This window comes from Streptomyces sp. CC228A (genome assembly GCF_021390935.1).
Classification (GTDB): Bacteria; Actinomycetota; Actinomycetes; order Streptomycetales; family Streptomycetaceae; genus Streptomyces.
In genome coordinates this window covers 168,488-225,968 of record NZ_JAJPUI010000005.1, presented here as the reverse complement: position 1 = coordinate 225,968, position 57,481 = coordinate 168,488, and the positions used below count along the sequence as shown (strand labels likewise).

Sequence of the window (57,481 nt, the reverse complement as noted above, 5' to 3'; positions counted from 1 at the left end):
CTACCAGACCGCGTCCGCCACGCCGATGAAGGCGATGCGCGAGCAGGGACGCCGACTCCCCGCCCCTGTACGCGACCGCTACGCCCACACCATGGAAGCCGCACTGCCCGGACATGCCGACCACGTCCTGCGCGAGCCCGGCTGGGACGCGCTCGCTGCCACCCTCGACCAAGCCGAACGAGCGGGACACAACCCCGACGCACTGCTCCAGCAGGCGATCGAATGGCGCGAGTTGGAGACCGCCGACAACGTCACCGACGTACTCGTCTGGCGCCTGCGCCGCATGGGGAACCTGCCCGCCACCGCCGACGTGCCCCGTACCCGAGCGCCCCGACGGACGCCCCCGCCGCAGCCCCGCGCACCGAAGCCGCAGGCAGCCGAGACGGCCGCTCGGCACGACACGAACAGCCCCCGCAGGCCGGGCCCACGGCGCTGACCAGCACTTCAAACGGCTGGACACCCGCAGCCCCCGCTGTTAGGGCTGGTAAAGACCAGGACGAGGAGACGATGCAGATGCTCAGCGAAGACCTCCGGACCCATAGAGCCGTGCTGCCGGAGACGGCAGCCGACGACCCCTTGCTGAGGCTCCAGAAGGAAACGCGGCTCGGCGACGGCACCATCCGTCTCCGCGCCACCACCCACCCCGAGGAAATCCGCATCGGCGGCATCCTGGTGATGTGCCCGGCGTGCGGAGCTCGGCGCGACTGGATGGTGATCTGTGACCGCAGCGAGATCAGCATCCGCTGCCGGTGCGCGCACCAGTGGGTCGAGCCCGAGCTGACGCGCGCGGACTACGAGGCGATGATCGACGTCGGCGGGCAGGAATACCCGAGCTTGGAGGCCGCCGCCGAGGCCGTGGGGTACGACGGCACGCTCGCCGGCACCTATCTGTCGGAGCCGAGGCCCGAGTAGCGCCGGAACCGGGGCCCATTCAGATCTGTCCGATTCCGCCCGTCGAGCATCCAGGCCATGACATCCATCCCCTCACCCGTCAACCACCGTTACCGGTGGTTGATTCGCGGCTCACCCTCAGACGTCTTGGGGACCGGCGAGGCAGGCGGCGGTGTGGGCACGCTCGGCGACGGCACAGCACCGTGCGGGCCGGGGTGGAGATCCACCCCGGCCCGCACGGTCTGGCGCCAGAGGCGGTCGCGAGACCGCCGGACCTTGGACATGTCCTTGTCGATCCGGTTGATGAACGACCGCCACGCCACGCGGCCCGCCATGTGCAGGACGCAGAGGCCGCCGGCGGCCACTGACGTCCAGAACGCCACCTCCACGGCGGTGTTCTCGGGCTTCACCTCGTGCGCCACGACGGCGAAGACCAGGCCGACGAGGGCGCCCGCGTACCACTTGAGGGCCAGGGTGGAGGTCGGCGGCGGCCCGCTCGGCGGGAGGGACAGCACCGTGTTCTGTTCGATCATGGTTCCTTCTTGAAGATTGAATTTTGTCTGGTGCCGCAGTTCGCCCAGGGCAGGGGGTCTCCGCGATCAAGGCCAGTTCTACGCCACGAATCGAGGGCGGGGCGGCGGATTTTCCGGCGATGAGAGATAGAACACGTTCCGAACACGAGATCTAGCGCCCGCCAGATCGATCTGGTAGGCGCTGATGATCTTGAGTTGTGGTCGGAGTCGAGACGATCCGTTGCCCTGGGCGATCGACTGCCGAACCTGTGACAGACAAAATCCATCTTCAACCGCTCGGCAAAGTGGCATGCCAAGTGGCGTTGATGAGGAGAGTAGAGCAGTTCACTGCAAGCCTGCAACCATCTTGCCTGCAATCAGCCTGCGCATTTGCCCTGACCTGCAGTGATGTCGCGTGGAGGCATCGCGAGGCGCCATGATTTAGGCAGTTGGGGCGCTGGGCGCAAGTGCCCTGAAGATGAGCACTTGAAATGGCGCTTCTCCAGCATGCTGCTGGCGCTCTGACCTGCGGATACTGTGGTGATGCGCGCCTAGGAGCGAGGTTCGCACTGGCGATTGGGCAGAGGTAGCTGCTGCGATCGTCTCCTGGAGCTTCCTGCTTCGATCGCTGATCGTCTGTCGTGCCAGAGCGTCTTCGCTCCGCGCTCGACTGCGTACCGCCGGCCGAGTACGAACGCGTCTACTGGCGGATCCAGGAGCGAGAAGCGAACCCGCAGTTCGCCTGAACCAATCAAGATCGGGCTCTACGAAACTCGGGCAGCTCGTAGCAGCAATGGCAATCAGAGCTGGGACTGGCCACTGATCGAACCTGCCACGTGACGGCGCCGCCACAGGCCGCTCCGTGCTGGTGGGCCGCTGCCCAGCAACAGCTCACCCGATCGTGTGTTCGCGGAAATGGCAAAACTTCTGAGCACACGCCCCGAGGGGCTGCTCCTGTTGGAGCAGCCCCTCGGCATTCGAGATGCGTTGTGGAGTCAGGCGTATACAAGGTGGTTGGCGAGATGCAGGGCGTCGATGGCGACGGACAGCGCGCTGTGAAGGCCGATGGTCTCCAGCAGTGTGGGGTGGACGACTGAGGACCAGTCCCCGTGAAGGTTCGGCCATGTGGCCAGGATGACCTCCGCCGAGGCCAGGCCAAGGCGGGCGGTGACGTCCATCCGGTCGGGAGGGGCGGGTTCCCAGTACAGCAGAACCGAGCCAGGACGAAGGGGCGCGTGGTGTTCCACGGACACCCAGGTCGTGGGGATTGGCTCGGTGACGCACCGGGGTACGGAGCGGATGAGAGCACCACGTACGCCTGAAGGCATGGGACGTTGGGCCAGATCACCGAGGAGCAAGGGCGGGCGAGGAGAGACTCTCATGCCTGCCGCGAGCTGCGGGCGCGACCGGCGGTTCACACGGCGGCCCAGTCGAGCCGAGCGCGAACCTCAGTTGGCAGGACGCCTTCTTGGCCGTTCTCGGCGAGGTAGGCGGCGCCGTTCCGGCCGCTGATCTCAACGATGCGACCGATGCGGTGGGCCTGCGGCCAGTCCGGGTTGATGGCGAAGTACGCGGGGAGATCCGGGTCGACTGCCTGGAGCTGGTGGATCAACTGACGAACGGTGATCTCGTGAGACAAGAGAGACTCCTGAGTTGGTGAGGCCGAGGGGCCGGCTTATGTCAGACGCAGGCGCAGTGGCGGCTGGGGAAGGCGATGAGCGCAGCGAGGAATCCGGCCACGGCCTGGGCCGGAACGTTCGACCCAAAGGTCTGGGTCCACGCCACCTCGCCGTCGGTGTCCTTGACCTGGATGTGCCACAGCTCGCCGTGCGACGCGGCCTCCTTGGTCTCGGGGAGGAAGCCGACGTACACGCGCTGATCGGGGCTGGTGCAGTGGACGTTGGCGTAGGGGTCGGAGATGACCTCCCAGCCCCGCGCTTTGAGGAGCTCGACGACCGGCCCTGCGCAGTGGCAGTCGAGCAGCCACTCGCGGTCGCCGGGCGCGGCGTGAGGAAGGGCCGCGGGGATATGGAACGGGGTGGTCGCGGTGAGCGTCACGAACAACAAACCCTTCGTTGACCTGTGGTTTTTCGAAGCGGTCGTACGTTGACATGGTCGAAGCACAGGTCTCCACTCCTTCGCCCGGATGGGGCGTCTGCCGTGGGCGAACTGGTAGTTGGGGCGCCCGCTGCTGTCTACGTGGGGGAATGAACCGGTCCGCCCCGGGAGCTGTCCCCGGGGCGACCGATGACAGGAGGAGAGTGGTGTGCTGAACGGGGAACTGCGTACCTACGGCGAGACCGTCGACGACGTCGTGGCGGCGTCACTCGGGCGATCTCGCATGGCGGATGGTAGACGCGTCGAGCTGAGCGTCGAGGAGCTTGCGCAGGCGGTGCGCGCCGCCGGTAACGACTTCCTGCGGGAGCGCCGTGGCGCTGGCCCGAGCTAACAGCGGTTCGCGCGATCGGCCGCGTTCGTGCGGCCGGGGGTCACTGCTCGGCCGGCGTCTTGGGTGCGGCATTTGGTCTTGCCTGGCCATCGGTGTCCGCGGTGGTTGAGGGTTCACCGTTCATCAGCGTGCTGCCGCGACCCGCCGATGATGGGTGGCGCGGGCTGGCAGGACGGCACTGGGGCGTCCCGTGAGTGCGGACGCCGCCGACACGCCGCCCACGAGGCGACCTCCGTGAGTGCGAGCGCGAGCGGCGGCGGCACGCCGGACGTCCAGTGGCGTCGGGACCGGAAGTGGCACCGGACGTATTCGGGCGGCGCCGCGGTTTCGCTTTGGGACCTCGGTCTCGTAGCGGAGCACGGCGGCGGGGTCGGCCAGACGGGCGGTGGTCGCCGCGACCAGATCGACGGGGACGCCGGACGTGAACGTGGCGTACCAGCGCGAGCTGAAGCCGTCCTGGCCGCCCCAGAGTAGCCAGCGGTCCTGGTCGCCGCGGAGTTCGGCGTGTCGATCCAGGACCCCGCCCCTGTAGGTGAGGCCGGCGAGTTCGTCGGGCGCGGTGAACAGGGTGGTGAGCTGCCAGCTCCCTCGCTTCCATCCGGCTTCTTCCAGGGGTCGGAAGCCTTCCTCGACCGGTCGACGGGGACCGGTCAAGGCGGCGTCCGGATCCTTGGCGTAGCTGGCGGCGAGGGCGGAGGTGAAGGCGGTCACCAACTCCGTCGGCGTGTTGGAGTCGAAGGTGGTCAGCCAGTCGGGCGGCCCGAACGGGTCGCTGTGGGCGGCGACCTTCCACAAGGTGTTGTCCGTGCCCTCTGGCAGGAATCCGAGCCGGACGTGCTGGTCGGGGGAGGAGACGTAGACGTTCGCCAGCTCGTCGCTGTGCGCCATGAAACCGTGGTCGAGGAGTGGTTGCATCGCCGGGTCGCCGATGGTGGTGGAGCCGGCGAGGTACAGCGGGGTCACGTAGACGTCGCCGTCGAGCGTGTGTGAGGGCATGCGGGATCTCCGGGTGTGAGCGGCGGGCCGTCAGCGCTGACGGCGTGAACGACCGTGCGCGGCAGGTGATGCGGGTGAGGTTGCGGCCTCGGCCCCGGGCGCGGCTGCGTGGACGGCCGACGGGCCAGGGCCGCCTGGGCCCGGGGAACGGCGGCCATCGGCTCGGCGAGGCGCACGTTCACCAGGTCGTGGTGGCGTTCGGGGATGTCGCCGGCGAAGCGCGGAACAGCGTCCGCGCTGGTGAGAGCGGTGGCGGCAGCGGTGCGCAGGTGCTGTGGGGTACTACTGCTGAAGAAGGCCCTCCAGGTCGGCACGTGGACGGGATCGACGCCGCCGGACAGTCGCCACATGGACTTCTCCGGAGTCAGCAGCTCGGTGTACTCGTCGAGCCACCCGCTGCGCGTGCGCAGGGCCGCGCGGCTGTCGGGCGAGACGATCCAGTACGGCCGACTTCCATGAACCGACTCCCAGTTGCTCTGGCGCAGTACGTCCTCCTGGCCGAGGCCGGTGTGGTGCTTGCCGCCGCTGAAGTAGTCGCGGAAGTGGTTGGGCAGGCTCTCAACGAGCGTCTCTGTGAAGGCGACGATGATCTCGCAGGGCGTGTTGCGGTCGAAGGTGGCCATCCAATCCGGAACGCCGAGCGGGTCCTCGGCGTAGGTGAACGTCCAGCCGCCGTAGGCGCTCTCCACGGGGTTGGCGATACGGACTCGCTGACACGGGCTGGTGTAGTACGTGTCCGTCTCGAAGGCGACGGTCTTCGTCCAGCCGGCGGCGTTGTCGAGGACGCTGAAGACTGCCTCCCTCGTCCCGGGACCCGCGAGGTGGACCGGTGCGACGAGGACCTTGGTATCCGGGGCGAGACCGCCGAGGTCGAGAGGCGACATGGGGAGGTACCTCCGGTCGGTGGCGGATGAGGGGCTGGGCGTCATGACCGGCGGCGAGCTCGCGGCTGAGCCGTGGAAGCGGCGGGGGCCGGCGAACCGGCGTGTGCCGGACCTGCGCTCCCGTGCGGGGATCGGGACCGTGCCGCTTGGGCGCGGCGGCCATGGAGTGGCGCGGTCCCGGCGGATGCCTCACGTTCGCGGTCCAGGCGGCGAGCCGCGGTGCGGTAGGCGGCCTGGTCCTGGCGCTCGCCGACCGCGAGGAGGTAGATCTCCCGGCGGTGCTGCGAGGTCGCCGGGGCGTCTCGGTACTGGACGACCATGCGCCAGCGGGTCTCCGGATCGACGTAGATCTTGTGGCAGCCCGCGAGCTCGCGGGTCAGCGCCGCTCCGCGTTCGTTGCCGTGGACCAGGTGCTGCAGCTCCAGCAGGGCCAGGTCGCGGATGCTCTCAGGAACGGAGCGCAGATCGGCCAGGGCTTCGGGGTGCGCCGCGAAGGCGTACCGCGCCCGGCTCACCGCGAACCCCGGTGAGAGCGCGGTACGGAAGGAGACGCGGGGCGAGAAGTCGCGACGGGCGCTGGGGGGACCGCGAGGCCAGCGGTTCCGGCGCGCGATGAGCGGGTGCGGGCAGCCTGGGCCCTGTGGCCGACGGTGCTCTTCGGGGCCGTGGCCAGAGGGAGAGGAGTGCTGCGGTCCATGGCCCAGTCGTCCGCCGCCTCGGCGTTGGCGAAGGCTTCTTCGCGCACCGTGTAGGAGCGGCAGTCCTTGGCTGTCTCTTCGAGGAAGAGCCGGTAAGGGGCGTGCGCCGAGTCCGGGTGGCTGTCGTGGACGAGGGTGCGCACCTCGGCGCCGAAGTCGAACGAGCCCGGGGTCTCGGTGTGGTGGTCGATGACCTCGTACCGGCCATCGGGATTGGTCCGGAGCAGGTCCTCCAGCCGCGAGGTGAGCGCATCGGCGGGGCGCGGCCCGTGGTTGCGGGTCGGAGCGGTGGCCTCCGGCGGGCAGCCCCGGCGGATGAGCCAGTTCTGGGCGAGCGGGACGGTGGGGGCCCGCTCGTACTCGAAGTCGAAGGTGCGCTGCTCCACGTCTCGGGTGAGGTGCAACGCGACGTACTCCGCTGTGCCGGGTACGTCCCAGATGGCCGCCCGGTCGTGGAACACCAGGTAGGTGTCGCGTCCGTCGTCGCTGTGGTGCTCGGCGAGGGGTACGAACATGTCGTCCGAGAGCGTGACCGAGAAGAAGTCCTCCTCGATCCGCTCGGTGGCTGCTACGAATCCGCCGATCCGGTAGTCCGGAGCCTGGGGCTCGTATGTGGCGGTCATGTCAGGCTCCCGCGGGCTCGGGCGAAGCCAGGAGCCGGTGGTTGGGGCGGGTAGGACTGGTGGTGCACGCCCCGAATGGACCGTCGGGAACGCGGAGTTGGAGAAGAGTGGGGTCGAGGTGGTCGCGGTGCCATGTCGAGGGGCCGGTGAGGCCGGCCTCGGTGTCGGTGAGCTGTTGCCAGGCCAGCCACAGGGCATGGAGGCGGGCCACGGCCTCGGGGTGCTCCTGCCACTGCCGGCACCACGGCCGGCCGGTGGTGATCTCCCGCCCGTAGACCGGCAGCAGCAGGTCGTGCACCCAGCTCGTCAGCGCCGCGAGTTCCTCGACGTATGCCTTGCCGTCGAGGGCCAGGATGAAGATGGACGCCGGGCGTTCCTGCGAGTCGCCCGGCTCGGCCGCCGACGTCGCGGCGACCGAGCCCTCGCCATCACCGAGCTCGGCTCCGTCGCCCTCGTCGTTCGAGGGCGGGGCGTCGTCGGTGAGCCGGGCGAGTGTTTCGCCCTGCTGGCGGCTCTCCGTGACCAGCCTCGCGACCGTGGCGACCAGGTCGTCCAGATCGTGGTCCGCCACGCGAATCGGCTCGCTCTCCTGAGCGGGTTCGGCCATCGCTACCCCTCCGCAAGATCGGTGGTTGGGGTGGCGAGGATCCGAAGAAAACCGGGTTTGGTCAGGCCGGGAATCCGGTGTAGAGAGCGCCGTTCACCGCGAGCCGTGATGGCCGCAGACCGCGACGGGAGGCGCGAGGATCTCCAGCGCGCGAGCGGCCTGCTGCGGCACGACTCCGTTGCCCAGAGCGGATAGTTGGGCTGGGCGTCCCAGTCCCGGAGTGGCCGTCACCCAGCCGGGTTCAAGCCCTTGCATCCACTCGACGAACAGCGGGCTGAGGCGCCCCGCCTCATCCGTGGGTCGGGGTGCCGGGCGCGTTGCCCTCTCCCATCGGGCGATGGCGGCGGCGTACGGTCCCCACGCCCTTCGTCCGTCGGCGTCTGAGCCGTGAACATGGGGAGCACTACCGCTGAGAGCGGGGGCCGGAAGCCCGCGCCCGGTCGACGTCCCGGAGTGCCGGTGTCGCTTGCCCGTGGGGTCGGCAGCAGTCGGGCAGCCGCCGAGGACAGTGTCAGGTCCCCGTTCCCGTGACGCTGGTTGGGCGATCCCTTGGCTCCGTCCGACGCCTTCGGCGTCGGCAGCAGCCACTCGACCTCGTCCGCCAGATTCGGACCGTGCCCGCCCTGCTTCCTCTTCGCCGGGTGCTGACTCCCTCCGTTCGTCGCCAGGTTGCTCGTCGGCGTCTTCAGCAACGGCGGCCCGCCAGGAGGGCCAGGCGGCGAGGAAGATGCGCTCACGGCGGTGCGGGGCTCCGACTTCAGAGGCGCGAAGCACGCACCAGCGCGCATCGAACCCGAGGTCGGCCAGGGAGCCGAGTACGGCACCGAGTGCGCGCACAGCAGGCTGGCCTGTGGTGTCTCCCAGACACCACAGGCAGGGTTCCACGTCGCCAGGGGAACCGGCGGGGGAGGTGAGGAGTCCTCGGACATTCTCGATGACCACCAGGCACGGGTTGAGGGCTTCGATGGCACGGACGATGTGCAACCACAGACCGGACCGGGTGCCATCAGCCAGTCCGGCGCGACGGCCGGCGACCGAGACGTCTTTGACAGGGGAACCCGGCCGTCAGGACGCACACCTCCGGGACATCGGCCCAGTTCACGGCCGTGAGGTCGCCGAGATTGGGCACGGCCGGCCAGTGTCGGGACAGGATCCGGGCGGGACCTGGATCGACCTCGGCATGCCAGGCGATCGTTCCGCCGAGGACGGCCTGGACGCCGAGATCCAGACCGCCGTACCCGGAGCACAGGCTCCCGATCGACGGCGGGTGCGCCGCTGCCTGGAGATCAGCGCGCATGGCGGGACACCGGCATGTAGGCGAGACGGGTCGGCTCGGCCGCGGGCCGCGTGGCCGGGACGCGATAGATCGAGTTCGCAGGACGGGCCGAGCGGCTGAGCGCGGCGAGGACACGAGGCGGGGTGCCGTCGATCCGGTCGGCCGCGTGCCGCAGGGCGACGACCGTTTCTTGCAGGGAGTCCACGGTGAGGTCCAGCCGGTCCTGCGCGACACCGAACGCGGCCTGGCGGGCATCGCGAAGGTCCGCTGATGGTGGGGCTTCCGCGTACCTGCGCAGGAATCCGAGCTGCTCGAAGGCTTCGGTGTAGTTGTTCACTGCGCGTCCCGCCGGGGTGGATGCGCTGGTGTACGCGGCGATGACCGGGCCGAAGTCGAGCCCCGGGTCGTTGTCGGTGGCGCGGAAGAGGACCTCGTCCGACAGGTCCTTGACCAGTCCCGTCAGCGCGGTGAGGTGGTGGGACGCGGTGACGAGGTCGGGCAGGGAGTTCGTTGTGTACGACCCGACAATCTCGTGGCGGGCCGGCTCGAACTCCCGGGCCACTGCGTATAGTTCGTCCTTCTCCAGGCCGGCGCGGCCGGTGTGGTCGGTCATGACGGACTCCGAAGGTTGTGGCGGGAGGGAAGCGCGGCGCAGGAGGCCGCGACCGGCGCCGCGGGGGCCGCCGCATCCGCGAGGCGGCTGCGAGCACGGGCGGCGTCGATACGGGCGGCAGGAGGCGGCGCACCGGGACGGCTTGCCGCCGCCGCTGCTCGGGTTCGGCTTCGCGCGCGAGGCGCAGTCGGCGGCGCACGTCGTCCAGCGGGCCGAGCGCGTGCAGGGCGTAGCCGATGAGCTGCCCGGGCGCGAGCGCGTCGCGGTCGGCCAGGGCGCCGACCTGCCGGGCCGCGAGGGCGGCCGTGCGGACGAGGGAGGCGTGGACGACCTGCTCGCCGAAGTGCTCGGCGGCCCCGCCCACGAGTGGATCGCAGATCCGCATCACACGCTCGGTGTGGAGCGTCCCGTCTGCGAGGGTGCCGCGACGCTGGGTCTCCCACAGCACGGTCAGCTGGTCGATGGGTTCGCCGCGATGATGCAGGGCCCCCAGCGCGTGGTAGATCTGCTGATGGCCCGGGTCGGCGAAGTCGCCGGGGCGGAGCCACCGCACCAGGCCGAGCAGCTGCTCGGGGCGGGCGGCGAGGCAGCCGAGGAGGAACTCCTCGTCGGCGAGGACCCGCTCGCCCACCGGCTGCGGGCGCTCGGCCTGGGGTGCGTACGGGGTGGGCGGCTGCACGGGACGTGCCTCGGTGCCCCAGCCGCGCGCCAGGTCGGCGAGTACGTCGGTCAGGACCTGGGCGTGGTGCAGCGTCTCCTCCACCGTGCCGGCCCGGCCATCGGCGAGCGCGGCCTGATGGAGGTGTGCGGCGTGCTGGGCCACGCTGCGGTGGATGGCCCCCTCCAGGACCATCCGCCCGTACACCGGGGCGTGGTCGGGGCGCGGGCACGCCGACGCGAGGGAGTGCAGATACGAGGTGGTGAGCCCGCGGGTCCGTGTGCTCGCCTCCCGCAGCGTGTCTGTCACCCAGGCCAGCGGGACGGGGAAGCCGGCCGTCGTGGCTGCTGCCGGGTGCCCGTCGGCCTTGAGCTGGAGCATCGCGGCGTAGATCGCCGTGTGCGCGGGGCGGGAGAAGTGCTCCGGGCGCAGCCAGGGCGAGAGCCTGTCGAGGTGGCCGGGCTCCAGGAAGATCGCGCCCAGCACGGCCTGCTCGGCGTGGACGAGCGGGGTCACGGCCGTGCCTTGCGCGGGGGCTTGCCCTGGGCTCGGATCTCGGCGACTGCACGGTCGGCCGCGGCTAGGTCGGCGGCGAAGCGGTCCAGTTCACCGGTGAACGCGGGGTCCGAGGCGAGCAGGGAGCCGGACGGGGACACGAGCCACCAGTCGGCGCCGCGCCGTACGACGGGTGTGCCGGCGAGGCGCTCGGACCGGCGGATCGAAGCCCAGGACGGGGCGGGGTGGGACATGGGAGTACCTCAAGGAGATGGGGGCGAAGGCCCAGGGACGCGACGGTTGGGGGCGTGCACCGTTTGCGTCTCGCCAGCCGGGCACCTGGCAGCACCGGGGTCACGCGGCCGGACCGAAGTCGTCTCGGCGCAGGTTCTTGGCCAGCGCGCGCTCGGTGATCGCCGCGGTCGCCGAGGCGGACGCGGCGCCGAGCCGGTCGGCGTCCGGCTCCCGGTACCAGGGCTTGAGGTCGAGGAGCGCGGGGCGGATGCCCGTGGCCAGCAGCAGCGCGGAACCCTTGCGCAGGGCGCGGATCGCGTCCGCCGGGAGCACGCGCTCCTGGCGCATGGAGACCGATGTGGACTTGCCCGACTCGCTGGTGGACACCGAGACCGTACGGACGTCGTGGTCGCCCACCAGGCGGCTGAGTTTGTCCGCGAAGTCGGCGTCGTCGATGCCCGAGCCGACGAGCTTGATCGTTGCGGCGGACCACAGGGCGTCCATCCCTGCCTCGCCCCAGACCCGGACGCCCTGGCGGTAGGACTGCAGGATCGTGATCGGGATGACGCCGCGTGAGCCGAGGTGCGAGTACAGGTCCGGCAGGTCGGCGATCTTGCACACGTTGGCGGCCTCGTCGAGGATCGCGAGCAGCGGGGCGTCGAGCCGCCCGCCGTCGCGCTCGGCCTGGATGACGGCCGCGCGCATCACCGCGTCGGCAGAGGCGGCGATGATCGCCGAGGCGGAGCCGCCGCCGTCCTTGGACAGCAGGAACAGGGTGTCCTTGCTGGTGGCGAACTCCTCCGGCTTGAACTCGCGGATCTTGCCGAGGCCGCTGGGCGGCGTGACCCAGGCAGCGATGGCGGGGTCGAGCAGGCAGCTCGCGTACTGCCGCGCCGTTTCGAAGATGCCGTCGCGGGTCTCGACGGCGCCGGCCACGGTGCCCTGGAGCTGGGCGGCGACCGCGTCGAGTCCGGCGTCTTGGAGAAGGTCGATGGGGGAGCGGTCGGCCGGCGAGGCGAGCCAGGCCAGGACGTCGGTGATCGGCCGCCGGTCGCGGGCGGCGGCGAGGAACAGCGCGGTGAGCGTGTTCGCGGCGGCGGTGGACCAGAAGTCGCCCGCGTTCGACTCGTCCACGGAGGCGGTCACGAAGTGCCCGGCCAGACGGCGGGCTCCGGCGAGATCTCGGGCGTCGGCGAGGATGTCCCACCACATCGTCTGGGGCGCGTGGGCGATCTGCTGCGGATCGAGCGTCCACACCGTGCCGGCTTCGGCGCGGGCCGCGAGCGTGGCGGTGTAGGCGTCGCGGGCCGCCTTGTTGGAGGTCAGCAGCACCGGTCCGGGCGCGCGCAGGATCGCCGGGATCGCCAGGCCGGAGGTCTTTCCGGACCGGGGTGCCATGATCGCCAGGATCACGTCTTCCCACGAGGAGCGGACCTCGCGCGCGCCGGGCGTGAGCGTGCCGAGCAGGACGCCGCGGTCGTCGGGGACGACGTCCTTGGGCTTGGTGCCCTTGAGGCTTGGACGGAGGTCGATCGCCTTGGCCGCGATCTTCTTGGGCATCAGGTCGGCCAGGTCACGCTGGTCGGCCAGCCCCTTGGGGTTGCCGCGCAGCCGCAGCCACACCTTCGCGCCGAGCAGCGCGGCGGCCAGGAGTACGAGTGCGGGCAGGACGTAGCAGGCGCCGACGAGGACCGGCTGTGGAAGGTGCGGCCAGACCTCTTGGGGGTGGAGCAACGCGTCGGTCGGCTCGTACGGAGCCCAGGGGCCGGAGCTGGTGAGGGTGTTGGCGCTGTTGCCGAACAACCAGGCCAGCGTCCCGGCCCCCATGCCGAGGCCGGCGACGGACAGCATCAGGTACAGCAGGAAGTCGGTGCCGGTGGTGGTCGAGGGTGTGCTGGTGCGTGCAGGAGACAAAACGCGGTCCCGTTACGTGGTGCGAGAGGGGCGATGGGCTGGGGCCGGCGGGTTCTTCTGGTGATCACGGGGGCTCCTAGCGGCTGCGGTGGGTGGAGATGGAGGAAGCCGCGGGCGCGGCCGAGGCCGTGGCGTCCGGGCGCGCCGGTGGCGCGCCCGGGCCGACGGTCGGAGAGGCCGACGTGGCCGCCCCACTGATCCGCTGCCGCCGGACCTCGTCCCGTACGGCGGTGACGGCTTCCACGGAGACCAGGTCCTCCGCGACGTTCGCGTCGAAGCCCCGGGCACGCAGGAGGCACGCGGCACGCGTGGCCCGCTGCGCTTGTTCTTCCTCGGACAGCCCGTCGGGTAGCTGGTGCCAGACGTAGTGCGGCGGGACGGTCTTCTTCACGAAGCCGCACGCGACCAGCACCTCGTGGGCGCGCGGGTCGCTGCAGTCGGCGATCACCTCGTTGCTGAACGGCTTGCGGTAAATCTCGACGTCGGTTCCGTACTCTTCGTGCAGGAAGGACACGCAACGGCCTTTCTGATGAGGCGGATTGGTCAGCGCGTTCGGTTCGGCCTGGACGCGGGCGGTGGAGTGGCCGCAGGTGCCTCGGGCGTGATGGCGGACGTTCCCGCGCGCTGGGTGGCCGGGGCGGTCGCGTAGTAGTTGGCGACTCGCGCCTGCCAGTTCGGCTTCGCCGGCCGATTGAGTGCCCGCAGTTGGTCGGCGGCGTCGTGCAGGTCTTCGCCGAGGTCGGTGAGCGTCGCTGCGGCTTCAGCGAAGTCGTAGGACAGATCCCAACCGGCCTCGGTTTCGGATGCCTTGGCCTGTTCGGCGGCGGCTTCGAAGAACTCGCTGAGGCGGACGAGCACACCATCGTGGGGGTCCAGGACGTGCTCGGTGAGGCCGGCTGCAGTCTCGTACGTCTCGGCGCCGTTGAGTTCGTCGGTCAGCCGCAGGACCTGGTGGCCGTGGACGTGTTTGCCCTGGGGGTCGGAGGGCGTGGTGAGGGGGCCCACGTGCAGATCGGGGCCGAGGTCGACGCGGTAGCCGACGGCGGTGAGCATGCGGGCCGCGTGGCTGGCCATCTGGTTCTCGCGGGCTTCGCCCATGTCCCAGGGCAGGCGGTACCAGAAGGACCGGGGTTGTCGTCTCGATGACGAAGCCCGCGCGCTTGAGGAGTGTGGTGGCGAGTTCGTCTCCGCCTTCGGCGGTGACATTGCCGGTCGGATGGCGTGTGATGACGACGTCGGGCGGGGTGGGCATCGTGGGGGTGGTCCGTTCAGAAGTGGGGGTTCTCGGTCAGCCGGTCGTTCGTGGAGGCGGCTTCCAGCAGCTCGGGCAAGTCCGCGGGGTCGGCATCGCGCTGGTCGAGCCACCAGCCGGCGCGGGTCAGCAGCCGTACGGCGTCCTCGATGGCCTCCCACTCCGCCTCGCTCGTGGTTCCTTCGACGACGAGCGCGGTGTACGCGGAGGAGACCAGCTGGTGGCGACAGCGGGTCGCCCAGGCGACCGCGCGGTCGGTGCCGTCCAGCGGGGGCATGCGGTACTGCTCGGACCACGCCTCGGCCTCGGCCTGCTCGATCACCCGCTGCTTCGCGAGCCACTCAGCCGTGGCCTCGGGGTCCTCCGCGCGAGAGGCCCGCCAGCAGTCGGCGCAGGCCCGGCCGGCGAGCCAGCGGGCGTATCCGGCACGCCGGTCGGCCGGACGGTCGGACAGATCGGCCTCGGCGGTGTGACCGCAGGCGTGGTCGATGGTCCAGAACTTCTTCACGGCCATGAGCCGTACTCCTTGAACGTCGAGAAAGGGAGGATCAGCGCGTACGACTCGAGGCGGTCGGCGTGGCCTGGAGGCGCGGCACCGGCTCGTCCTGCGGCTTCGGTGCGTTGGCCAGGCGGTTGGGGGACGACGCCATGGCGGCGCGCGCTCGCGCGGTGTGCGTGAGCCGGAGCCACTCCTGCCGCTCGGGCAGCGGCACCTCGGCCAGGGGCGGGGCGTTCTCGGGGGTCACGTCGGGCATGACGGCCAGTTCGAGCTGGGCGCCGACGAGCTGGTCGCCGAGGAAGGCGACGTGATGGGCGATGTTGCGCAGATGAAGGCCCAGCTCGTGACCATTCGGAGTGTCGAGCCGCTCACACCAGGCGGCGGCCGTGTCGATGAACTCCTCCAGGTCGAGCACGACGCCGTGGTGTTCGTCGAGGATCTCGCCCAGGACCTCGGAGACGTCCGCCGCGCGACGCAGCTCGTGCAGTTCGCCGGTCAGCGCGGTCAGGGACTGGCCGGGCCGTGTCGCCCGTGCCGGGACACCGTCCGGAGTCGGGACCGGCGGCGGGATCATGATCCTGGGATCGGCTGCGACGGACAGACCGACGTCCTGGAATTCGCGGGTCGCCCTGGCCACGGTCCGTACCGCCGTGTTGTGGGGAGTGTTGTCCGCCAGCAGGTAGACGTCGAGGTACTCGCTGTAGCGGAAGTGGTGCTTGCGCAGGACCTCGTCGAGGAACGGTCGGGCGTCCGCGACGGCGGCGGCCACCCCGTAGTCGGGGTGCATTCCGAACGCGACGTCCGGTTCGAGTTGCAGAGTCATCGCGCGGGCTCCTTTGGTGGGTGCGGTCTAGCGGGTGCGGACCGGCTGCGGGGTGGAGGCGGCAGGGCGGTACTCGACGGCGACGCCGGATTGCCGCGCCGGCATCGCGGTCGCGCGGGCCGGAGAGATGGCGGTGGCGGCCTCGGACCTGCGCCGCTGGGCCGAGGGCGTCACCGTTGAGGCGGAAGGTTTCTCCAGCCGCTCCAGGAGGCCCTGGCCCGTGCCGAGCCGGGTATAGGGCTGGAGGTCGTATGCGACATCGGCGTTGACCCTGTACCGCGCGGCCCGCAGGGACTGGACCGCCTGTGCCCCGCGCCGTACTGGGTCACGCTGCGGATCGGTCAGCCCGTACAGAGTGCTGCCGGGCAGCCGCTCGAAACCGACGAGCCGCAGGATGTGCTCGGCGACGTGGTTGTCGTGCGACGTCGCCGCTACGACGCCGTACTGGTCGTGATGGCCGACAGTGATGTGCGGACGTGTTTCCGCCACGAAGATGCACCTCGCAGAGGTCGGGGCCGTGCGGAGGACGAGAATGCGGCCGGAAGGCGGATTTGGTGTGGCCGTGGATTCGCGCTAGTCAGCGGGAGCGCGGCGGCCTGCTGGAGTTGAAGAAGCGGATGGCCGGCGGACCGGCGTTCTTCTCGATCGCCGCGGTGATCTGGCGAGCGGCGTGTGGTGACCAGGAAAGGGCAGCCTCGGCGCGTCTCGACCGGACCTGCTGCGCACGGAGCGGTCGGGTCGGTGGAGTGGGCGGTGCCTTGTCGGCGCGCGCGATGTCGACGAGGACGCCGGCGTTGTCCATCCAGGTCAGGGAGTAGTGCCAGCCCTCGGCGTTGCGCATGGCCACGGCGTCCGCGAACACTGCCTTCGAGCGAGGATGGTCGGGCAGGAGCGCCTCGGCGACCACTTGGAACTCGGCCTGCACTCGGGCGCCGCCGGCCAGTGCCTCGCGCAAGGCGTGGAGCCGGTACGCCCAGCGCCCGGCCGCACGCTCCGCGGGATCAAGGAGAGGAAGTTTTTCCTCGGCGTGCGCGACCAGGGTGGGACCGTGCTCGAGGAAGGGAGCGAACTGCGCCCACATTTCCGCGTCCCGTACCTGTTGGCGCAGGCCGTACCGCTCGTCGAGCGGCCAGTGATCGGCATCGCACAGGCTGTCCGAGACCGCGTCCCATTCGGCCAGAACGCGCTGGCCGGCAGCCACCGACTTGGCGACTTGGCTGAGCCGGGTCTCGCGGACGGCCTCCTGGTACCGGGGCAGCAGGCGGGTTGTCACTCGGGAGGCCGCTCGTACCGGGTCGGTGTTCACGACGATGCCGTTGGGTGTCCTGGTGGTCGTGTCGAACCCGCTGCCTCGTGGTTCGAACGCGGCGACCAGGAACTCGTGTTTGCGCAGGGGGCGGTCGGTGACTAGGAGCTCGATGCCAGAGTCACTGGTGAGTACGGGGCTTCGATGTGGGGTGAATTCGGAAAGGGCCCAGCTCACGTGGCCGTAATCCCATACCCGTTCGCTGAGCGGGAGCTGGCCTTCCTCTGCCGCGTGTTCGTGGACGGCGGCAGTCCAGGAGCCGGGGAGTCGGCCCGACAGTTCCTCGGCGAACTCCGCGAGATCGGCCCGTGAGTCTGGTCGGCGCGGTGACGGGGTCGGAGGGTGCGCGGGCTCTGAACTACGGGGCAGCGCCGGGCTGGTGGGCATGCGGCCGTCGAGCGAGGCGTCGTCGATGGCGACGTAGTGGCTGGCCACAGCGCTGTAGAGCTGCTGAAGCGTCGCCTGGACCTCGTCCGGACGGCTGTCGCCGAGGACATAGGCGAAGTCGGGATGCCCGGTGGAGAATCCGGCATCGAGCAGCATCCGGTTGGCGGAGCCGAAGTCGTCGCGGATGGTGGCGGCGGTGAGGCCGAGCTGCGGGTGCTTGCCCAGCGTGATCCATGCCAGCTCAGCCATGACGGGTCTCGCCCTCGTCGTGCGCGTCAGGGCGCCGGTCGGTCCCTTGCCGCGTCGCGTCCACGGGATCGCACGGGCTGGGGATTACGGAGGCATGGCCGTGTGCGGTGTGGGCGCGGGCGGCGTCGGCGTAGAGCCGGACGAGGCGGCGCAGGCCGCGACGGATCGTGCGCTTCAGGTGCATGGCGGGGCGACTTCCTGTGTGGGGGGCGTGATGTGACGACGGGCGTGGGGGAGCCGGGGCGGCGCGGGCCGGCTCCCCCGGGGCGTGGACGGGAGCGGACGGCTCAGGTATGCATCCGGGCGTCCGTGTCGAACAGCTCGCGCTCGTGCGGGTGGAGCAGATGCTGAGTAATGAACGACCGGCCCGCGACCTTCCACAGGCCGCGCCCCTTGGTGAGGGCGGAGACGGCCTGGGTCTCGACGCCGGTGAGGCCCAGCAGGGCGGCGGCGGAGCCGAGTTGGTCGGCTTCCTGGCGGTAGATGATGCGGGTGGAGCAGTCGGTGAGCAGGCCCTCGGCGAGCGCGCGGCCCCGGGAGCCGGCGTCGCCCGCGGTGAGCAGGTCGCTGAGGCGGTGGATGACCATCATGTTGGCGATGCCGAGACCCCGGCTGAGCTTCCACTGGCTCTGCATGCGCTCCAGCAAGGCGACGTGCCGCATCACGCGCCATGCCTCGTCGTAGATCACCCAGCGCCGTCCACCGGTGGGGTCGGCCAGCGCGGACTCCATCCACGCGGAGGCACAGGTCATCGCGAGGACGAGTGCGGTGTCGTCGCCGGTGCCTCCGAGGCGGGACAGGTCGATCGACAGCATCGGCGCGGCCGGGTCGAAGGCCACGGTGCTCGGCGCGTCGAACATGCCGGCCAGGTCGCCATGCACCAGGCGCCGCAGTGCGTGGGCCAGGTCCTCGGCCGCCCGTCCCAGGCGTCCGGACAGGTCACCGAGCGCGGCGTCGAGCCGCTCGGGTGCGCCAAGCACGTACGCGACATCGCCGAGCAGCGGGGTGGTGCCGACGGCCCCGGCGTGCGCGACTGCCTGGTCGAGTGCCACGTCCAGGGCGGTGTGCTCCATCGGGTGCAGGTCGCGCCGCAGGACCGTCTTCGCGAGCGAGCCGAGGAGAAGCAGGCGCCGCTTGCGGACCTCGCCCGCCCAGTCGTCCTCGCTGACGCCGTACGGCCTGGCAGGGGCGTCCAGCGGATTCAGCCGGCCGGGAAGGCCGGGACCCAGGGCGATGGTCTGCCCGCCCAGCGCCTGGGCGACAACGGTCCACTCGCCCTTGGGGTCGCAGGGCACGTAGATGCGGTAGCCGAAGGCCACGGCGCGTACGGCGAGGGATTTGGCCAGGGCGGACTTGCCCATGCCGATGATCCCGGCGAGCAGGATGTTCGGGTTCGTGAAGCCGTCGAGCCGCCCGTACAGCGCGAACGGGTCGTAGGTGAAGGCGGCCTCCGCGTGCACGTCGCGGCCCACGTAGATGCCCTGGGCGCCCAGGCCGCCCTCGGCGAGGAAGGGGTAGGCGCCGGACGCGGTTGCGGTGGTCATCCGGTGGGCGGGGAGCTTGAGACGGCCGCCGCGGGCGGAGGCGGGACCGGGGCGGCCGACGACCGGGTAGGTGGCGCGCAGCTCGGGATCGATGCCGGTCGTGGTGCGGCGGGTCTCGGGCCGGGCGGCGTGGCGGGCCTTGTCGCGGGCAGCGGCGAACTGGTCGCGGGCGGCGCGGGCCGTGCGGCGGTCGGTCTTGCGGGGGACGAACAGCGGACTGGCGCTGGCGCGGGTGGTTCGGGTGGGCATGGCGGTGGTGCTCCGGTGGTCAGTGGCGGATCAGGCCGGTGAAGGGGTCGCGCAGGTCGGCCGGGGTGTGGTCGCGGCGGACGCGGGCGGCGGTGGCCAGGTGGCGCTGGCACACAGTGAGGTCGGGTGCGCCCTCGGGAAGGCGGGCCCGGCACGCCTCCCGCGTGGGGAGGCGGCCGGTGACTCGCTGCGGGGCCGCGTGATAGGCGGCGTGGAGGTGCTCGGCTGCCTGCCACAGCCGGACACGGCAGGCCCTCAGGTGATCGCCCTCGACGCCGGCCACCGGGGCGGTCCGCGCGGTGTGCGCATCCAGCAGCCCGTACAGGGCGACCAGGTGGGCGTGCAGGGAGTCCAGTTCGGTGCGGCTGGCGGCGACCGGGGCGACGGGCATGTTGATGGCCCGGTGGAAGTCGAGCGCGGCGGTGGCGAACGGGACGAAGTCCGAAGCCAGTTCGGGCAGGGGCTCGGTCGGCATGGGGTGCCCTTCGGTAGAGCGCGGTCGGTGGTGCTGGGCCGCGCTACGGGCGAGCGAGCGGCAGAGCGGCGTTGGTGAAGGCTTCGGCCTGCTGCCAGGTCAGCAGGCGCAGGTCGATGAGGGCGGCGACGGCCGCGGTCTCGACGGCGGCGCAGGCGGCGTTGAGCTCCTCGCGGGTGTCCGCGCTCACGGTGAGCAGGCCGGTGAGGGCGACGTCGGCGTGTCCGGCGATGAGCTGGCGCTCGCGCTGCTTGATGTCGGCGTACTCGACCGAGTCCTCCTCGGAGTCGACCTGGCCCTTGCGGGCCCGCTCGGCGGCGTCCGCGATCACGGTGGCCTTCTTGCGCTGTACGTCCTTCAGGGCGGCGTCCAGCCCCTTGGGCTCGTAGGTCAGCGAGAGGGTGCGGCGCACGCCGGTGGTGAACAGGAGCTGGTGGAGGAAGCCGGGGCTGGTCTCGATGCGCGGCCAGTTCTCGATCCAGAATGTGGCGTGGTGGGCCGAGTCGGTCTGGATACGGTCGGCCTTCTCGACGAGGACGACCGGTCCGGCGGCAGCGGGGTCGGCCTGCGGACGGCCCGAGTCGGACCACCGGTCGAGGCCAGCCGACGCCTTGGGGTCGTACGCGGTACGGATCACGGCGGCGATCTCGCGCGCGGGCAGCCAGCCATTCGGTGTGAGCCCGGAGGTACGGGCGGACTGGTCGAAGGTGGAGGCGAGCTGGGCCAGTACGGCGAAGGCTCCGGTGAGTCCGCCGCCGGCCTGGTTGATCAGGCGGCGGGCGGCCTTGAGGTCGAGGGCGAGGGCGACGTACGCCTCGTGCGGGGCGGCGGCGGGGCCTGCGGCGGCCAGCAGGTCGCCGTAGATCGGACCGGCGAGCGGGGTCTGGGCGTTGCCGTGCTCCTGCCAGTAGCGGTTGAGCGCATCGCCGGAGTCGGGGACCGTGCGCTCCAGCACCTGGACGCGGGCGATGTGCCCGCTGCGCGAGAGCGCGGCCAGCGTGCGGCCCCAGCCGGAGACGTTGCCCGCCTGCGCGGCCGGGTCGAGCAGGGCGAAGGCGCGGGAGGAGACCTTCACCACGGCCGTGAGGGTGCCGTGGTGCGGATCGTGCACCGCGCCGAGGCGGCCGTCCGATGAGGACACCACCCGCAGGGACGCGGCGGTGCCGGGCAGGTGGAGCAGACCCTCTCGCCGTGGCCGGGTGGAGGGCCGGGCGAGCCAGACCAGCTGCCCCCGGAAGCGGCGCAGCGCGTATCGGATCGCGATCGGCGCCCAGTCGGCTAGCGCCCGTCCGCGGTGGCGGATGAAGACCGCCGCGAGGACGACGGCCCACAGCGGTACGAGCTTGAGCGCCCCGGTCACACCGGAGGTGAGCAGCACCCCGAGCAGGAGCAGACCGCAGACCGCGACGACGATCAGCTGAGGGGCCGACAGGCCGAGCAGCACGCCACGGCGCGAGCGGTGAGGGAACTTGACGGTAGCCGGACCGTCAGGGTGAGAAGCATCAGAGAGCATGGCGAAGCCGTCCTTGGAACATGAGGAGAAAGAAGAAGAGGAAGACGGGGCGGGCCGGGCGGGCCTCGGCCCACCCCGTCAGCTCCGGGCTACGAGCCCGAGCGGTCCGCTGGCCCGGGATAGATCCACCGCTGCGGGGTGGCGCCTCCCTGCGGAGGAGGACCGCTGCGCCGCGGTGCCGGCGGGTCCAGGTGCGTGACCTGCGGTGCCGAGACCGAGGCGCCCTGTGGCGTCGGCCCGGAGACCGCTGGCGCCGAGTCAGCTGCCTGGCCCCCACCGGGGCGCTGGATGAGCGGGACTCCGCGGTCACCGTCCGTGGGAGGACGGCGGATCAGCGCACGGCCCTTGTCGCCGGTCGCACTCGGATCCTCACCGAAGCGGAAGTGGGTCTGCTTCGGCTTGGCCTCACCACCGGATCCGCCCGTCGGGTCGATCCCAGAGGCGACGCCACCGGAGCCCTGGCCCGGCACCTTCGCCGGCCCCTGCGGAGCCCGCATTCCCGTGCCGGCCTGAACCGCGAGCTGCCCCGCGGTCTTCGCCGCACCCGCGGCGACCGCCATGCCGGCGACACCGGTGCGGTGCAGATCGTCGTGGCCGCCGCCGTCGGCCGCCCAGTGCACGAACTTGTACGTGGCGTAGGGGCAGAGCAGCACCAGGACCATCACGACGATGCCCGCGATCGCATCCGACAGGGCGCTCAGCCCGTCGCTCGCGTCGGTCTTGCCCATGGCGGAGACACCCAGCAGGAACACGATGGTCATCAGGAGCTTGGAGACGATCAGGGTGCTGGTCGCCTCGATCCAGCCGCGCCGCCAGCGCCGCGCGACCTCCCAGCCGCCGCCGGCCCCGGCGAACACGGCCAGGGTGACCAGGACCAGGATGCCGACCTTGCGGGCGACCATCACCGCCCAGTAGAGGAAGGCGCCCACCGCGCAGCCGAGTGCGACGATGGCTGGGACGCCCCAGCCCAGGCCGTACATCGCCCCCAACTCGTTGACCTTGATGATGCGGCGCACCGCATCGTCCACGGAGCTGTTGGCCGCCTTGAACAGGCCGGCGCTGAGCGCGTCGACCACAGTGATCGCGACGGTGGTGCAGGCGATGGCGGCAAACGCGAACAGGACGCCGGCCACTGTTCCGTACACCGCCTGCGCGAGGGCGCGTTCGTCCCGGCGCCAGGCGGCGCGGGTGAGCTGCAGGCAGAACGTGCCGACGGTGAGGATGAGGCCGATAGGCAGGATCAGCTCGTAGTTGCTCCTGAACCACTCGGCGTTGAGATCGATGGCCGTGGTCCGGTCGACGGCCTTCGACGCCAGATCCGCTGCGGCCTGGGCCATCTCGCCCATCGACTTGGCGATCCAGGCGCCGATGCCGTCGGTGACGGCTTCGCCGGTCGCGCCGACGACACCGCCGACGGTGTCGCAGACCGTACTCATCAGAGGAAGGTCGCAAGCCCCCATGAGGGCACCTCCTTACACAGGTTGAGGGCGATCACGGCGCGACGTTCGGAAGGACGCCGACGAGGGCGCAGTCGCGGTCCGGTCGGCACTGGACGGCGAGGGTCGTCGAGCGGGACTCGGCTCCGGCACCGGAGCCCTTCCAGGCGATGGACTGCTTGCCGGTGACCGTGACGGCGTAGACGTACGCCTCGGTGATCGCGCCGGGGTCCTGGGCCAGGGCGGTCTTGAACGCCTGCGGGAAGTGGCCCTCGCCGATCGTGGCGTCGGCGTGCTGCCCGTTGTCGTGCATCCGCGACCACAGCACCGGGCCGGGTACCTGGTCCGTGACCGACTTCCAGTCGGCGTACTTCTTCTCGCTGGTCATCCACCGCTCGAGGCCGGCCAGGTGCTCGGCCTGCGAGAAGGACCGGGTGTCGTACGTCCACAGGACCTTGGTGGCGGCCTTGGCGAACTCGATCGGATCGGCCGTCCTGGGCGGCGTGGCCACCGCCACCCCGGTGCGCGCGGTGGCGGCCGGGGAGGGAGAGGCCGATGAGGACGTCGGCGCGGGGGTGGCCTTCGGCGGGGCCGGGCTCTCCGCACGGGTGACGTACGCGACCAGGCCGGCGACGGCCAGCAGGACAGCGAGGACGATGCTGCCGATCGAGGCGCGGCGCAGAACCGAGGACGGGGCTCCGTGCCTCCGCTCCCTGGCGGAAGGGAAACGATTCTTCGACATCAGTGAACCTGCGTCCCCATCGCCGAGAAGAACGCGACGACGCCGTTGGCCGCGCCGAGCAGGAGGGCGCAGCCGGCGGCGACGACCGTGCCCTTCTTGCCGTTGGCCTCGGCCTGGTGGCCTCCGCTGTGGTGGCCCCAGGCCCAGACGATGGCGGAGATGGCGAGGGCGCCGACCGTGGCGATGATGCCGAAGAGGTTGATGCTGCCCATGACCTTCTTGAGGACGTCGAGACCGGGCAGGCCGCCCTCGCTCGGCGTGACGCCAGGGTTGTACGCCAGCATCTGGGCGTGCTGAATGAGCTTCATTGGAACTCCAGTATGAATATGGGCGCGCGAAGGCCCGGAAGGGGAGGACTGAGAGGGGGAGAGGGGGGCCGGTCAGACGATCCGGCGGGCGGCGAGGACGTCCGGCCGCCACTCGGCGAGGGTCGAGAGCTTGACCACGTCACCAGTGCGCGGTGCGTGCAGGATCAGGCCGTCGCCGATGAACATCCCGACGTGTTCCGGGACTTGGGCCGTGCCGCGGGTGAAGAGGAGATCGCCCGGCTTGAGGGCGTCGACGCTGACCGCCTTACCCTCCTTGACCTGCGTGTACGTGGTCCGGGAGATCGAGACGCCCCCGGCCTTGTACGACATCTGCATCAGGGACGAGCAGTCGCAGCGGCCCATCGGGTCCTGGCCGCGCGGATCGGTGCACGCGCCACCCCACTGATACGGAGTGCCGAGCTGACCGAGCCCCCAGCGGATGGCGGTGCGGACCGACTTGGGCGCATCAGCCGGGATCTTGTAGTCCTTGGGGACGGAGCCTGCGGGGATCGGACCGAACTTGGCCCCGTCCTCACCGGTGCCGCACCCGCCGGGAGCCGCATCCGTCCGCTCGCCCTCGTCGCCTCCGTCGGAACTCGACTCCTCCGACAGCGACGTGGCGATGGCCTTCTGTAGAGCCGTGCCCAGCGGCTCCCACTTGGCGTAGGCGTCAGGAAAGCCGCTCTTCTGGACCGCCTGTGCCGCCTGCGTGACGGTCATGGACTGCCAGCCTGGGACCTTGAGCAGAGCCTCGTAGAACCTCGTCGAGGCGTGCACCGGATCGCGGACCTGCTGGGCCGTCCCCCAGCCCTGGCTGGGACGCTGCTGGAAGAGGCCGAGCGAATCCCGGTCGCCGTAGTCCAGATTCCGCAGCCCCGACTCCTGCAGGGCCGTGGCGAGGGCCACGACCTGTCCTCGCGCCGGCACCTTCATGGCGACGCCGGTGGCCTGGATCGTCTTGGCGTTCGGGATCTGCTCTGCGGGATCGTCCAGCCCCGGGACCGACACCGTGGCCTTGCCGCCGCCTTTGAGGATCGACTCCACCTGCTTGGCGACCGCCGCGGTATCCACAGCCTGTGCATCGCCGCTCGCACAGGCGGCCTGGGCACTGCTCGCGCCGGCCAGAGCCATCGCGAGCGGGGCGATCAGCAGCAGTGGGCCAAGAGCCACGGACCCGACTATTGCCGCGCCCGCCTTCACGGCCGCGGGCCGTCCGCCGAGCGGAGGTCACAGGCGTCGGACGTCGGGGAAGGGCGTGCCTGGGCATGCTGCATCAGCAGCTCCTTACTCGTAGGCAGCGCGGCACCAGCGTTCTCGTCGAAAAGGTCACCGGCACCGCACCGGTCGGAAATTCACAACACCTGAGATCAGGGAATAGAGATTCCAAGGGTCGGGAGCGGCTAACTCCCGACTCCTGGGAACCCCGTTACTGGAGAGCGGCAGCCAGCCGCGCTCTTAATCTCACACGCCACACGGAGAATCCCCTCGCCGAAATATCAGGCTGTTTCGTGAGTGCTGCCGTGCCGCCACCTGGACGAGGCAACACGCATCAGCACAGCTCAACAGGGCGGGAGCAGGGCCCCGTCCGTCGAACACGGCGAGACTGTAGAGACGAATTCCGGCCGCACCAAACGACGCCTCGCCTGGCGGTCGGGGCCCGTGATGTGTCGGCAGAGCGTCATTAGGTGCGGCCGGGATCGGTGGTTACTCTCCAGCCCATCGCTCTCCTCAGGCAGCTGTTTCTGTGGCTTCCGGGAGCGAATCACGCCGACGTGCGCGGTATTCCGGGAACGCGGAATCCCGCACGCCCGTCCCCGCGGAAAGAGAGAACCGCACAATGTCGTATACCCTGCACCGAGGCGACGCGCTGACCGCCCTCGCCGGCATCCCTGACAACAGCGTCGACGCAGTCATCACCGACCCGCCCTACAACAGCGGCGGCCGAACCAGCAGCGAACGAACCGGTCGCAGCGCCCGCGCGAAGTACACCTCGGGCGACGCCGAACACGACCTTGCCAACTTCCCCGGCGAGAACCGCGACCAGCGCTCGTACGACTTCTGGCTCACCCTCCTGCTCACCGAGTCCTACCGGGCCACCGCCGAGTCCGGCGCCGCGCTCGTCTTCACCGACTGGAGGCAACTGCCCACCACCACCGACGCGCTCCAGGCCGCCGGCTGGACCTGGCGCGGCATCGCCTCGTGGCACAAGCCGGTCTCCCGACCGCAGAAGGGCCGACTCAAGCAGTCCTGCGAATACATCGTCTGGGGCACCAAGGGCCCGGTCGACCCCGACCGGAACCCCGTCTACCTGCCCGGCCTTTACACCGCGAGCCAGCCCCGGAAGGACCGCGTGCACATCACGCAGAAGCCCGTGGAGGTGATGCAGGAGCTGGTGAGGATCTGCCCGCCGGGCGGAACGGTCCTCGACCCCTTCACCGGCTCCGGCACAACCGGCGTCGCCGCCCTGCGCGAGGGCCGCAAGTTCATCGGCGTCGAACTCTCCGAGCACTACGCCGACATCGCGGAGCAGCGACTTCAGAGCGCCCTGACTCAGGAAGACTTTGAATTGGCGGGCCCCGAATAATGAGACCAGACCGCGCCAGACGGCCACCCCTGAAGGAACGCAAACGGGGGGCCGGTGCGCACCCCAGCTTTGATGCACACCGGCCCCGCATATCTGGGTCAGCGGCCTTCGACGCTTCGCCGGACGAGGTCGCTGGCTCTCGACAAGTCCTCGTGTGACCGGATCCGCAGTTCCAGAGGGCCAGTCCCCAGACAGCCGATCTTGCGTACGTCACGGGCGAAGCCCTCGACCAACTCGACAGTGTCGGGATCGATCGCAAGCCGGACCACGAGGGTGTGGCGGCGCGGCTGGAAGCGGATGGTCGCAACGTTCTTGATCCGTCGGTACGCGACGTAATGCAGTTGGAACTCCTTCTGCACATCTGCCTGTGAGATCAGCATGGCGTCGAGGTCGGTGTACAGGTCCCGCAGAGACTGAGGCGACTCGTCGTAGAACTGCCGGACTGACTTGACCGTCGAGCCGCCACCCCCTGAACCCACCGAAGACGCACTCGTGGTCGCGGGCGTGCTGGAAGTCCGGGACGGTGCCGCGGAGCCGGTCACCGAGGCGACCAGGTGCAGAGCCAGCAGGCCCCCGCCGAAGTCCCGGTAGCTCACGAGATCGATTCGGCGGCCGATCTCCTCCAGCGCGTTCGTGTCGTGCGACGTGAAATCCCCGGCGATGCACACCAGACGCGGATTGCTCCAGTCGACCGAGCCAGCCGCATCGTCGCCCAGCCGTTCCTTCACCAGACTCTCGAACTCATGTCGGTGATCGCGCAGCCACGACAGGTATGACAGTGCCTGAGTGATCACCGCCTTGCCATTCGAACGCTTGTACTCAATGATCACTGGGTTGCCGCTCTCGTCCAGGCCGAGGGAGTCGATCCGCCCGCGGTGCCGCGAACCGGTGCCGTACTCGGACGCCAGGAACCGGATCCCGAGCATCGCTTCCATGTTCTGCTCGATCAACGTCTGCAGGTGGCGCTCCAGCGCCACCGCCGCTCCCGGGATCTCGGCCGCCTGGCCGTCAGCGACCCGGAAGAGCTTCAGATCGTTCACCGGCTCCACCCCTTACCTTCGCCGTCGGCACCCTGAACAGGCCAATCGATCGGCTCCGGCATGTATTCCAGCAGGGCCCCCAACCGCGCTGGTGCGCCAGCCGGTGCCGGGTGGTCATCTCCGCGGCGTACCGGACGGCCTTCCAATCGATGATGGGGAAAGCAGTCGCTCACGGCGTGGGAATCGCGCCCTTCAACCCAGCCAGGGCGGCGTCGTACGCGGCGACCATGCACAGCTTGTGCTCCAGGGAGAAGCAGCGGTGGGTCGGTCTCGGCGCCGAGTCCTCAGACTCGGCTATCGGGCCGTTCGTCCTGGTCATCTGGCGCAGGGATCCTGGCCGTCCCAGGAAGGGCAGCCCGGATACCGGGTGTCTCACCACAGACTCACAGGGGGGCGGCGGAGGAGTGAGCCAGCAACTGCCGGGCCTGGCGCACACGTCCTGTTTCTTCAGTCATGATGCTCACATGGCCACCATCCAGTCCGCAGCCGAGATCGCACCGCTCCTGGAGCGGCTCAAGGGGAAGAAGATCGCTACGCTTCAGGTGCTTGGCATCAACTCGCTGAAGACCGTTTCACCGCTTCCAGAAGCGCTCGTCGGGGAGGCGGTGACAGAGGTGGACGTCGTTGAGCGCGTCATCAACATGCACACGGCCGGCCACCGCATCTCGTTCGATCTGCAGCGTACGGGTCGGGTCGTAACCCTCGAGTCTGCTGAGCCCTACCTGCATGCTGCCGGGGGCAGCCGCCCTACTGTCCGCCTCCTCATGGCTGACGGCTCAGGCGTGGACCTGACCGAACCGGCCAAGACGAAGCGGATCACGGTCACGATCGTGACCAGGTCTGACTGACCTTGCCGCACCGAATGACCTGCTTTCCAGGCGGCCTCGATGCAGCTACTCTCGACGCAGGTATCTGAGCAAGTCATCGGGAGAAGCGATGGGCCGGCAGACGCAACATAAGGACGACCTCCTGGTCTCCTCCAACTTCATCCGCGCAGTCCGAGAGTCGGGCTACGTCAGCCTCTCGACCGCCCTCGCAGAACTCATCGACAACTCGCTCCAGGCGGCAGCGACGAAAGTCGCGGTCACGGTCACGAGGCCCAAACCAGGTGGCCTTCCGGAGATCCGTGTGGAGGACGACGGCGAAGGCATGTCACGCTCCCGGCTCGAGGCATGCCTCCGCTTCGGCGGCTCGTCACGCTTCGACGAAAGGGAGTCGTTCGGCCGGTTCGGCATGGGGCTGCCCGCCGCGTCCCTCAGCCAGGCGCGGCGAGTAGAGGTGACCTCATGGCAGAACGGTCAGGCGGCCAACCGGGTCTGCTTGGACGTTGACGCCATCGCGGCCGGGACCCCAGTTGATCTTCGGGCTCGCCGTCAGCCCGGCGTCACGACGGGGTCGGGCTGCCTGGTGACCTGGCAGCACTGTGACCGTATCGAGTACCAGCGCCTCGCCTGGCTCGAGCGTGCGCTGCGGCGGGACCTTGGACGCATCTACCGCCGCTTCCTCAGTAACGGGGACCTCACGTTGACCCTCAATGGGAAGCGGGTCGATCCGGTGGATCCCATGCTTCTCACGGCGAAGATCGAGGGGCACAGCGCAGGCTTGGCGTTCGAGCCGCTCCGCTACGAACTGGCAGCGGCGTCGGGCAAGACGGCATTCGTTACTGTCCGGTTCGCGATGCTGCCGGTGCAGCACTGGCAGCACCTGGATAACGCTACCAAGCGGCGCAGCGGCATCGTAGGCGGAGCTGGCGTCTCCATTCTCCGCGCCGGTCGCGAGATCGCGAGCGGCTGGCACCTCATGGGGGCGAAGCGAAAAGAGAACTACGACGACTGGTGGCGCTGCGAGATCGAGTTTGATCCCGTCCTCGACGAGCACTTTGGTATCACCATTAACAAGCAGGGAATCCGGCCTTCCCAGGTACTCCAGGAGGCCCTCGGGTCGGAGTTGGAGGCGATCGCCCGGCTTTTGAACTCGCGTGTCCGCCAAGCTTTCGAGGAGGTCAAGTTTCAAGCGGCCACGGAGGCGTCCTGCCGGGTAGCGGCGGCCGCGGATGCCGATCTGCCTGTCATCCCTACGGCGGGTAGGGGCTCGGGCGCCCTGAGTTACCGGATTGGATCCGAGCAACTCTCGATCGATAAGATGTTCGCCTCCTCTCTGAAGCGGCGCACGCTCGATGTCACGCTGAACGTTGACCACCCTGCCTTCGCAGCGTTGTACCGCCCGCTCCAGAAGTTGGGTGATGAGGCGGCAGGAGAACTCCGGACTGCTCTCGAACTGTTCCTCCTGTCCTTCGCCCGCACCACAACACTCCTCAGCCGCGACGGCCACAACTGCGACGATCTCCTGCGCATGTGGAGCAGGACCTACGGACGGATGCTCCAGAAGTCATGAAAGAAGAGGCCAAGCTCGTTCCTCTCAGCCTTCCGGCCGATGCCTCCCGCCGGGAACAGCAAGGGTTCGCCCGACTCTGCACCCAGCTTGCGAGCACGCCGATGGGGGCGGAAGCCGTAGGCGACCACGAGCGGTGGATGAAGGCAGCCAAGATCAACAACTTGTACGACCAGCCTCTGCTCGCGGCGGCTGCTCACGTCGCCATCGATCTTGTGGATCAAGGCTGGACGGTTCGAGTGGACAGGTCTAAGGCCGTCTTTACTCCCCCTTCGGTCCACGGCGACCGCAAGGTGGAGAAGGCCCGGATCCGGCGTCAGGAGCACCTCCGCCGTGACGAACAGCTCAGAAAGAGCAGCGTTCGACGGTTCGTCGAGGGAATGGAGCGCACGCACCAGCACGGCGACCGATTGGTCTCCGTCTTCAACCTGATGCGTGACGGCCGCGAACTGGCTGACGCGTTTCAGCGCGCCGGCGCGTCTGCGGATGTCATTAAGCCCTACGTTCAGATCGTCGACTCATCGACTTGTGAACTGACCGGATTCAAACTTCACGACATCTGGCGTTACTTCCGCCACACATGGTCCAACGCCTACGCGACCGTGCCTGGCCGTTCGATGCCGATCTTGGTCCGGGACGCAGCCACCGAGTTCCACGCGGTGATCGGGTTGGCGGCCATCTCCAGCCCCGTCGTCCAGATTGCCGAGCGTGACCACTGGATGGGCTGGGAGACGGATCAATTCCTCGAGCAGGTGCAAGCTGAGCCCACTGCTGATATTGCTGGCTGGCTGGCTCAGCGGATCGAGGGCCAGCAGAGCGAGATCTACGTTGACGATCTCCTTCGTGACGGGATTCTCCAACCGACCGACCTGGCAGCGCCCACGCCTGAGGTCATCGCTCGGTTGCGGGCCGATGCCGATCGGCACCGTCAGAGGCACCACCAGGCAAGCACGATCCGTGCGGTCCGCAACATCGACCGCGAAGCGTGGGTGGAGCGCGCCGAAACTGACCTATTTCGGAGCAAGCGTTCGTCAGCGCTCGCAGAAGCCCTAGAGATCGCCAGCCTGCTTGGAGGCTATCTCTCCCCGCCCACGATCGAAGGCCTGACCAAGGCGTTCTCGGATCCGAAGGCCCGTTCGCAGATGCGCCGAGTGGTGCGTCGCGCACGTGGAGAGAGGGTCGGTACTGTCATCGCCGACCTCACCGTCTGCGGCGCCGTGGCGCCCTACAGCGCGCTGGCGGCGGGGAAGCTAGTAGGGGCACTTGCCGTCTCGCCCCAGGTTCTGTCCGCTTACCGCGAGAAGTATGCACGCCCGAGCGAGATCGCGTCGGCAATGGCCGGCCGCCCGATCCTGCGTGAGCCCCGGCTCTCCTTCGTCGGAACCACGTCGCTCTACGGCACCGGTTCAAGTCAGTACAACCGACTGTTTTGGCCTGCTGACGTCATGGGCGGTGAGAGCGACATCCGTATGGGTTTTCACGAGCTTGGACGGTCACGGTCCTTCGGGACCTCTCACTTCTCCGATGAGACCGTCGACGCCCTAGTTCGAGTCTCGACGTTGCGCGGCTCGCTCGTCCGGGTCAACAGTCTCTTCGGCGAGGGTGTCAGCCCCCGACTACGTAAGGTCCGAGTGGGGCTGGCAGCGCTTGGCTGGCCCGCCAACGAGCTTCTCAAGCACGGACGCGAGCGCATCCTCTACGGGGTTCCTCTGGTCGAGAACCTGCGGGACTACTCGCTCGGCGTCGACCAGGAGCCGAGGTACCTGCTGAATCCCGAACTGACCGAAGCGGACGCCAAGGTCTCCGAGTGGTGGCTTGAGCGCTGGTGCCGACGGCGGGCCACACAGGAGCATGTTCTTGAGTCCATGCGCTCGCATCGATTGGTCCGTCCAGTGGAGCACGGCGCCCGCGTACCGCTGCCTGTAGGAGAGGGAATGCCGGCGCCCGGCGAGGAAATGTTCCCTATCTCCAATTAAGAGACCGTTACCACCTACTCCAAACGTCGGCGCCGGCCACCGCGCTGCCTGGGAGGCCTTCCGGCGCGATGACTACCGACGGGGTGCCCCGTCTCGTACTCAAGCGCGGATGCTTGAGCACAGGAGTCGTCATGCGATCGCTTGTGTCCGCGGGCTGTGCCACCCCGGGTTCCGGGGTGGCACAGCCCGCGGGCGGACGGACGCTGGTGCTTGGAGTGCTCTTGCTTCATGCCTCGCCCAAGTCGGGTTTTGACGATCCTGAGAGATGCTGCAGGAAGCTCGAATCGACTTCGATATCGCCCGTCAGACGCCATGCGCGACGTTCGTATGAGAGGTCTCCGGTCACCGTAAAGGGCAGTTGCCGCCTATAAGCCATTATTGCCCAGCCGTGATTCTCTCCAGCTAGCGGAACCTGGACTCGCAGAGTTTTGCCACTTACCTCCGCCGCGACGGTGATGATTGCTGATTCGTCGTTGCTGGATGCCGCATCATCCCGCGTGAGTGATTTGACGAGTCCGACCAATGTCTCCCGTCGTGTGGGCTCTTCCCTTCGTACGAGCCGCTCCCGGACTCGTGGGAGCTCATCAATCACATCGCGGTCCAGCACAATGGTTGCTAGTCCCACGTCCGGCTTACGTTCAGCTGCTGCCCATTGGAAAGACAAGTCCAGCGAACGAAGGTGTTCGGGCTGCGACATATCTTCGAGTGATTCGACTAGCCCTGCACTTAGCCCTAGACTGCTCGGAAATTCGAGGGCCTCCTGGTCCCAGGATTGCGTCAGGCGCTTTGTGGTCTCAAGTCCTCTGGCTAGGGTTTCCATGACCCGCCGGGGGAAGGCAATAGTTGGCCGCTCGAGGCTGTCGATAGCCTGAGGGCTAGGGTCTCCCAGGCGTGTTACGACAGTGAACACAAAACTGCCACGCTTCGTGTGCCCGAGCCGTACGTCTTCATCCAGGAATTCGCCAACTGCCGCTGGCCTGCGTCCCTTATGCGAGTGATGGGGGTCAGCGGTTGTGGTTGCTGCTGCCCTCATCATCTTGTAGATAGCTTGCAGCGTCCTTTCGGCTTGCTGGAAGGGGATTGTTCCGTCAATCATGCCTTGGTCGAGACGAACGAAAAAGAGGTCCGCGCGTGTAGCAATGACGTGTTCCAGTAGCTGACCTGCATCCCAGTCATGAATGTGCCCGAGTGACTCGAGCGCATCCACGAAGCGTGGCATGAAATCTGCGAAGTCCGTAGCAAGCGGGATCATGACACGTGGCGCAGTGGACAAGTGACCCGAGCCATAGCGCCAGACCTGACGAACATCTGGCTGTTGATGTTCCAGTTCCCAGTCATGAGAAGCCAGGAACTGGGAGACAGCGAGAGGGGTCAACGCAGATGCAATATCGCGGTAACTGTCGAGTATGGATCGGTTCACCGCGAACCCTCCTCTGCATCGCCGATCGTCTTCATTATGCCCAAAAGCTGCTCGCCCGTGAACAGGTTTCGACGTGGCAAATGTACTGTGTGGTACTCCTTGATCGGGCCGTCATATCTCAGGTTATCGGCAGACTCCCAGAACATGCGGCTTCGTGTGAACAAGCCCCATTCGTCGGTTCGTAGCCATGGCTCTGGTTCGCGTGGGATAAGGAGTACACCGAGATAGGCGGGGATGTACCGTTTCCCGCGTGTCAATTTCCGAAACGGCTTTGCCTTCATGCGCCAGGTCATGCTGTCATCTTTGAGTAGACTTTCTTGGTAGGTGCACTTGAGTTGGAGCTCGAACTGCGGGCCGTAGTAACCGCGGTACTCCGTTGAGGAAACGATCGTAATATCAACGCCCTCATAGTCGGTCTCATGAGGTTTTATCGAGCATCCGGCGGCGTATGCGATCATTCGCGTAAACGACACGCTGAAATGTTCCTGTAGTGCCGTGATCGGCACTTGCCCCTCTGCGAGGTCATCCTCACCCATGGCCTCTTCGAGGTCATCTGCCGGCATACATCCCCCTCCTGGTATCGCTGCCAGCGGTCAAAGTCACCCTAAGGTCTATTTTTCCGTTCGTGGGCTACGTCACACGAACGACGGTTGCGGATAGCGACGACAGGACCGCCACCAACGCCTTGGCGCTGGCGGCGGTCCAGATCAGCTCAGCGCCTGCAGTACCTGCTGGCTGGCGAACGGCAGATTGCGAGAGATCACCATGTCGTCGATCAGACGGACCAGCACGTTGCCGGACTGCTTGGCCGCACGCAGACCGTCAGTTGGCGCCAGATCAGGACTTAGCGGGCCGTGCACGCCCAGGATCCACTGCTGGTCACCATGCCTTGCCAGGATTGGCGCGGTGATCGTTCCAACTCCCTCAACGTCGATCTTGGCCCCTCGGGCGAAGGAAACTTGGTCGAGCGCTCGGCTGTTGAGGTCCTCGTAGAGCTTGTCGGCCGATCGTTCGAGTCGCTCCTCGTCCAGACTCGGCGGGGTTCCGTGGATCAGGTAGCGCAGCAGACTGGCACCGACGTGCCGGTCAAGGAGGTTGTGCTCGAATCGGTTACGGAAGCTGCGTAGACAGCGGTAGCAGGACTCGTCGCAGTTCGCCGGGCATTCTTCGAGTCGCTCCAGCGTCCGTTCAAGGATTTCCATTCCGTAGTCGTTGACCCGTCGAGCGAAGCCAGCACCACCTGCGAGCGTGTCGTACACATAGATCTCGGCCTCAAGGCCTTCTTTACCGAGGGGAGTCAGTGCAGGACGGTACTCTGCCTGTAGTTCCGTCGCCTCGATATCGAGCTTTTGGGTCGCGGCGATCGTCAGCGCCTCAGCGACCGTACGGAGCGCAACGTGTGTCGACAGCAGAGCTGGCCTCAACGTGATTGGCGAGGCCACCTTCAAGCGAACCAGAAGCACATCCGAAATAAAGTCAGTTCCCAGCACCAGGCCCCGTGTTGAGGCTGTGCCGGGACAGTCGGGGGCCTTGTCGTCGGGGTAAGGCTTCTTGTGCGTACCGACGACCACCCCAGTCGCAGTCGCAGTCGGCTCGATAAGCCCGCAGCGCGTGCAGTAGGTGTATCCCTCGTTGCGTGGGCCGGTGTTGGTGACGAGCAGGGTTTCGCGGCGGTACGTCTGAGCCAAGCGATCGGTGACACGCTGCCAGGCAGTCTCCTCGGTCGGCCCGGGCGCCATGAGTTTGGCGCGTGTGGCGTAACTGCGGGCCGGCGCGTCGTCTGGGCTTGTGCCCGGTGCCTTATCGGCCGGGTGCGCAAAGCCTGGCGGTCGCATCCAGTTCTTAGCCTTGCCGAACTTGCCCTCGGCGCCGCAGGCTGGACAGTCACGCTCTTTCCCACGCTCTGCCGGGTCGTGAGGGAAATGCTTGGCGTAATGGCACACCTGGCACTCGAAGTACAGCAGCTTGTCCCGCCAGGCCTGAAAGCGTTCCTCTTGGACCGGTGCGTAGATGGCACCGGAGGTCCACTCCTTGTTATCAACCCACACCACTTTGCCAGGTGCGTACTGGCTGAGGGCCACCGGGAGCCCCTGGCTGGGCGCATAGTGGAACTCGGCCTTGAACGGTGTTGACCGATCGAGATCGAAGACGTGGAAGGCCACGACATCGGTCGGGAACGCGTAGCGCGGCAGCACCCCCTTGTACAGCAGTCGATCAAGCAGGTTCGTCTGGCTCCGCCGGGCGCTCGGCTCCTCGGCGCCGTCTTCGGCGGGGCCCTCTGCCTCCACCTCATCGGGCTCCGGTGAGGCGTCTCCCTCGGAAGCAGCCGGCAGACTCCCGTCGAGGTCCAGGTCAAGGGCTTTGTCGATCTCACGGAGTGTGCTCGTGACGACACCGCTCAGAACGGCCTCGCGGTCCGCCTCACTCAGTTCATAGGGAAGCCACGACGCAATCTCCTCACGCAGCGCGTGCTCCTCGGACCTCAGCCACTCTTCCAAGTCGGTCCGATTCAGGGGGGATGCTGTCCCTACGAATGCCTCCACAGTGCCGAGGACTTCGAAGAGCTGCGGCTGCTCGTCGGGCTCGATTGCTGGCAGCCGATCTTGGTGATAGCGCTGTAGCAGGTAAGCGATGACATGGCGACGCGCGATTTCGTCATTGTTCATCGTCAGTACCGGGTCGTCGACTTCACCGCGGATCATGAGCGCTGGCTGACGGAAGTAGTGGTCGTCATGTGTGTCGGCGCTTCCGAAGGCCAATACGGTGGCGACAGCGTTGCCTCTACGCCCCGCCCGCCCTGCGCGCTGCTGGTAGTTGGCACGCGATGGGGGCATGTTGCGCAGCGCGACGCCGGTTAGGCTGCCGATGTCGATGCCGACTTCCATCGTGGTCGTGCAGGACAGAACGTCGATGGCGGCGCGTGCCTGCTCGCCTTGGCGGGTCAAGCCGAGGTCGACGTCCTGGAACAGCAACTCGTGTTCTTCCGCCTTGGAGAATACGGCGTCGGACTGGGCGGCATTGAGTTGTGCCGTGTGCTCGGCGGCGATGATGCTCAATGGAGGCTCAGGCGGTTCACTCAACGCCCGGGACGCACTGGCGCGGTAATAGCCCTTCCGGGCTTGGAAGACGGGATCAGTGTCGGGATTTAGCGTGCGAACCCGATCGTAACCGCAATTGACGCACCGGATCGTGCCGGGAAAGGGCCGCTGCGTGAAGCGGCAGCGCTCGCAATATCCCCACATTCCACCAAGTTCCAGGGCAACGTTCTGGGCCAACAACCGAAACTTGCCGGCCACTGGTTCGCAGAACGTTTTCAGCAACGTCTGCAGCCAGTCGTCCGCGAACTTCTTCCTCGCCGCCTTCGAATCGAGCCAACGCTCGATCGATTGGAACTTACCCCTGTGCGGTTTGACGCCGCCCTTCGTCCTCCCCCATTCACCATCGGTCATCGAGGGGAACCAGATGCCGCGGGTTGGGCTGCTCCACTGCGCTAGCCACAACCGGACGAGCGCGAGCTTGGCCTCGGCGCTGTTTGCGACCCCGTCGATGTCCGGCAGTTCCGTCAACAATGTATCGGTGAGGTCCGCCCGCTCACGGAGGGATGCCAGGCCCAGGGACGACAGCCCGTAGTACTTGTCCGTTAGCGTCGCGTACATCGCCCTCAACAGCGACTGCGGCGGATTGGCGGTGGTGAGCAGTGGCACCAACCCAGCAGGATTGCCTGAGAGCGCACCGTTGTCGATTGCCTTCGCGACCGTGTCCAAGACATGGAGCGTCTCCATGGGGCGTAGTTCCGGACGCAGCCGCACCGACAAGACTCGCGCTCCGACCATGACGGCCACGTACAGACGCTCCAAGCTGAGCGACGGCGCCAGGAACGGTTGATTCGCCAGCTCCTGCCACCCGCGCAAGATCAGGGGCCGAATGGCATCGCGCATCGAGTAGCTCTGAAGATTGGGTGCAAGCCGCGCAGCAACCTGCCGGGAGTCGGAGAACGCGAGCACCTTGCGACCGCGCAGCGGCGCAAAGTCGGTGTACGGCTGGGCACCTGGCGGTTGGACCTCGAGCTGACGTGTCACCAAGGCTTGGAACGGCTGGTCTCCCTTCGTCTGGTGATCCTGCACCGAGGAACGGCCGGGCCCAGCGAGTTGCCCGCAGACACCGCAGGGCTTGAACTCTCCGTTCGCCTCCGCCTCACCGTCACCGCCATCGTCGTCACCCTTGACGACCTCTCCCCTTCGAAGCCGAGGAATGAAGACGCTGCGGACGCGGGCACCGAGTTCTTCTGGATTGAGCCGGCCGGTAACGAGATCGATGTCGGCGGGCTCGACTTCGCCATCGGAGGGGTCCTCAAGTAGTAGATCGAGTGCCTCGAGTTCGGGGATGGAACCCGATGCGGACTCGAACGATCCCCCCGGCTCGTGCCATAGGTACGACGGCTCGATTACGTCGTCGGTATAGGTCCGTGCATAGGCGGAGCCGCAGTGCCTGCAGGTGTACAGTTCGAAGACCCGGGCACCACAGCCGCAGGTTGCCCTCGGCTGGGCGTAAAGCTTGCCAACCGGCCCCGGCTCCGGGTGCACTTCCCGGTCAACCTCCGGACAATCGGGGTCGATACACGCCCACAGGCCAGGCAGCCCACGAAAGAACGCATGCACGCGACATGGCAGCAGGCCCGCGTCATCCGCCGATCGTCGCGCCGCACTACCCAGCGCTACCAGGGAAGATACAGCCCTATCGGCAAGCTCCGTCTCAACAGTCGGGAAAATGAGCGCGCCCAACTCACTTACCGGTTGTGCCCGCTGCATCGTCTCGTTGACGAGCAGATTCATCGGGCCGAATCCGCTGAGAGCATCGTGCAGCAGTTCACCGACCGTGGCGCTCTCTGTCACGGCGACTTTTCGATAGTCCAGAAGCCCCTGAACGGCGGCGACGCGGGCCTCGTCTTCCTCACCCTCGTAGAAGTTGTGCATCGGTACGGCAGCGAGACTTTGAGCGTCCTGGAGGCTCCCCGGCCCAGCGAGCTCTCGGAGTGCGAGACGACCTTCGACCGTCCTGAAGTCGGACTCGGATTTGCCGCTCAACTGCGCAGCGAACTGACGCGCGTACTCAGGGCTCGCGAAGCTCGCACTCGTACAGATCACCTGCAGGCGCTCGGGCGCGATGCCAAGCCTTGCGCGGAGCCGGCGCAGCAGGAGAGCAACCTCGGCGCCGGCTGCGCCGCGGTAGAGATGGGCCTCATCGATGACCAGGAGGAACTTCTCGTCTGGGTTGTTCGCCAGCCAGGCCCGCGTCGCATCGAACACCGGCCGCTCAAGCGGGCGCATCAACATGTACTCAAGCATCGAGTAGTTCGTGATCAAGACATCCGGAGGTGCGTCGAGCACCTCGTGGCGCGTCAGGAGTTCGGGGTCGTTGGGCTGAAGCACGGCACGGACGAACTCGCCATCCCTGTTCTTCCAGCGGGAGCCACTTTCGCCGTACCAGGCCTTCAGATTTGGCTTGGCCGGCCACTTGCCACGTGATCGCAGCTTGTCGATGAGAGCTGCCGCCTCGCCGTGCCCCTGCGACGAAGGGTCGTCTGCCCGGTTGATGAGGTGAACGTAGAAGTCCTCGATCGAGCGAAGCCGTTCCTGGTCCTTCTCAACCTTCCGTACGCCCGGGTACAGGGTTCGGCTGGTGTAACGGGCGAAGCGTGCTGGGCGATCGGCCCACGCGCTGAACTGGGCCGTGACGCGCGGATCGCCGAGCAGGAGCCGAAGACGACCCAACTGGTCATTCACCAGCGCGTTCATCGGATAGAGGATCAAGGACCGCACAGCCGGAGCGGCGAAGGAGTCGGGCCTGCTCGCCGCCTCTGCTGCGAGCTTCGCCAGCATCGGCAGGAGGAACGACTCGGTCTTTCCTGAGCCGGTACCAGTGGTGACCGCAAGGCTAAGGCCGTCACGAGTCGTCCACTCAAGTGCCTCGGCCTGGTGGGTATAGGGCGGGTCGTACAGCAGTGGCTTCAGGTCACCAACGTGTGTTGTCAAGCTGCCGAAGAGCGCTTGGACAGGTGCAGCGAGTTCGAGATCACCAAAACTTCGGTTCGTCTGATAGCGGGGGGTGCTCTCAATGAAGGGCGCTCGGAACAGCACGCCCTCTTGTTCGAGCAGCACACGACGCTGATCGATCACGGTGGGATGCCCCACGTGATAGGTCGCCTCGATGTAGTCCCGAAGGGCCGCCTGAATCTTGGTGACCGTCTCCGCGATCGTTGGCGCTTCCACTGTCACGCCACCCCTCCCTCTTCTCTGACGTGCATCCACAGCATGTCAGTGACGAACGCCGACATCTCGCCGATCACCGAGATCGGTACGCGATACGACATCAATGCGCCTCTCGCCCGTGAGACGGGGGTTCCCACGAGCTCGAGGTAGCGCTGAGCCCAGCCGGGCACAGGCCCGAACAGGTCCAGCAATCGGCTCCCGGGCGCCCCTGCAGCGGACCGGACGTGCATCACCTGCGGGTTTCCGATCACGGCATCGATGGCTGCCTGGAAGCGCCACGCTTCGTCGTACGCCGTCGCATCAGAGGTCTCAACCGGCAGATCCACAAGTGCTCGAGGCACGCCACGCTCGATCCGTACAAGACACCACAGGTCTGCACCGTAGGCCTGGGGCCGGCGAGCAACGAAGTCGCCGGAGTCGCCGTCCGAGGGTGGTCGCCAGCGGCCGCGGTAGTAGTGAACTGACGCCCCAGGATCGATGATTGTTAGACCGCTAACATGGCCAGATTCTGCAGCCTGGTCCAGGCGCTGACGCATCGCAACGACGACAGCGGCTGCGCGATCCGCACTCGGGTGGTTGAGCCAGTGCTCACGTCGGATCTCACGCAGGCCGGCGGCACGCAATCGGATAGGACCCACCTCTGGGTCCAGCTCTACGGACCGTGTATGGCCCTCGTACAGTACCCCCGTGTCAACAGACTCATCCACGAGCGGGGAGGCGTTGGGGCGTACGCCCAGCAAGAGGTACTGCCCGGGAGCCTTCGCCACGTACGAGGGAGGAGCCAGGTAGAGCTGGCGACTGCCACGATCCTCCTGGCGAGGGAGTTCGACCAGGTCACCAATCGACACCAAGAGATCCAACTGCTCTGCCACCTGGCCGCGAGTAACCAAGCAGGCCTCGTCGAGAGGGCTGATGGCTTCAAGGACGGCTTCCACGAGTCGACGTGGCGTCGCCGGACACAGGAACGAGGCCGCTCGGCGAAGCGAGGCGCATATCGCTTCGGTCGAGAACAGGTCAGTAGCCGTCTCATCCAGCCCCAGCGCACGGACCGCCCGCTCCGCAGCATGCGTACCACTGACCGGAGTTATGTTCATCGGCTACCTCCGATAACTGGCTGGTTCGACGCCTCTCGTAGGTCTTCAGTCCCGAGCACAGCGAATCGAGCTGCCCGAATGAGCGCAGGAGAGTGCAGCACACAGTCCAGGAGCTGGTCTCGTTCGGTCTCGTCCCAACTCACAAGAGAGCCCGGTCTGGTCACAAGAGGAAGCAAGAAGTCTGCTGCGGTGTTCGGATCGTCGATGCCACTAGCTGCAGCGATGATGCGGATCGCACTGGCGAATCCCTCGCTCAGCGCTGCCGGTGAGTCCGCCCATTGCCAGAGGTGGCTGGCAATCTGCTGAGCCGCAGCACGCTGCTTCGGATTCTGACCCACGAGTTCCCGCATTTCGTCCAACACATCCGGCGGCTTGCGATCGCCGACAGGAATGCGTTTGCGCTCCAAATGAGCCCACCTGTTTCCTGCGGCAAGAGACACAAGGGTCGTCGTGATTGTTTTGAGAACCTGTTCCCGCTGATGACGGGTGAACGGATCTGCTGGCGCATCGGCGTGAAGCCATCGGTGGTGACCAAAGATGAGTCGCTTCATCTCGGAGAGCGACTTGTCTGCGTACCGGATGATCGGACGATGGTTTAGTCTCTGGCGCATCCGGTTTGGCTCGGGTGGCAAGACGATGGCCGCGGTCACATTGCCAGACGTCGCCTGCAGCAGCCCTCCATTCGTCGGGACGACAATTGGTCGACGGGAATCGCAGCGCTCGCCGGTCAGAGGTGTCTCCACCGGAAACAGGAGCACCTGAGTGTCATCCCTGCCCGTCCGATCGATCAGACGTGCCTCATGCTCGCCATTGTGCCGCTTGGTAAGCACCCAGCGGAGCGGATGGAAGCCACGTTCGCAGACCAGGGACGCGAAACCTACTCCGCTCCGGGACACCGATACTTCGCACGACTCGGCCTCGTCGTAGACGGCGAGCAGCTTTCTCTTGTGCAGTTCCTGATCTGCCAACCGTTCCCACGCGCTGTCACTGAAGGGAAGCGAGATATTGTGATGCGCCTGTGCCAGCGTATTGCCAGCATCGTCGCGCAGCGCAATCATGAGTTCCGCCTTCGTATCTAGCGGACCGTCGATCGAGAGGCTCGCCCCACCATCCCAGAGCTCGGTCAGTTTCGGACGAGCTGGCGTGGCGAACAGCCGGATGCCTGCTCCCTCCGTAGTGTCATCCAGGTTCGTGTGTGGGTCGCAGATCGTGATTGCGAGCGAACCGCTTGCAACAGTCTCACCCATGCCTGCGTTCAGGAGCGTAACGTCCACCTCATGAGGGCCCAGAGCGAGGTCCTCAAGGGCGAAGATCAACTCTGGCTTGGTGGCAGGCCACTCGAGCACGATTGGGAGGCCGCCGTCGATCGTAACGGCGCACATTTCCGTCGCCTGACTAGATCGCACCGCGAGCAGCGCCGGCTCCCCAGCGAGCCACTCGACAGCGCCCTCGCCGTCCCAGGCCCCGGGGACGAGCCCGACGGGCCGAATCGACACATCCGTCACCACTGACAACTCGGCCGTCGCAAGATTGGCGATTTCCGCTTCGCCAATAACTTCTGGAATCTTCACCTCGAAGGCGTGCACTCCTTCAGCCAGAATCGTTGCTTTAATGGCGTACGGCAGCGCCGGCGGTTCACTATCGAGTCGTCCGACTAAGCAATATTCGTGGCCGGGTCGCACGAATTTTCCCTTTACCTCAACGGCTAGCCCACCCGGTTGCTTCCGGAAAACCCACCATGGGCCCTGGGTGATGGAGCAATGATCCGCGATCAGGCTGTTAACGACCGATGACCCCCGCTCCAGTTGGATAATGGGATTCTCGGGCCGAGGCCATGTGGATAGAGCCACTTCGCCCGGGTACAGCAGTTTTCCGCGGGGAAGCGGTTGGCGGCGACCCTCAATTTTCGGGCGACAATTCCGAAGTTCCTGACCAACTTGATCGTTCCGTGCCTGTAGCGGCGTGAGATCCGGCAGCTCCAATGAGGGACGCCAACCGCCGTCTACCCTCCGCAGGACTAGCTTCGGGTTAGTGACGGCCGCGAGTGGCCGCCGCCGGTTCGCGGGCCCCATGCTCGACTTCATAGGGAGAAATCCGCTTGAACGCACCAAGTTGGCGGAGTGCTTGGCACGGGTCAACCAGTTTCGCGACTGCCCTTCATTGGTCAGGTCGTCGACCAGGCGAGTGAGTGTCGATCGCACCAGGTACGGGGAGTCCTCCTCGTCGCCTGAGAGCATTGCGGCGGCCACCTGGCCGAGGAGACTCTGGTTGCTGCAGAAAATCTGGAAGCGTTCACTGTATCCGCCCGTGCGAGAAGCCAGGCATGCGCCAAGAGCGTTGGGATCACTGAGGAGCTCTGCTGTCAATACCGCGCGTGACTCAAACAGAAGCTGTGCGAACTGCCGTTGGAGATCGGCCGGCATGATTGCGTGCGTGATTGGCCAAGCAATGATGTTGAAGTTGGCCGCAAAGCCTCCCTTCGGCTCGGCCCCGCCGTAGTCGGTTGCGAATCGCTTGAACCATTGTTTGATGCGCTGGCGATTGGTGGGCACACTCCAACCCGGACTGCTTTCCCAGCCGGGTGTCTCCTGGGCGAAGAGTGGCCAGTATTCGTCTCCAACGTACTTATAGCCGATCTCTGCTGCGTGTACTACAAAGGGCAACCACCAGGTGCGGGAGCGAGTATCGAGGCCCTGCCTGACAGCCTCACGTACCGCAAGTTGGAGCAATTCGAAGTCGTTACTGCTGAGGTCGTGTTCCAGCGCAAAGACAGGAGCTGTGGGCTGGAGTGCTTGGCGATGTTCGTGAAGCGTCCGGAAGTGGTCATGCAGCCGCTTGTGCAGGTACTTGAGGACCTCTACCGAACCGTCACGCGCCATCCCTCCCATGCCTGGTGTCACCTCTCTTGGTTCTCGCATTGCCGTAGAGACAGTGTCCAACAGAGCACCGACGCCTGGGGAAGCGTGGCGCAAGATCGACTCCTGAGGGTGGGACCTGACGATGTCGTGTGCAGCATCGCCAGATGGCGTCTAGTGTGACAAGGCGTTGCTTCTGACAGGCAGGGGTCCAGCGTTGCCAGGCCGTCTCGGGCCAGCCGTCGTGGACGATGACGTCGGGTCGGTGACGAGGGCCGAGGGTGCGCTTACGGTGCCAGGCGACCCAGCCGAGAAAGGCGTCGAACGCCTGGGCGTCCCACCGCCCGGAGTCATGCTCGGCGAGGCGAGCGCGCCGGACCTCGTCGACGACATCGACCGGCACACCGCGATGCCGTCCGAAGGCCGATGCCTCGGTCCTGGTACTCCGGTGCGCGGCGTACCCACATCTCGGTCATGTGATGGCACCAGTTCCGGTCAGCACCCTGGAACCGGTGAGCTTGAACAGCATTGCGCCAGGGCACCAGTGTCCCTGCACTCTCCTTGACCGAGTCTTGCAACTCCCCGCGATGCCTGATGCGTTCCCCTGGAGACAACGCAGTGGAGGCGCCGGGCCGCTTGGCGCGACTTGTCCGATACTGACAACACGGCTGCCGCGAGGAAGCCGCGGTCGCTGTCCGGGACTGGGCTGTGACCGGTGGCGATCGGGGGAGCGCAAGGGGAGCGCGGACGCCTTTGGACGGTGCATCACCGGGCATGAGTAGCGGGACAGCGACATGTGCTCTGATCTGCGAAAACGGGATTCCGTACGACGGCGTGGCACAGGGCGTCATGATCCCGAGTGAGCTTTTAATCCGTTGGTTGTGGGTTCGAGTCCCACAGGGCCTACCAGTGAAGCCCCGGTCAGAAGTCTTCTGGCCGGGGCTTCTTGCTGTGCTCAGACGGCCGTCTCGGGCCGTGCGGGGTCGACGTGGTGGAGGGTGGTCCCTTCGGCGTGCGGGGCGAGCAGGGCACGCAGCTCGTCCGCCGCGGTACGGAGGAGACGGCCGTCCCGCGCGGCGTGCAGGGTCTCCAGGACGAAGGTGACGCGGCCGGAGTCCTCCGTGACGCGGGTGCGGTGGGCGTCGCGGTGGTTCCAATGCCGGGTCAGGACGCCTGCGCTGTCCGCGTAGACCACCTCGCCGGGCTTCGGGGTCTCGGTGGTGCCGGGCTCGCCGAGCGGGGTGAACGACTCGGTGCCGTCGGCGCGGCGGATGTCGACGTCCCCGACGACGTGGTCCAGGTCGAAGGCGCCCGCGGGCAGGCCGTGCCGGACGGAGGCGGCGTTGTACGCGTCGACGGCCGGGTTGATGCGCGGCAGCACCCCCCTCTTGGCGAGGCGGCGGCCGAGCGCGTCCACGCTGGGGCGGACGCGGCGGGGGTTGGTGCCGAAGGAGCGGTAGGCGGTGTGCCACGCCTCGATGCGGGGGTCCGTCTCGTCCGCGGGCCGCCAGCTGCCGTCGGCGAGCCGCCGTTCCAGGTCCTCCAAGGCGGCGGCGGCCTCGGGCCAGGACTCGCGGCCCCGCAGCCCGGTGGCGGTGACCAGGGCGATGAGGGTGCCGGGGAAGGCTTCCGCGACGGCGGGGGAGAGACGGAAGACGGTCATGGGCGGGACTCCTCTGTGCGGGAAGGCGGGAAGGGCGGGAAGTCGACGGGAGGGTGGGAGGAAGAGGCGGCGGGAAGGCGGGAACGGGGGTGCGGGAACGGGGGTGGGGGCGGGGCTGCCGACCGCGCGGGCGTGCGACTGCCACCGGATCTGCGGGTGGCGGCTTCGGCCGACCGTCGGCTGCGGGGCGCGGGGGTGTGGCTTCGGCCGGCTGTCGGCTGCGGGGCTGGGGGCTGCGGGTACGGGGTGGGCGCGACCGCTGTCGGCTGCGGGGTCGGGGTGCCCGCCGTCGGCTGCGGGTGCGTTCGGGCTTCACCGGCTGCGGTGGCGGGCGGGGCGCGGGGAGGTCAGCTGAGGGCGAGGAGGCTCACGGCGACCGCGGCGGTGCCGAGGCCCACGACCTGCCCGCGGTGGAGGCGTTCGGCGAGCATCCCGCGGGCGAGCAGGACGGTGCCCGCCGGGTAGAGCGCGGTGATCACGGCGACGACGGCGAGGTCCCCGCTGCGGGCCGCGAGCAGGAACAGCAGGTTCGCCACGGAGTCCAGCACACCGGCCGTCGCGGACAGCGCGTACGCGGGACGCTCCCGGCCCAGCCTGCGGTACAGCAGCGCTGCCGCGCACAGGGTGACGGCGGAGGACACGGCCCGGCCCACGATCAGCGGGGCCACCCCGCTGTCGGCCGGCGTCCGGTGCAGGAAGACCAGTTGCAGGGCGATGGCGGCGCCCGCGCCGAAAGCGAGCAGCAGCGCCGTACGGGACGGCCGCACCGCTCCGGCGCCGTGGCCGGCGCTGACCAGCACCACCGCGGCCAGCGCGAGCGGCAGCCCCACCAGTCCGGCCGCGCCCAGGTGCTCGCCCTGCAGCAGGCCCACGCCGACCGGCAGCGCGGCGGACACCAGCGCGGTCACGGGCGACAGCACGTTCATGGGGCCGATCGCCAGGGTCCGGTAGAGCAGGGCGAACGCGGCGGCGGAAGCCACCCCGGAGGCGGCGCCCCACGCCACGGCGCCGGTGCTGAACGAGGCGCCGAGCACCGGCCACAGCAGCAGCTCGACGGCCAGGCTGGCGGGCGCGGCGATCATGACGGTACGCAGGACGTGGGCCTTCCGGGCACCGAGGCCGCCGAGGAAGTCGGCGCACCCGTAGGCGAGGGAGCTGCCCAGGGCCAGCAGCAGAGCGATCACGGCACTTCCTCTTGCTTCACAACAGAACGACCAGACCGTACAACGGAACGACCGCCACCTGTCAACCAAACGACCGGGCGGTACATTGGAGTGGTCCACGTGCAAGGGGAGTGATGAGCGAGATGGCCGAGACGGAGGCAGCCCTGCGGGCGCTGGCCCACAACGTCAGGGCGGCCCGTACCCGAGCCGGCCTCTCCCTCGACGAGCTGGGCCGGCGGGCGCAGGTCAGCAAGGGTGCCCTGGTGGGCCTGGAGAAGGCCCAGGGCAATCCGAACTTCGCGACCCTGGTCCGGCTCGCCGACACCCTCGGCGTCTCGGTGTCCGCCCTCATGGAGGGGCCGGCCGAGGGCCGTGTCCGTGTCGTGTCCTCCGATGCCGTCGCCCCGCTGTGGCGGGGGCGGCGGGGCAGTGAGGCGCGGCTGATGCTGACGACCTCCGGCCCCGCCCCGGTGGAGGTCTGGCGCTGGCGCCTCGAACCGGACGAGGAGTACCCCAGCCACCCGCACCAGGCGGGCGTCGTCGAGACCGTCAGCGTCACCTCCGGGCGGATGACCCTGGTCGTCGACGGCGCCGAGCACACGGTCGCGGCCGGTGAGACGGCCGCGTTCGACGGCGACGCCCCGCACGTCTACCGCGGGGCGGGCACCGAGCCGTGCCATCTGGTGATGACCGTCCAGCTGCCGCCGGGCCCTCAGCCCACGGGCTGACGCGGGCACGGCGGTGAGCGCGCGGCGGGTGTGGCAGCGGGTTGTGGCGGTGGGGGCGGGGCGCGGGCTCGGCGGTCGTCGCCCCCGGCTGTCGCCCCGGCCGTCGCCGGCGGTCGGATGCAGGGCCGGTTCCAGCGCCGGTTTCAGTGCCGAGCCGGCGGTCGCCTCCCGGCTCGGATCACGTGGTCCGGCCGGGTGGTCAGCGGGCGGCCTCGGAATAGCGTAAGGTGGTGTTCACCGACGCGGGGTGGAGCAGCTCGGTAGCTCGCTGGGCTCATAACCCAGAGGTCGCAGGTTCAAATCCTGTCCCCGCTACTTGAAGAGACGAAGGCCCGATGCCGTGTGCATCGGGCCTTCGTCGTGTGTCGGCAATTTCCGGCCCGCCACTTTCCGTGAGGGAAAGGCAGCGCTGCGCATAACATTTGACACACCGTCAGGAAATAAAAGCCCGGTGCAGATTGCTGAATTCCGGTCAACTCAGCGCGCTATGTCCTGATTTCAGGGCCTTTAGTGCTGGTCGGCGGGCGGAAGGATCAGTCGGAACAGCTTGGAATACGGCCCCGGAGTCTATTAACGTTCGATAACGCAGTGCGGTTGTTGTAGCCGTCGCAGAGGCGGCACCGTGCGCATGCGCCGAATCCCGTGAGGGAACCGGGGAACCACCACCTTTGGGGTGAATCGGGCCGATGCGGCCCGTAGGAGACCTTCCTGCTCCGAACCCGTCAGCTAACCCGGTAGGCGGAGAAGGAAGGAAAGGAGAGCGCCCCCGTGGCGTCCAACAGGCCTGCCCCCGAGGCTCCTTACGGCACTTCGTACGACACGATCGGCACGGCTGCCACCTACGGCACGACTGCCGCGCACGGCACGATCAGCTCGACCGCCTCGTACGACACGATCGGCTCGACCGCTTCGTTCGCCCCGTTCGGTTCCCTCGGGCACCAGGACCCCTCGGACGGCCGCGAGCCCGGCGCCCCCGCGGGCGAATGGAACCCCACCGAGGAGACCGTGCGGCCCGTGCGCGGCCGGCACCGCGTCGTCAAGCAGCGCGGCGGCCTCGCCCGCAGCTCCACCGTCCTCGGTGTTGGTGTCATAGCCGCCGTCGGCGCGGGCGGCATGGCGACCGCCCAGGACAAGCCGCGCCTCGCCATCTCCCTCCCGGACCTGCCCGACGCGTCCTCCCTGCCGGGCATCGGCGAACTGGTCGCCGACGACGGCGCCGACGCCGACGGGGCCACCGCCCCGGCCGGTGGCGCCGCCGCCAACGATCCCGAGCCGCTCGCCGGGATCACCGCGGCCCTGCCCGCCGCCGATGCCCGCAGCGCCGCCGCGGACAACGGCGCGGGTGCGGGCGAGGCCCTGCGCGCCCGCATCCTGCAGCAGGCCGAACAGCAGCAGACCGCCGCCGAGACCGAAGCCCGGGCCGCCGCCGAGAAGGCGGCTGCCGAGGCCGCCGCCGCGGAGGCGCAGACGCAGCAGGCCGCCGCGGAGAAGGCCGCGGAAGAGCAGCGCAAGCGCGAGGAGGAGGAGCGCAAGCGCGCCGAGGCCGAAGCCGCCGCCAAGGCCGAGGCCGAGCGCCTCGCCAAGCTCGCCGCCAGCTATGCGCTGCCGACGTCCTCGTACACGATCACCTCCACCTACGGCCAGGCCGGCTCCATGTGGTCGTCCGGCTACCACACCGGCCTCGACCTGGCCGCGCCCACCGGCACCCCCGTGAACGCCGTGCACGGCGGCACCATCAAGTCGGCCGGCTGGTCCGGCGCGTACGGCTACCGGATCGTGCTGGAGCTGGCCGACGGCACCGAGGTCTGGTACTGCCACCTGTCCTCGATGACCGTGAGCGTCGGCCAGACCGTGGGCACCGGCGACACCATCGGCCGTGTCGGCGCCACCGGCAACGTGACCGGCCCGCACCTGCACCTGGAGGTGCACACGCCGGGCGGCGGCGGGGTCGACCCGCTGGCGTGGCTGCGCGGCAAGGGCCTCACGGTCTGAGCCTCCGGCCCGTACGGCTGCCCCGGACCGCCCACGCCGCTGCCTGCTTCCGCGCTCGGCTGCGGCCGGGGCCGGGCCCGCGGTGCGGCTCCGGGCCTGGGGGCCCGCGCTCGGCTCCGTGGCTGGGCGTGCTGTGCGCCTGTGTGGCCGGGCGCACCCGGCGCGGCTCGGCTCGGGCACCCGTGGTGCGGCTCAGCTCCGGGTCTTGTGGCTCGGCTTTCGCAGACCGGCTCCGGATCCCCGCGGGACACAGGCTCCGGAGCCCGGCGCCCGATGCACCGATGCCCGATGCCCGATGCCCGATGCCGGAGCCCGGAGCCCGGAGCGCGCTCCCCGCGCCCCGCACCGGAAAGCGGCACCGGACAGCGATACCGGCGCACAGCCGGTGACCTCCCGCGGCGCCCGCGGCACACGGCGGCTGCGGCTCACCGCGGCGCTGCGGATCACGCGGTCCCCGCGACCGCCCCGTGACCCCGGCGGCTCTGGCGGCACACCCCCGACGCCAGGGCCGCCGGCCTTCCCCGTACGGCCCGCCCGCCCGCTCCGGCGGACGGGTGCGCGTCGGCGTCACCGCCGGTACGGGTTGTAGCCCGTGTAGTCCCGGTGCGGCGGCGGTGTCCACGCCCGGCCGGTCGCCCGCGCCGCATACGTGAGGGCGGGGCCCGCCACGTCCTTGCGCTGCCACAGGTGGTGCAGCAGCTCCTGCTCGCGCGCCGCGAAGTCCGGGTCCATCGTGCCGCGCCGCGACCGGTACCGCAGGAAGGCCAGCGACGTCGCGAACGCCTCGTACTCCCCGACCGCCCGCGCCGCCGCCGGTCCGAGGAACCGCGCCGCATAGCCCCGGGCCATCCCGCGCGCCCGCATCGACGACAGGGCGAGAGGCTCGTCGGGGGCGATCCAGCCCGCGGACGCGTAGGCCGGGAGCTCCGCGGCGAGGGTCCGCAGCTCCCGCTGCCGGGTCCACACGGCGAGCCAGGTCAGCAGCCCCACTGCCGGCAGCATGAACGCCCCGTACACGAGGAAGAAGCCCCACGGTCCGAACACCGTCGAGCCGTTCCACAGCGCGTGCACCCCCATCGCCAGGATCAGCCCGAGCAGCGGCACCGCCACGACGACGACCCGGCGCCGCCGCCGGCCGGCGGCCACCGCGGCGGCGATCCCGAAACCTATGCCGGTGAACACGGTGAACAGCGGGTGCGCGAAGGGGGACATGACGACCCGTATGAAGAAGGTCGCCACAGTCACCGACTCGATGCCGGCCGTACCGACCTGCTGGTCCTCACCGAAGGCGCTGCCGAGGTAGAGGATGTTCTCGGTGAACGCGAAGCCGGTCGCGGTGAAACCGGCCACGACGACCCCGTCGACGAGCCCGGTGAAGTCCCGCCTGCGGAAGAGGAACACCAGCAGGACCGCGACCGCCTTCGCGCTCTCCTCCACCACCGGGGCGACGACGGTGGCCCCCAGGGTGTCCGCCGACGCGGGGTCGGCGGTGGCGGTGGCTATCCAGCGGGTCGCGAACGTGTTGGCCACGATCGCTATGAGCGCGGCGGCGAAGGCGCCCCACGCGAACGCGAACACGAGGTTCCGCCACGGGCCCGGCTCCACCCGGTCCAGCCACCGGAAGGCCGCCAGCAGCAGCGGCACCGGAAGCACGGCCAGGCCCAGCCCGACGAGGAAGCCCGCCGTGCCGGTCTCCTCACGGACCAGGGCCAGGATCACCAGGGCGCACAGCCCGAGCACGAGGGTCACGGCCGTGGCACGCACCGCTCTGCTGCGCCAGAACGCCCGCCGCGGCCGGTACCGCCACCGGGCACGCTCCGGGACGGCGTCGAACGCCGGCCCGGTCGCCTCGTCGTACGCGGGGATCACGGGCTGAGGTGCACGGCCCGCTGCGGGAAGGTGCTCGGTGCGCGACTCTGACACCCGTCGACCCTAAACGGGGCCACCGACAGTCGGCGACCGTGTTCCCACCGCCACCTCGGGCCGGAGGCACCGGAGTCCCTGCGCTGTGCCTGGGCGGTGCCTGGGCGGTGCCTGCGCTGTGCCTGGGCGGTGCCTATGCGGTGCGGCGGAACAGCAGGTCGTGGACCACGTGCCCCTTGTCGAGGCCCTGCCCCTCGAACCGGGTCAGCGGCCGGAACGCGGGCCGCGGGGCGTAACCCCCGCCCGGCGCCGTGTTCGCGAACGCCGGGTGCGCCGTGAGCACCTCCAGCATCTGCTCCGCGTACGGCTCCCAGTCCGTGGCGCAGTGCAGCACCGCGCCCGGCTTCATCCGCGTGGCCACCAGGTCCAGGAACGCCGGCTGGATCAGCCGCCGCTTGTGGTGCCGCTTCTTGGGCCACGGGTCGGGGAAGTACACGCGGACGCCGTCGAGGGCGTCGGGCCGCAGCATCTCCCGCAGCAGGATGATCGCGTCGCCGTTGGCGACCCGCACGTTGGTGAGGCCGGCGCGCTCGGCGAGCGCCAGCAGGTTGCCCTGCCCAGGGGTGTGGACGTCCACGGCGAGGATGCCGGTCGACGGGTCGTCGGCCGCCATGCGCGCCGTGGCCTCGCCCATGCCGAAGCCGATCTCCAGGACGACCGGGAGGCCGTCGAACATCGCGTCGAGGTCGAGGACGCGCTGCCCGTCGATGTCCAGGCCCCAGGTGCCCCACAGCCGCCGCAGCGCCTCGCCCTGCCCGGCCGTGACGCGGGAGCGGCGCGGCTGGAAGCTGCGGATCCGCCGCTCGAAGTGCGAGCCGGCCGGGTCCGGTGACGGGCCGCTGCCGTCCGGGAACATCCGGCTGCCACGGCGCGCCGGCGTCTCCTCCGTACCCCGGCCGTCGGGCCGCCCGGTCTGTGCCTCCAGGTGGTGGGGCCGCCCGGCGTGTGCTTCCGCCTCGGCCCGCGAGGGGGCGGAGGGCGGTGCGTCGGGCGCTGCGGAGGCGTCGCGCGCCTCCCCGGAGGGGACGGCGGACAGGGGCTCGGGCCGGGTATCGGGGCCGTGGCTGGTGGTCATCGCGGTGGGCGCACTCGTCGCAGGGGTCTCGGGCACAGTGCTTCCATAGTACGGAGCCGACGCGCGGGCCCCGCCGCCCGCGACTCCCGCCCCGAGGCGCCTGTGGCTCCGGCGCCGAGGTGCCCACGGCTCCCGCCCCGAGGCGCCTGCGGCTCCGGCCCCGAGGTGCCCGCGACTCCTGCCCCGAGGCGCCTGCGGCTCCGGCGCCGAGGTGCCCACGGCTCCCGCCCCGAGGCGCCCGGGTCCGCCCGCCTGCCTCGGGCGGCAGGTCAGGCGTCCTCCGCCAACCGGGCCAGCGCCAGGCGCGCCACCCGGCGGCCGATCGGCAGGGAGGCCGTCGCCGCGGGCGAGGGCGCGTTCAGCACGTGGACCGTGCGCGGCGCCTCGCGGATGAGGAAGTCGTCCACCAGCGTCCCGTCCCGCAGCACGGCCTGCGCGCGGACCCCGGCCGGCGCGGGACGCAGGTCCGCCGGGCCGGCCTCCGGGAGCAGCCGCCGCACCGCGTCCGTGAACGCGCGCTTCGACAGGGACCTGCGCAGCTCCCCCGCGCCGTACCGCCAGTGCCGGCGGGCGATCCGCCACGAGCCCGGCCAGGCCAGCGTCCCGGCCAGGTCGCCGGGCCGGACCGCGGACCAGCCATAGCCCTCCCGGGCGAGGGCGGGCACCGCGTTCGGCCCGATGTGGACGCCGCCGTCGACGCCCCGCGTCAGGTGCACCCCCAGGAACGGGAACGCCGGGTCCGGCACCGGGTAGACCAGCCCCCGCACCAGCTCCGGTCGCGCCAGTTCGTAGTACTCCCCGCGGAACGGCACGATCCGCACGCCCGGCTCGTCGCCCGCCAGCCGTGCCACCTCGTCGCAGTGCAGCCCCGCGCAGTTCACCAGCACCCGGGCCCGCAGCACGTCCCCGGCGGCCGTGCGGACCGCCACGCCCCAGGGCCGCCGGTCGACGGCAGCGACCCGAGCGCCGTAGCGCACCTCGGCGCCGGAGGCCGCGGCGAGCTGCGCCGCCACCGCCCCGTAGTCGCAGATCCCCGTCGTGGCGACGTGCAGGGCCGCCAGGCCCCGCACATGCGGCTCGTACGCGTGGATCTGCGCCGGGCCGAGCTCGCGCACCGGGATGCCGTTGCTGCGGCCGCGCTGGGCGAGGGAGTGGAGGCGGGGCAGCTCGGCCCGGTCGGTGGCGACGATCAACTTGCCGGTGACCTGGTGCGGCAGCCCGTACTCGGCGCAGAACTTCACCATCTCGGCCGCGCCGCGCACCGCGTACCGGGCCTTGAGCGAACCCGGCCGGTAGTAGACGCCGCTGTGGATCACGCCGCTGTTGCGGCCGGTCTGGTGGCGCGCCGGTCCGGGCTCCTTCTCCAGGACGGTGACCGCGGTGCCGGGTGCGGCCCGCGTCAGCGCGTACGCCGTCGACAGCCCGACGATCCCGCCGCCGATCACCAGGACGTCGCAGTCGAACATGCCTCCGCCGATCCCGGACACCTGTGCCACCTCCCACCCCGATAGTGCACTGGCCCGCTGACAACGCCGTTAAACCAGGGCGGGGAGGGGGTGGGACATGGATCACGCCAGGTCGGGCGCGTACCGCGCAGACGGCGCTGCGCGGTACGGGCGGCGCGGCGCGGTACGGGCGGCGCGGGTTACGCCGGTGCCGACAGGAGCGGCCGGGCGCGCTCCCGCAGCTCCGCCACGCGCGGCTCGTCGCCGTACGGCTCCAGCCGGTGCAGCAGGTCCCGTACGTACTCGGTGGTCCGCGCCGACGAGATCCGCCCGGCGACCTCCACCGCCCGCGCGCCCGCCGCGCAGGCCGCGTCGAGGTTGCCCGACTCCAGTTCGGCCACGGCGCTCACCACGAGGCGCAGCCCGTGCGAGCGCACGTACTCCTCCGTCGGCCGGGACAGGGCCTGCTCGGTGAACCTGCGCACCTGGCGCGGCGCCTTCAGGTCCCGGTAGCACTCCGCCGCGTCGGCGGCGAACCGGTCGTACGAGTAGAAGCCCAGCCACGACGGGTCGGCGTCGCCGTCGCGCGACCGCTCCAGCCAGCCCTCGGCGGCCTTCAGGGCCGCGCCGGCCGCGGCCGCGTCACCGGCCTTGGCGTGCGCGCGGGCCTCCACAAGCCGGAAGAACGACATGGTGCGGGCGGTCGCCAGTCCGCGGTTGCGCTCCACGGCCGCCTGGGCCAGGTCGACCCCTTCGTCCGCGAACCCTCTGTACGTGGCCTGGAGGGACATCGACGCCAGGACGTACCCGCCGAGCGGCACGTCGGCGGCCGCGCGGGCGAGGCGCAGCGCCTGGATGTAGTAGCGCTGGGCGGCCTCCTGCTGGCCGGTGTCGAAGGCCATCCAGCCGGCCAGCCGGGTCAGCTCGGCGGTCGCCCCGAACAGGGCCCTGCCGACCTCGTCCGAGTACGAGCCGAGGAGGAGCGGTGCGGCGTCCACGCGCAGGCACTCGGGCACCATCGAGGAGCGCCAGTCGCCCCCGCCGTACTTGGAGTCCCAGCGGCGGGCGTCCTCGGCGGCCTCCCGCAGCTTCGCCACATCGCTGTGCCCTACGCGCGCGTGGCCGCCGTCGGCGGGTTCGTCGGCCGCGACCACCGTCCCGGCGGCACCGTCGGCGGAGGGAAGCACGGCGGAGGGAAGCACCGCGGCACCCGCCGCCCCGGCCACGGGATCCGCGGCGGGGGCGCCCCGGGCGGCGCCGTCACGGGCGGCGCCGTCACGGACGGGGCGGGTGCGGATGGGGCGGGTGCGGACGGGGCCGTCACGGACTGGGCCGGTGCGGGTCCTGCCGCGGGGACACCCGCCTGAGGGGACGGTCCCGCGGCGGCCCTCCCCGCCCTGCGGGCCGGCGGACCGGAGGCCGCGGGCGGCAGGCCCCCTGCGGGGGTCGTGGCCGAGCCCCCGGCCGGGCGGTCGCGGCGCGCGGGGAAGGCTGCGGGGAGGTCTGCGCTGAGGGGCGGACGGCGGGGTGGACGGGGGCGCGGCGGTGGTCGCGGAGCCGCGCCGGACAGCGCCGGCCCGCTCCCCGGACCTGGTGGCGCCGGGTGTGCCGTCCGTGCCGCCCGCCGCCTGGGCGTCCGCCCCGGCGGACCCGCTGCCTGCCGTGCCGCCCGGCGTACCCCTTGATGCACCGCCCGGCGTACCACTTGACGTGCGCCCCGAGGCTCCGCCCGTCTCGCGGCCGGAGGCGTCGCCCGCAGTGCGCCCGGAGGCTCCGTCCGACGTGCGGCCGGGGGCGTCGCCCGGCACGGACCCGGGCGGTGCGCCCGCTGCACTCTGCGTGCCCCCGACGCGCCCTCGGGGCGCGGGGCGGGGCGCTCCACCGACGGGTCGGCGGGCGTGATCAGCCAGCGCGACGCGGGCGTGGCGTAGGCACTGACGGCGAACGACCCGGCCAGGGACTGCCAGATGCCGCCCCCGCCGCGCCGGCCCGCGAAGTCCAGCCGGTACAGCTCCGTCGCGGCCTTCACGGCCTCGCCGACGTCCCGGGGGAAGGCCAGGCCCACCTCGGGCGCCGGATCGGCGTCCGCGAGCCCGATCTCGTGCAGCGGCACGGGCCTGCCGAGCTTCTGGCCGATGGCGGCGGCGATCAGGTGCGGCGCGGCGCCCTGCGGGATCATGCCCTTGGACACCCAGCGGGCCACCGACGTCTTGTCGTAGCGCAGGGTCAGCCCGCGCTGCGCGCCGAGGTCGTTGACCCGCCGGGCGAGCCCGGCGTTGCTGATCCCGGCGAGGGCGAGAACGGTGCCGAGCTTCTCGTTCGGTCCGCGTAGCTCCCTGGACATGCGCCACCCCTCGACACCCAGACGGCCGCCGTGCCGCCCGGCATAGGCGCGCGGCATTCGTAAACCCAGCGTAGTTCGCCGCATCCCTACCGTTAAGGGGCGGTGTTCCGTATGGCGGGATTGTTGTGCGTAAGGGAAGTTGGCGTGCGCCCGCCGCCGGGGACCGTGCTCCCGGCGTGTGGCCGTGCGCCCGTCCGTGCGCTCTGGCCCGCCTCCTGGGGGCAGGGCTTCCATGGTGCTGCGTGGGTCGGCCCGCTGGACAGGGACCAGCGGGCTGGGGGACACCGTCGCCTCATTCCCCGCAGGCGACGGACGGTCCGGGAGGCGAGCAGCGCCTCCCGGACCGAGCGCACACATGACAGTTGTGTGCTCGTGAGTATTCGTGAGCACACGGCTCGACGACAGACGTACGGTGGTGCGGGCACGGAGATTGGCCGAATCATGCCCATCGTTCGACAGGTCGAACCGCGAACGCCGTGATGCGCACGGGCCTTACGTCATGATCCATCCGGATCCCGGCCCCGGCACACCCCTTCTGCGACGCGCGCCGCCCGGTCACGCCCCGGCGGTATCCGTACCCCGGCCGCCTCCCCATGGCCAATTGCCGGGGGCCTTTTCCCCTTTGCGTACGCGCCTCCCGGAGGACCTCCTGCACGCCCCTTGTCGTGGCAGCATGTCCTCATCGGAACGCTCGGCCCCTGCTGTGGCGGGTGGGCCGCATGCGGCTGGAGTTGTCCACACGCTGTGGAGGCGGGCGATGCGCTGGCTGGTGGGATGGAGCAGTACCGCCGCGCGCTTCGGCACGAGTTCGCCCGGCACAGGTGACACCACCGGCTCCTACGCCTCGGGTTCCCACGCCTCCGGCTCCTTCGGCGCCGGTGCCGGTGCCGGTGCCTACGCCACGGGTCCTCACGGCGCAGGTTCGCACGCCCCCGGTTCCTACGCCCCTGGTTCCCACGCCCACGGTTCCTACGGCGCCGGTCCCTACGGCCCCGGCTCCGACGGGGCGGAACCCCACCCCCCCGGCCCCCACGCCTCGGGCCGCTACGCCACCAGCTCCCCCGGTTCCACTCGCGACACAGGCGGCCACGGCGCCGGACGCAACGGAACGCCCGCCAACACCGCCGCCGCGAACGGCACCCGGCCCGGCGGCTCGCCGTACCACGGCACGACCGCCCACGACACCGGGCCCGACGGCGGCACCGGACGCCCCGGCCGCGGCGGCGGGCCCGGCTCCTCCCGCCCCGGCGGCATCCCCGGCCCGCCGGACGGCGCCCCCGCGGACGACGGCCCCGCCCTGCAACCCGTCGGCGGCCAGCTCCTCTGGGGCGGCCCCGACCCCCTGTGGGCCGTGGGGGACTGGCGCCCCGACGAGATCCGCGTCGTCACCCTCGCCCCCGACGTCCGCCTCGCGGTCCTCGGCTGCTGCGCCGCCGACGACGACGCGCTGAAAGTGGGTCTCCTCGCCGCCCGAGGCGGCGCCATCCGCCACCTCACCGCCTGGCCCGGCAGCTACACCGCCGTCGTCATGAACGGCCGCCGCATCACCGTCACCGCCGACCTCGCCGGCGCCCGCCCCGTCTTCCACACCCCCTGGGCCGGCGGCACCGCGTACGCCACCGCGGCCCTGCCCCTCGCCGACCTCATCGAGGCCCAACTCGACGTCGGGCACCTCGCCGCCCTGCTGGCCTGCCCGGAAGTCCCCGAGGCGCTCGGCGACTCCACCCCGTACACCGGCGTCAGACGCGTCCCGCCCGGCCACGCCCTCGTCCTGCGCGAGGGGTCCCGCGAGATCACCGGCTACGAAGCCGTCGCCTCCCTCGCCGTCGCCGCCCCCCAACGCGACCCGGACCAGGCCGTCGAAGCCGTACGCGACGCCCTCGTCG

Annotated in this window: 50 protein-coding genes, 1 tRNA gene, 2 pseudogenes and 1 riboswitch (2 of these 54 cut by a window edge); of the genes and pseudogenes, 11 read left to right on the top strand and 42 right to left on the bottom strand. The window is 69.4% G+C overall.

Annotated features, from left to right (window positions below):
• On the top strand, window positions 1-436 hold the 3' end of the coding sequence (locus L6E17_RS16490; RefSeq protein ID WP_236241518.1) for a relaxase/mobilization nuclease domain-containing protein. 1,313 nt of this gene lie to the left of the window's left edge; only the last 436 of its 1,749 coding nucleotides appear in the window; its start codon lies beyond the left edge, outside the window; the stop codon is at window positions 434-436.
• Window positions 437-507: 71 nt separating this feature from the next.
• Complete coding sequence (locus tag L6E17_RS16485) at window positions 508-912, top strand: hypothetical protein (RefSeq protein WP_236241517.1); 405 nt, start codon at window positions 508-510, stop codon at window positions 910-912.
• 89 nt (window positions 913-1,001) lie between these two features.
• On the opposite strand, the gene L6E17_RS16480 is transcribed toward L6E17_RS16485, so the two are convergent.
• From L6E17_RS16480 to L6E17_RS16465, 4 genes are all read right to left on the bottom strand, one after another.
• The gene (locus L6E17_RS16480) at window positions 1,002-1,424 is read right to left on the bottom strand and encodes a hypothetical protein (protein ID WP_236241516.1); all 423 of its coding nucleotides are present in this window, start codon (window positions 1,422-1,424) and stop codon (window positions 1,002-1,004) included.
• 974 nt (window positions 1,425-2,398) lie between these two features.
• Window positions 2,399-2,650 (bottom strand): esterase, encoded by a 252-nt coding sequence (locus tag L6E17_RS16475; protein WP_236241515.1) that lies wholly within the window; start codon window positions 2,648-2,650, stop codon window positions 2,399-2,401.
• A 167-nt stretch (window positions 2,651-2,817) separates the two neighbouring features.
• The gene (locus L6E17_RS16470) at window positions 2,818-3,042 is read right to left on the bottom strand and encodes a hypothetical protein (protein WP_236241514.1); all 225 of its coding nucleotides are present in this window, start codon (window positions 3,040-3,042) and stop codon (window positions 2,818-2,820) included.
• A gap of 41 nt (window positions 3,043-3,083) precedes the next feature.
• A complete protein-coding gene (locus L6E17_RS16465; protein WP_236241513.1) occupies window positions 3,084-3,461 on the bottom strand; it encodes a DUF317 domain-containing protein in 378 nt (125 codons plus the stop codon).
• Window positions 3,462-3,669: 208 nt separating this feature from the next.
• Here L6E17_RS16465 and L6E17_RS16460 point away from each other — a divergent pair, with 208 nt between their 5' ends.
• The gene (locus tag L6E17_RS16460) at window positions 3,670-3,852 is read left to right on the top strand and encodes a hypothetical protein (protein WP_236241512.1); all 183 of its coding nucleotides are present in this window, start codon (window positions 3,670-3,672) and stop codon (window positions 3,850-3,852) included.
• Between the two features lie 123 nt (window positions 3,853-3,975).
• Here L6E17_RS16460 and L6E17_RS16455 read toward each other — a convergent pair whose 3' ends face one another.
• The 25 genes and pseudogenes from L6E17_RS16455 to L6E17_RS16345 form a co-directional block, all read right to left on the bottom strand.
• Window positions 3,976-4,848 carry a DUF317 domain-containing protein gene (locus L6E17_RS16455; RefSeq protein WP_236241511.1) on the bottom strand — a complete coding sequence of 291 codons (873 nt, stop codon included), beginning with the start codon at window positions 4,846-4,848 and terminating at the stop codon, window positions 3,976-3,978.
• Window positions 4,812-5,732: a DUF317 domain-containing protein gene (locus tag L6E17_RS16450; RefSeq protein WP_236241510.1), complete on the bottom strand. Its 921-nt coding sequence runs from the start codon at window positions 5,730-5,732 to the stop codon at window positions 4,812-4,814. Before L6E17_RS16450 ends, L6E17_RS16455 begins: the two co-directional genes overlap by 37 nt.
• A 41-nt stretch (window positions 5,733-5,773) precedes the next feature.
• Window positions 5,774-6,247, bottom strand: a complete 474-nt coding sequence (locus L6E17_RS16445; RefSeq protein WP_189201002.1) for a type II toxin-antitoxin system RelE/ParE family toxin — start codon at window positions 6,245-6,247, stop codon at window positions 5,774-5,776.
• On the bottom strand, window positions 6,244-7,053 hold the full coding sequence (locus L6E17_RS16440) for a hypothetical protein (protein WP_236241509.1): 810 nt from the start codon (window positions 7,051-7,053) through the stop codon (window positions 6,244-6,246). The genes L6E17_RS16445 and L6E17_RS16440 overlap by 4 nt, the downstream gene beginning before the upstream one ends.
• A 1-nt stretch (window position 7,054) precedes the next feature.
• Window positions 7,055-7,660 carry a DUF4913 domain-containing protein gene (locus L6E17_RS16435; RefSeq protein ID WP_236241508.1) on the bottom strand — a complete coding sequence of 202 codons (606 nt, stop codon included), beginning with the start codon at window positions 7,658-7,660 and terminating at the stop codon, window positions 7,055-7,057.
• A gap of 93 nt (window positions 7,661-7,753) precedes the next feature.
• Window positions 7,754-8,674 carry a DNA cytosine methyltransferase gene (locus tag L6E17_RS30570; protein ID WP_268985302.1) on the bottom strand — a complete coding sequence of 307 codons (921 nt, stop codon included), beginning with the start codon at window positions 8,672-8,674 and terminating at the stop codon, window positions 7,754-7,756.
• Window positions 8,667-8,957: a DNA cytosine methyltransferase gene (locus tag L6E17_RS30565; RefSeq protein WP_268985257.1), complete on the bottom strand. Its 291-nt coding sequence runs from the start codon at window positions 8,955-8,957 to the stop codon at window positions 8,667-8,669. Before L6E17_RS30565 ends, L6E17_RS30570 begins: the two co-directional genes overlap by 8 nt.
• Entirely contained in the window at window positions 8,947-9,549 is a 603-nt protein-coding gene (locus L6E17_RS16430) for a hypothetical protein (protein WP_236241748.1), read from the bottom strand. Before L6E17_RS16430 ends, L6E17_RS30565 begins: the two co-directional genes overlap by 11 nt.
• Before the next feature lie 469 nt (window positions 9,550-10,018).
• Window positions 10,019-10,693, bottom strand: a pseudogene (locus tag L6E17_RS16425) (DnaB-like helicase N-terminal domain-containing protein); the annotation flags it as partial.
• Window positions 10,694-10,719: 26 nt separating this feature from the next.
• Window positions 10,720-10,956: a hypothetical protein gene (locus L6E17_RS16420; RefSeq protein ID WP_179886750.1), complete on the bottom strand. Its 237-nt coding sequence runs from the start codon at window positions 10,954-10,956 to the stop codon at window positions 10,720-10,722.
• Window positions 10,957-11,056: 100 nt separating this feature from the next.
• On the bottom strand, window positions 11,057-12,850 hold the full coding sequence (locus tag L6E17_RS16415) for a type IV secretory system conjugative DNA transfer family protein (protein ID WP_236241507.1): 1,794 nt from the start codon (window positions 12,848-12,850) through the stop codon (window positions 11,057-11,059).
• 76 nt (window positions 12,851-12,926) lie between these two features.
• The gene (locus L6E17_RS16410; RefSeq protein WP_236241506.1) at window positions 12,927-13,364 is read right to left on the bottom strand and encodes a hypothetical protein; all 438 of its coding nucleotides are present in this window, start codon (window positions 13,362-13,364) and stop codon (window positions 12,927-12,929) included.
• 29 nt (window positions 13,365-13,393) lie between these two features.
• Complete coding sequence (locus L6E17_RS16405) at window positions 13,394-13,948, bottom strand: hypothetical protein (protein ID WP_236241505.1); 555 nt, start codon at window positions 13,946-13,948, stop codon at window positions 13,394-13,396.
• Between the two features lie 170 nt (window positions 13,949-14,118).
• The gene (locus tag L6E17_RS16400) at window positions 14,119-14,616 is read right to left on the bottom strand and encodes a hypothetical protein (RefSeq protein WP_236241504.1); all 498 of its coding nucleotides are present in this window, start codon (window positions 14,614-14,616) and stop codon (window positions 14,119-14,121) included.
• Between the two features lie 34 nt (window positions 14,617-14,650).
• Window positions 14,651-15,424, bottom strand: a complete 774-nt coding sequence (locus L6E17_RS16395; RefSeq protein WP_236241503.1) for a hypothetical protein — start codon at window positions 15,422-15,424, stop codon at window positions 14,651-14,653.
• Between the two features lie 27 nt (window positions 15,425-15,451).
• The gene (locus L6E17_RS16390) at window positions 15,452-15,913 is read right to left on the bottom strand and encodes a hypothetical protein (RefSeq protein ID WP_236241502.1); all 462 of its coding nucleotides are present in this window, start codon (window positions 15,911-15,913) and stop codon (window positions 15,452-15,454) included.
• A gap of 88 nt (window positions 15,914-16,001) precedes the next feature.
• The gene (locus tag L6E17_RS16385; protein WP_236241501.1) at window positions 16,002-17,366 is read right to left on the bottom strand and encodes a hypothetical protein; all 1,365 of its coding nucleotides are present in this window, start codon (window positions 17,364-17,366) and stop codon (window positions 16,002-16,004) included.
• On the bottom strand, window positions 17,359-17,550 hold the full coding sequence (locus tag L6E17_RS16380) for a hypothetical protein (RefSeq protein WP_236241500.1): 192 nt from the start codon (window positions 17,548-17,550) through the stop codon (window positions 17,359-17,361). The genes L6E17_RS16385 and L6E17_RS16380 overlap by 8 nt, the downstream gene beginning before the upstream one ends.
• A 103-nt stretch (window positions 17,551-17,653) precedes the next feature.
• The gene (locus tag L6E17_RS16375) at window positions 17,654-19,159 is read right to left on the bottom strand and encodes an ATP-binding protein (protein WP_236241499.1); all 1,506 of its coding nucleotides are present in this window, start codon (window positions 19,157-19,159) and stop codon (window positions 17,654-17,656) included.
• Window positions 19,160-19,178: 19 nt separating this feature from the next.
• A complete protein-coding gene (locus tag L6E17_RS16370; RefSeq protein ID WP_236241498.1) occupies window positions 19,179-19,634 on the bottom strand; it encodes a DUF6238 family protein in 456 nt (151 codons plus the stop codon).
• 43 nt (window positions 19,635-19,677) lie between these two features.
• The gene (locus L6E17_RS16365) at window positions 19,678-21,147 is read right to left on the bottom strand and encodes an SCO6880 family protein (RefSeq protein WP_236241497.1); all 1,470 of its coding nucleotides are present in this window, start codon (window positions 21,145-21,147) and stop codon (window positions 19,678-19,680) included.
• Window positions 21,148-21,236: 89 nt separating this feature from the next.
• Window positions 21,237-22,607 carry an ATP-binding protein gene (locus L6E17_RS16360; RefSeq protein ID WP_236241496.1) on the bottom strand — a complete coding sequence of 457 codons (1,371 nt, stop codon included), beginning with the start codon at window positions 22,605-22,607 and terminating at the stop codon, window positions 21,237-21,239.
• A 31-nt stretch (window positions 22,608-22,638) separates the two neighbouring features.
• Window positions 22,639-23,325 (bottom strand): hypothetical protein, encoded by a 687-nt coding sequence (locus L6E17_RS16355; RefSeq protein ID WP_236241495.1) that lies wholly within the window; start codon window positions 23,323-23,325, stop codon window positions 22,639-22,641.
• The gene (locus L6E17_RS16350) at window positions 23,325-23,633 is read right to left on the bottom strand and encodes a DUF6112 family protein (protein WP_039649441.1); all 309 of its coding nucleotides are present in this window, start codon (window positions 23,631-23,633) and stop codon (window positions 23,325-23,327) included. The genes L6E17_RS16355 and L6E17_RS16350 overlap by 1 nt, the downstream gene beginning before the upstream one ends.
• Window positions 23,634-23,705: 72 nt before the next feature.
• Window positions 23,706-24,833, bottom strand: a complete 1,128-nt coding sequence (locus L6E17_RS16345; RefSeq protein ID WP_236241494.1) for a C40 family peptidase — start codon at window positions 24,831-24,833, stop codon at window positions 23,706-23,708.
• 637 nt (window positions 24,834-25,470) lie between these two features.
• On the opposite strand from L6E17_RS16345, the gene L6E17_RS16340 reads away from it, so the two are divergent.
• Window positions 25,471-26,217, top strand: a complete 747-nt coding sequence (locus L6E17_RS16340; protein ID WP_236241493.1) for a site-specific DNA-methyltransferase — start codon at window positions 25,471-25,473, stop codon at window positions 26,215-26,217.
• 98 nt (window positions 26,218-26,315) lie between these two features.
• Here the strand turns inward: L6E17_RS16340 and L6E17_RS16335 are convergent, their stop codons facing one another.
• Complete coding sequence (locus tag L6E17_RS16335) at window positions 26,316-27,257, bottom strand: DUF5655 domain-containing protein (protein WP_236241492.1); 942 nt, start codon at window positions 27,255-27,257, stop codon at window positions 26,316-26,318.
• Between the two features lie 169 nt (window positions 27,258-27,426).
• Complete coding sequence (locus L6E17_RS16330) at window positions 27,427-27,576, bottom strand: hypothetical protein (protein ID WP_236241491.1); 150 nt, start codon at window positions 27,574-27,576, stop codon at window positions 27,427-27,429.
• Window positions 27,577-27,721: 145 nt separating this feature from the next.
• Here L6E17_RS16330 and L6E17_RS16325 point away from each other — a divergent pair, with 145 nt between their 5' ends.
• From L6E17_RS16325 to L6E17_RS16315, 3 genes are all read left to right on the top strand, one after another.
• Window positions 27,722-28,105: a hypothetical protein gene (locus L6E17_RS16325; protein WP_017238986.1), complete on the top strand. Its 384-nt coding sequence runs from the start codon at window positions 27,722-27,724 to the stop codon at window positions 28,103-28,105.
• 88 nt (window positions 28,106-28,193) lie between these two features.
• On the top strand, window positions 28,194-29,651 hold the full coding sequence (locus tag L6E17_RS16320) for an ATP-binding protein (RefSeq protein ID WP_236241490.1): 1,458 nt from the start codon (window positions 28,194-28,196) through the stop codon (window positions 29,649-29,651).
• Entirely contained in the window at window positions 29,648-31,624 is a 1,977-nt protein-coding gene (locus L6E17_RS16315; protein WP_236241489.1) for a Druantia anti-phage system protein DruA, read from the top strand. Before L6E17_RS16320 ends, L6E17_RS16315 begins: the two co-directional genes overlap by 4 nt.
• Before the next feature lie 226 nt (window positions 31,625-31,850).
• Here L6E17_RS16315 and L6E17_RS16310 read toward each other — a convergent pair whose 3' ends face one another.
• The 7 genes from L6E17_RS16310 to L6E17_RS16280 form a co-directional block, all read right to left on the bottom strand.
• Entirely contained in the window at window positions 31,851-33,044 is a 1,194-nt protein-coding gene (locus L6E17_RS16310) for a hypothetical protein (protein WP_236241488.1), read from the bottom strand.
• Window positions 33,041-33,607 carry a DUF4365 domain-containing protein gene (locus L6E17_RS16305; protein ID WP_236241487.1) on the bottom strand — a complete coding sequence of 189 codons (567 nt, stop codon included), beginning with the start codon at window positions 33,605-33,607 and terminating at the stop codon, window positions 33,041-33,043. Before L6E17_RS16305 ends, L6E17_RS16310 begins: the two co-directional genes overlap by 4 nt.
• Before the next feature lie 144 nt (window positions 33,608-33,751).
• Window positions 33,752-39,319 carry a DEAD/DEAH box helicase gene (locus tag L6E17_RS16300; protein ID WP_236241486.1) on the bottom strand — a complete coding sequence of 1,856 codons (5,568 nt, stop codon included), beginning with the start codon at window positions 39,317-39,319 and terminating at the stop codon, window positions 33,752-33,754.
• Window positions 39,316-40,407, bottom strand: coding sequence for a hypothetical protein (locus L6E17_RS16295; protein ID WP_236241485.1), 1,092 nt, complete (start codon window positions 40,405-40,407; stop codon window positions 39,316-39,318). Before L6E17_RS16295 ends, L6E17_RS16300 begins: the two co-directional genes overlap by 4 nt.
• Entirely contained in the window at window positions 40,404-43,286 is a 2,883-nt protein-coding gene (locus L6E17_RS16290; protein ID WP_236241484.1) for a hypothetical protein, read from the bottom strand. Before L6E17_RS16290 ends, L6E17_RS16295 begins: the two co-directional genes overlap by 4 nt.
• A 931-nt stretch (window positions 43,287-44,217) precedes the next feature.
• Complete coding sequence (locus L6E17_RS16285; protein WP_236241483.1) at window positions 44,218-44,925, bottom strand: B3/4 domain-containing protein; 708 nt, start codon at window positions 44,923-44,925, stop codon at window positions 44,218-44,220.
• A gap of 347 nt (window positions 44,926-45,272) precedes the next feature.
• Window positions 45,273-46,109, bottom strand: coding sequence for a DMT family transporter (locus tag L6E17_RS16280; protein WP_236241482.1), 837 nt, complete (start codon window positions 46,107-46,109; stop codon window positions 45,273-45,275).
• A 122-nt stretch (window positions 46,110-46,231) separates the two neighbouring features.
• Between L6E17_RS16280 and L6E17_RS16275 the strand changes: the two genes are divergently transcribed.
• The 3 genes from L6E17_RS16275 (at window position 46,232) to L6E17_RS16265 (ending at window position 48,808) form a co-directional block, all read left to right on the top strand.
• Window positions 46,232-46,816: a helix-turn-helix domain-containing protein gene (locus L6E17_RS16275; RefSeq protein ID WP_236241731.1), complete on the top strand. Its 585-nt coding sequence runs from the start codon at window positions 46,232-46,234 to the stop codon at window positions 46,814-46,816.
• Between the two features lie 241 nt (window positions 46,817-47,057).
• Window positions 47,058-47,131, top strand: a tRNA-Met gene (locus L6E17_RS16270).
• A 306-nt stretch (window positions 47,132-47,437) separates the two neighbouring features.
• A riboswitch (cyclic di-AMP (ydaO/yuaA leader) is annotated at window positions 47,438-47,572 on the top strand.
• A gap of 12 nt (window positions 47,573-47,584) precedes the next feature.
• A complete protein-coding gene (locus tag L6E17_RS16265) occupies window positions 47,585-48,808 on the top strand; it encodes a M23 family metallopeptidase (RefSeq protein WP_236241481.1) in 1,224 nt (407 codons plus the stop codon).
• A gap of 567 nt (window positions 48,809-49,375) precedes the next feature.
• Here the strand turns inward: L6E17_RS16265 and L6E17_RS16260 are convergent.
• From L6E17_RS16260 to L6E17_RS31505, 4 genes and pseudogenes are all read right to left on the bottom strand, one after another.
• The gene (locus tag L6E17_RS16260) at window positions 49,376-50,731 is read right to left on the bottom strand and encodes a PrsW family intramembrane metalloprotease (RefSeq protein ID WP_374109066.1); all 1,356 of its coding nucleotides are present in this window, start codon (window positions 50,729-50,731) and stop codon (window positions 49,376-49,378) included.
• Between the two features lie 133 nt (window positions 50,732-50,864).
• Entirely contained in the window at window positions 50,865-51,806 is a 942-nt protein-coding gene (trmB, locus tag L6E17_RS16255) for a tRNA (guanosine(46)-N7)-methyltransferase TrmB (protein WP_236241729.1), read from the bottom strand.
• 269 nt (window positions 51,807-52,075) lie between these two features.
• A complete protein-coding gene (lhgO, locus tag L6E17_RS16250; protein WP_236241728.1) occupies window positions 52,076-53,272 on the bottom strand; it encodes an L-2-hydroxyglutarate oxidase in 1,197 nt (398 codons plus the stop codon).
• Between the two features lie 179 nt (window positions 53,273-53,451).
• Window positions 53,452-54,399, bottom strand: a pseudogene (locus L6E17_RS31505) (MFS transporter); the annotation flags it as partial.
• A 1,953-nt stretch (window positions 54,400-56,352) separates the two neighbouring features.
• On the opposite strand from L6E17_RS31505, the gene L6E17_RS16240 reads away from it, so the two are divergent.
• On the top strand, window positions 56,353-57,481 hold the 5' end (the start) of the coding sequence (locus L6E17_RS16240; RefSeq protein ID WP_236241480.1) for an asparagine synthase-related protein. The gene runs 1,748 nt beyond the window's last position; the window shows 1,129 of its 2,877 coding nt (coding positions 1-1,129); it begins with the start codon at window positions 56,353-56,355; the stop codon falls past the right edge of the window.

Coding starts and splice junctions, on each gene's coding strand:
- L6E17_RS16485 (WP_236241517.1), top strand. CDS start 508: ATGCAGATGCTCAGCGAAGACCTCCGGACCCATAGAGCCGTGCTGCCG.
- L6E17_RS16480 (WP_236241516.1), bottom strand. CDS start 1,424: ATGATCGAACAGAACACGGTGCTGTCCCTCCCGCCGAGCGGGCCGCCG.
- L6E17_RS16455 (WP_236241511.1), bottom strand. CDS start 4,848: ATGCCCTCACACACGCTCGACGGCGACGTCTACGTGACCCCGCTGTAC.
- L6E17_RS16450 (WP_236241510.1), bottom strand. CDS start 5,732: ATGTCGCCTCTCGACCTCGGCGGTCTCGCCCCGGATACCAAGGTCCTC.
- L6E17_RS16440 (WP_236241509.1), bottom strand. CDS start 7,053: ATGACCGCCACATACGAGCCCCAGGCTCCGGACTACCGGATCGGCGGA.
- L6E17_RS16435 (WP_236241508.1), bottom strand. CDS start 7,660: ATGGCCGAACCCGCTCAGGAGAGCGAGCCGATTCGCGTGGCGGACCAC.
- L6E17_RS30565 (WP_268985257.1), bottom strand. CDS start 8,957: ATGCGCGCTGATCTCCAGGCAGCGGCGCACCCGCCGTCGATCGGGAGC.
- L6E17_RS16430 (WP_236241748.1), bottom strand. CDS start 9,549: ATGACCGACCACACCGGCCGCGCCGGCCTGGAGAAGGACGAACTATAC.
- L6E17_RS16420 (WP_179886750.1), bottom strand. CDS start 10,956: ATGTCCCACCCCGCCCCGTCCTGGGCTTCGATCCGCCGGTCCGAGCGC.
- L6E17_RS16405 (WP_236241505.1), bottom strand. CDS start 13,948: ATGGGCGAAGCCCGCGAGAACCAGATGGCCAGCCACGCGGCCCGCATG.
- L6E17_RS16400 (WP_236241504.1), bottom strand. CDS start 14,616: ATGGCCGTGAAGAAGTTCTGGACCATCGACCACGCCTGCGGTCACACC.
- L6E17_RS16395 (WP_236241503.1), bottom strand. CDS start 15,424: ATGACTCTGCAACTCGAACCGGACGTCGCGTTCGGAATGCACCCCGAC.
- L6E17_RS16385 (WP_236241501.1), bottom strand. CDS start 17,366: ATGGCTGAGCTGGCATGGATCACGCTGGGCAAGCACCCGCAGCTCGGC.
- L6E17_RS16380 (WP_236241500.1), bottom strand. CDS start 17,550: ATGCACCTGAAGCGCACGATCCGTCGCGGCCTGCGCCGCCTCGTCCGG.
- L6E17_RS16375 (WP_236241499.1), bottom strand. CDS start 19,159: ATGCCCACCCGAACCACCCGCGCCAGCGCCAGTCCGCTGTTCGTCCCC.
- L6E17_RS16370 (WP_236241498.1), bottom strand. CDS start 19,634: ATGCCGACCGAGCCCCTGCCCGAACTGGCTTCGGACTTCGTCCCGTTC.
- L6E17_RS16365 (WP_236241497.1), bottom strand. CDS start 21,147: ATGCTCTCTGATGCTTCTCACCCTGACGGTCCGGCTACCGTCAAGTTC.
- L6E17_RS16360 (WP_236241496.1), bottom strand. CDS start 22,607: ATGGGGGCTTGCGACCTTCCTCTGATGAGTACGGTCTGCGACACCGTC.
- L6E17_RS16355 (WP_236241495.1), bottom strand. CDS start 23,325: ATGTCGAAGAATCGTTTCCCTTCCGCCAGGGAGCGGAGGCACGGAGCC.
- L6E17_RS16350 (WP_039649441.1), bottom strand. CDS start 23,633: ATGAAGCTCATTCAGCACGCCCAGATGCTGGCGTACAACCCTGGCGTC.
- L6E17_RS16340 (WP_236241493.1), top strand. CDS start 25,471: ATGTCGTATACCCTGCACCGAGGCGACGCGCTGACCGCCCTCGCCGGC.
- L6E17_RS16330 (WP_236241491.1), bottom strand. CDS start 27,576: ATGACCAGGACGAACGGCCCGATAGCCGAGTCTGAGGACTCGGCGCCG.
- L6E17_RS16325 (WP_017238986.1), top strand. CDS start 27,722: ATGGCCACCATCCAGTCCGCAGCCGAGATCGCACCGCTCCTGGAGCGG.
- L6E17_RS16320 (WP_236241490.1), top strand. CDS start 28,194: ATGGGCCGGCAGACGCAACATAAGGACGACCTCCTGGTCTCCTCCAAC.
- L6E17_RS16315 (WP_236241489.1), top strand. CDS start 29,648: ATGAAAGAAGAGGCCAAGCTCGTTCCTCTCAGCCTTCCGGCCGATGCC.
- L6E17_RS16305 (WP_236241487.1), bottom strand. CDS start 33,607: ATGCCGGCAGATGACCTCGAAGAGGCCATGGGTGAGGATGACCTCGCA.
- L6E17_RS16295 (WP_236241485.1), bottom strand. CDS start 40,407: ATGAACATAACTCCGGTCAGTGGTACGCATGCTGCGGAGCGGGCGGTC.
- L6E17_RS16290 (WP_236241484.1), bottom strand. CDS start 43,286: ATGGCGCGTGACGGTTCGGTAGAGGTCCTCAAGTACCTGCACAAGCGG.
- L6E17_RS16285 (WP_236241483.1), bottom strand. CDS start 44,925: ATGACCGTCTTCCGTCTCTCCCCCGCCGTCGCGGAAGCCTTCCCCGGC.
- L6E17_RS16275 (WP_236241731.1), top strand. CDS start 46,232: ATGGCCGAGACGGAGGCAGCCCTGCGGGCGCTGGCCCACAACGTCAGG.
- trmB (WP_236241729.1), bottom strand. CDS start 51,806: ATGACCACCAGCCACGGCCCCGATACCCGGCCCGAGCCCCTGTCCGCC.
- lhgO (WP_236241728.1), bottom strand. CDS start 53,272: ATGTTCGACTGCGACGTCCTGGTGATCGGCGGCGGGATCGTCGGGCTG.